Here is a 57,100-nt window from a genome sequence, read left to right on the forward strand (position 1 = left end):
CCTCGCTTCGAGCGCGGGCCAGTCCTGGGACTCAGGACCGCCTCAATGCGGCTCCACTCGGCATCGCTCAGCTCATGTCGGCGCATAGGCCTGTGCTGAGCACCCAGGGCCCCTACCAGCAACCGCGAGCGATTGGGAGTTGACCGAACTGAACGTTCGGCCAACCCCGAGTTGTTTTCCGAACGCGAGACCAGGGACAGCCCCTAGTGCTTCGCCGTGCCCAGTCGGTACACGTAGCCGGTGTGAGTGAAGAGGTAGAGCGTCTCCGTTCCGCTCGGGTCCTTCACCACGTCGATGCTGGCTCCAGTCAATCCATTCGCGGGCAGCTCCGCCGGCGCCTCCAGTGCCTTCCAGCGCAGCAGCCCCTGCTTCCCGTCCGCCCGCTTCGAGACCTCCGTCGCCGCGTAGAGCCGATGCTCCGTCAACGCCACCGGCCAGCCCGCCAGCGACGCATAGCCCACCACTCGCTCCCCCTCCTGCAACGGCTCCGTCAGGGGCAGCCCCGCGGGCAGCCGCAAGACCAACCCGTCTCGCAACCCCACTCGCCCATAGCTGGCGCCCGCTCCGTCCAGACTCCACACCGCCACCGGCTCGCCCGTCCCCAGTGGCAGCGGCGTCAAGGCCCACTTGCCGTCTGCGGCCTGCGTGAACTCGAACAGGCTGCGACCCGTGGCCAGCCACCCGCGCACTCGCGGCGACGCGCTCCCCGTGAAGCTCACCGTCCGGTCTCGCGCGAGCGAGCGCACCGGGAAGCCGGGCTCCGGCGTCAGCCGAGGCAACAACCCCGGCAACTGCTTGGGCTCGGCCCCCAACGCAGACAGGTCCTGCTCCAACACATACACCTGATCATTCGCGCTGATGATCAGCGAGGCCTTGCCGTTCTCCGACATGCCCTGCCCCAAGAAGGGCCCCGTGGCCTGCTCTCCGCTCGGCGCCAACAAGGGCGGCCCATACCCCACGCCCAACGTCCCAACCCCCGCCCCGTCCCGCTGCACGCGCACCAGGTGCCCCGAGTCCTCCACCAGCCAACCCGGTATCCCTTCAATCAACGCCCCCAACCGGCGCGGCTCCGTCGCGCCCAGGTCCGAGGGCGGCACCACCGACAAGCCCACACGCGCCGGCTCGCTCAGGTCCGGGAGATCCAATGCGAAGTAGTCCCGCGTCACCGTGAGCAAGCCGTCCGCGAACGGCGCGGCGCCCATCGGCACTCGGTCCAGATACAGCGGTCGCAACGTGGACAGCGTGTGCCCTCCCCAGAGCTGCCCGTGCGCTCCGCCCAACCACGCACCCGAGCCCGTGGTCATGTCCACCGCGCCCGGCCTCACGTCGTGGCCCGTGCTCCCGTCCAGACTCGCCACCTCGGAGAAGTCCACCGGCGCGTCCAATGACTGTCGCTTGCACGTGTCCAGCGGCGACACCACCGAGGACGCCACCACGCGGAACAAGCTCCGCGACCCCTGCGGCGACCGACACAGCACCTCCACGCTCATCGTCCCCTCCGACACCGGGGAGAACGAGATCAGCTTCCCGTCCGAGCACGGCGCGCAGTCATCCCACGCTCGCTCGAACACGGGCCCTTGCGCCGTCCGACGCAGCCCCCACGTGCTCAGCACATCGCGATTCCCCACCGGCCGCCGCACCGCCCACAGCGCGGCGCTCTCGCTGTGGCGCAGCAGCCAATCCTCGCGAGCCGGACTCTCCGGCCCACCGCTCGAAATCGGGTCCTCCGGATTCATCACGCGCCACGTGCCGGGGAGCCCCGTCGCGCTCGGCGGCGTGCGCCAGAAGAAGAACTCCGGCGTGACGACCACCGGCACCGCCACCGCGGGGTCCTCGCCTCCGTCGCGGCGCCCCGGCAGCGTCAACAGCGCCGACGATACCGGCCGCACGTCCAGGTACCGCACCAGCCCCGCCGAGCCCGGACACGGCGGCAGCGGCGTGATGCCACACAACACCGGCCCCGCGTCCGCGCTCACATCCAGACTGCCCGGATACGCCTGATACGTGCCCGAGGACAGGTCCACCTCGCCCGCCGAGAAGCCCTTGCCCAACGCCGCCATCACGTCTCGGCCGTTGGCCCCAGGCGATACACGCAGCGCGCGCAGCCCTGTCACTCGCGTGTCCTCTGGACCGAACGTGAGCTGACCCGCGCTCGCCTCCAGCGTCCCCAGTCGCACGCTGCCCTGCGCCGTGAGCAGCGCCACGCGCTCCCCCGCGAACGCAACCGTGTCCCCCAGCTCCGCGTTGGAGAGGACCGGCCGAACCACGCGGCCGTTGGTGACGAAGACACCGCCATCCGTGTAGCCCACCAACAGCTGCACACCGCGCGGGTCATACGCCACCACCCGAGCCTCGCCGTCGAGCCGCTCCGGATACCGCCGCGACACCTCGAAGCTCGGTGGCGCGCCCAGCGACACCGCTTCGGCGCCGTCCTCCTGACAGTGATTGTCGATGCCACACCGCCACGCCGCGGGGCAGGCCGTGTCCCGCGTCTCCACCGCTTGCGTGAAGTCACACGGATAGGGATTGCCCGCGTCCACCTTCAAGCCACCCGAGCACGCCAGCGCCACCGCGAGCGCCCCCGCCGCGACCCCCAGCCCCACGAAGCCACGCGCCGCGCTCATGGCAGCACCCCCGCCACACCCAGGCCATTGTGCGACGGCACCAAGGCCACGCGTGGCCCGCCCTCGGGTGGCGGCATGAAGTGCAATCCCGCGCCCGCCAGCAAGACGCCCACGGCCATCAGCCCCACCGCCAGCGTCTTGTCATTGCCCAGCTTGCGGTCCTGCTCGCGGTAGTACGACAGCGGGCGCAGGTTCTGCCCGTCACAGGCGTTGCCCTTGCCCGGGCAGAGCTCGTCGTTGAGCACCTTCTGGCGTGACAGCGTGATGAGCCCATACACGCCACCGCCGAGCAGCACCGCGCCACCGCTCGTGAGGAGCGAATAGGGCAAGAGCCGCGACGCGGGCGGCGGCAAGGGAGAGCCGCTCGCCTCCGCCACCACCCACGGCACCAATTGCCGGAGCGTCTCCGGATCCTTCGCCAACCGCGTGCTGCGTCCCACCGGCAGGCTCTTCACCGTGTCGAGCACCTGAAGCGACAGCTCGTACACCGCGCCCAATCTGGACAGCGAGCCCGTCATCACGTAGCGCGCGCCCAGCGTGCTGCCCAGGTCGGTGGCGCACGCGGAGGGGTCCTCGTCGCACGCGCCCAGGAGCTGACGCTGCCGCTCGGTGCTCAGCACCGTCTGGATGTCCTTGCGCGAGAGAACCTGGAACAAGGCCCGCGCGTTGAGCGTCTGCACCACCGCATCGGTGAGCGCCGCGGCCTGCGCGGGCTCGGTGCCCTGCGCCGCCAGGTCCGACACCACGAGCCTGGGCTTCTCGCCGTCCTTCAAGGGAAGGATGGGTGCGGCGCCGCTCCCCGCGGGCATGCACACCAGGGGGCGCGTCACCTGCGCGGGACACTGATTGTTGCCCTCGCCCGCGGCCCGCGCGCTCCCCGCCCACAACCCCACGAGAACCACCACGAACTTGCCCAAGGCCCCTCCCACTCAGGTGCTCCAGGAGCGGCCCTCTCCTGGCTTTGAATCGGCGTGACGCCGCGGCAATGTAGCGGAGGGTCCCAGACCCGCGCGAGTCACCCACCGCCCACGCAGCGCCTCAACCCGGGCGAAGGGCCGCCTGCCTCGCGGCTCGCGCGAGCGCGGGCAGGTCGTCCCCCTCGGCGGACTCGGCATCCGAGGAGACTGGCACCCGCGCGCGCTCCGGCGAGAACAAGCGCGCGGGCGTCCGCGACTGGCCTCGCAGCCGGATGAACAGGAGCAACTGCGCTCGCAAGGCATCCACCTCCGGACCGGCTTCGTCCCGCGCGCGCCGCGCCGCCGCGTCCAGCCGAGCCCACGCGGCTTCTTCGTTCCACGCGCCCACCGGCCGCGCACGAGACAGAGACGCCAGCGCCGCCGCCGCTTCGAAGAGGCCCGCCCTTCCTTCCGTGAAGTCCTCACCGGAGGGCAGACGCGCTTCGGGAGAGGACTCGCGCGCGGCCAGCCAGGACAGCAGCGCGGGCACCTCCGACTCGCGCGGCACCGCGGGCGCGAGCCATGCCTCCAACACGGCTTGCACCCGGGCGCGCGCCACATCGCTCCAGAAGGCCGCGTGCAGAAGCAGCTCCGGACCGCTGCGCGCTGCCCGCTGCGGCGCGCGCCGAGCCCGCTTCAAGAGGAAGTCCTTCACCCGGCCGCTCGCGTCGAAGCGCGCCAACCGCTCCCACAGCGCCGCCAGCGCCACGTTCGCCAAGGGTAGCGCGCGAGCCAGCTCGTCGGCCTCGGCGGAGGTGAACGGCAGCGCGCCCTCGCGCACGGGACGCTTGAAGACGTGCTCGAACACCTCGGCGGCGGCGCAGGCCGCGCGCAGCTCCGGCAGGTTGCGTGGCAACAGCTCCACCGCCCGCGCCCACTCGCGACGACCGAGGAGCGGGCCCGCGTCCAGCACCACCGTCTCCAGCCGCAGCAGCGCGCTGCCCAGCACATCCTCGGGCGCCGCGTCCGGCAGACGCTTCAGCACCGCCTTGCGCACGGCAGCGCGCAGCCGCTCCACCTCCTCCATCAACTTCACCGGCGAGGAGGCGCGCGGCCAGCCCTCGGCGGCGGCGCGGCGCCGGAGGGCCACGAGCGCGGCGTCCACCTCGGGCTGCGCCGTGGCCACCTCGCGCAACAGCTCCACGTCCGCGCGCAGCCGTTCCTTCCAGAAGAAGGCCTCCAGCAGTCCCTTCAGCGCGCGGTAGCGCAGGCGCGTGGCCTCCAGGAGGTCCGCTCGGTCCTCCAGCCGCGCCCGCAGGTCCTCGGGATGGGTGGCCACCGGCGCATCATAGAGAAGCGCGCGCGTGCTCGTCCCGAACGACGCCGGGCGCGCCCGTTGAGTGAACGGAGCGCGCCCGGAGATGAACCGCAGTGGACGGAGACCGCGGTCGGCTCACACCCGCATGGGCATGACCACCGCGGTGAAGCTCCGGTCGCCGGGGCCGTGGAGCACGCCCGGGCTGTGCTCATCGCCCAGCTCGAAGCTGACCTCGTCCGTGTCCGTGACGCCCAGCACATCCATCAGGTAGCGCGCGTTGAAGCCCACCGTGATGTCCGAGCCCCGGTACGCCAGCTCCAGCTCGTCCTTGGCCTCGCCCAGGTCCGGGTTGCTGGCGGTGATGATGAGCTTGTTCTGCGCCAGCCCGATGCGCACCGCGTTGCTCTTGTCCGCGGACAACAGCGCGATGCGCTTGAGGCTCTCCAGCAGCCGCGTCTTCGGAACGAGGACGACCTTCTCGCCCTCCTTGGGGATGACGCGCTGGTACTCGGGGAACTGGCCGTCGATGAGCCGCATCACCATCGTGAGGCCCGGCTTCTTGAACAGCGCCGAGTTCTCCGCGAAGCCCAGGTGGCACTCGGCGTCGGGCGCCTCGTCCAACAGGCGCTTGAGCTCCATCAATCCCTTGCGCGGGATGATGACGCCGCTCTTCAGCTTGAAGTCACCGGGCAGCTCGCGCTCGATGAGCGACAGGCGGTGGCCGTCCGTCGACACCATGCGGACCTTGCCGTTCGCCTGCGGCTCGAAGAAGACGCCGTTGAGGATGTAGCGCGTCTCGTCGCTGGAGATGGCGAACTGCGTCTTCTTGATCATCTCCAGGAGGATGTTCCCGGAGATCTGCACCAGCGGAGCGCTCTCCTCCTTGGGGAGCTTCGGGTACTCCTCCGCCGCCATGCCGACAATCTTGAAGTGGGCCGAGCCGGAGCTGATGTCCACGTAGTTGTTCGCCAGCTTCTTCAGCGTCACCTGCGCATCCGGCAGGTTCTGGACGATGTCGAAGACGTACTTGGCGCTCAGCGTGACGGCGCCGGGCTTGGTGACCTCGGCGGGGTGCTCGGAGACGACACCGATGTCCAGGTCGAACGCCGTGACGGTGACGCCCCCCTTGTTCGCCGTGACGAGCACGTTGGCGAGGATGGGCATCGTCGTCTTGCGCTCCACGATTCCCTGGGCGCGATAGAGGGCCTTCTTCAGCTCGTCGGCGGCGATGCGGAATTCCATCGGGGGTCCTTAACGGGTCGCGGCCCACGGGGTCGCGAGGCGACGCCGGATGTAGCCCGCACGAGGGGGGGCGTCAATCAACGGCGCATGCCCTCCGCCCCTCGTCCCACGCTCGCCACGCCCCCCTCCCCCGCGCCATCACACTGACTGGGCGTTCAGCCCACACCCCCAGGAAATCCAGGGGGTTCCAGGACGAACTGCCCCCAAGAGGCCCGCCGAGGCCTCCCCGCCCGGACATCCGGAGGCCGCCGTGGGAAGTCCCCCGTCGAACGGTGTGTCCACGCAACAGGGGACGGGGGCGCCTCGTGGTTTCCCGAAGGGGGTTCGGCCGCGCCACGGAGGACTGGCCCCCGGGGCGGGGGCAGGTGAGACTGCCGCACTCTTTCCACCGGAGTTGCCATGACCGTCCGCACGATGCTGCTCTCCGCCGTCCTCGCGCTCGGCCTCGCCGCCGGGTGCAGCAAGCCGCCCTCGCCGTCCGCCCACCCGTCGAGCGAGCCGGGCGCCGAGGCCGTCCCCACCGAGGCGAAGCAGCCCGACACGAAGCAACCCGACACCGCGCCGGCGCCCAGCGAGCCGGGCACGGCGCCCAGCGCAGGAGGTCCCGAGATGAAGAAGGGTGAGCCCGTGGTCTACATCATCAAGAACAGCGGCGTGCGGTGCATCACCACGCCGTGCCCCTACTACAACGCCTTCCGGGCGGATGATCCGAGCGCGGACCCCATCCCCGTGCACGAGCTGGACCTCACCGCGGTGACGGGTGGACAGCAGGAGCGCCAGGACTCGCTCGTGAACCAGACGACCGCGAAGGACGGCCTGCGCGTGGAGGCCACGCTGGACAAGCGCGAGCACGCGGGCCCCGCCGGCACCGCGACCGTGCTGCGCGCCAGCAAGCTCGTCGGCGGCTGAGTCAGCCGCGCGTGAAAGCGCGCGGCCAGGACGTGGGAGCGCAGCACCGCTCCCGCGTCCGGCTCACAGCCGCAGGCCCACCTGGAACCCAGGCCAGTTCTGCAGCCGGGTGCTCAGGTCCCGCTTCGTGTGCACCCGCAGGGTGGTGATGGATTGGAAGTCCGGCGTTTCGCCCCAGGTGGCGAACACGTTGTAGGTCGGCCCCGCGAACACGGCGAGCCGCGGCAGCACCTGGAAGCCCACCATCGCCCGGAGCTGGCCCAACAGGGGAATGGTGTCCTCGAAGGGCTTGCGCATGAGCGTGACCGCGTGGGCCGCCACGTCCACGTCCACCCAGAAGCGCTCGCTCACGGGGATGTGGCCGCCCAACCCGATGCCCAGGCTGAAGCGGTCGAGTCGATCATCCGGCCCCATGCCCGCGATGAGCGTCGTGTAGAGGTAGCGCCCGCCGAACTTCAGCCCCAGGTTGGTGAGCTGGATGTCGCTGGACCACACCTCCAGGTGGAACTGGCCCTCGCGCTCGATGCTCAGCAATCCGAGCGGCACGCCCGTCATCCGGTCGGAGAGGTTGAGGAGGCCCACCTGCGTACCCGTCACGTGCGCGGCCACGTTGAGCAACCCGAGCTGAATGCCCGTCACCTCGTTCGCCACGTTGAGCAGCGCGACCTGCCCGCCCGTGACTCGCTCCGCGCGGTTCAGCCCCATCGCGGCCTGCACGCCCGTCAGGTCGGACTTCGTCGAGTTGATGCCGAGGGCCCCTTGGAAGCCCTGCATCGAACCCTTCACCTGGTTGAAGCCCAAGGCGGCCTGGAAGCCCCTCGCGTCCCCGCCCACGTAGTTGAGGACCGTGGCACCCTGGAAGCCCACGAAGTCCCGGCGCGCCACGTTGACGCCACCCGCGAGCTGCCCCACGACGTGGACGTCATCGCCCGCGTAGTTCACGCCGAACGTGCCCTGGAAGCCCCGCATCTGGCCGCCAGCCACGTTGGTGAACAGGGACAGCTGCGCGCCGGTCATCTCGCCGCGCGCCACGTTGACGGCCCCGGCCAGCATCACGCCCTGGGCCTCCGCGTCGTACCAGTTGCTCACCAGCCCGAGCGCCAGCCCGCCCCCGAGCGACTCGCCGCCGTTCACCACGCCCAGCGCCAGCCGGTTCTCCACCGGGGCAGAGCCCACGGCCATCGTGTTGGTGCTCAGCGCGGGCACGAGGCTCAGGTTGATGGGCAGGCGCACCCGCCCACCCGCGCTCGCCAGCGCTCCCGCGGGGGCGGGTCCACCGCGCAGCGCGGTCAGCTCGCCCTGCACGGCCACGAAGTCCGCGGGCGCCAACGGCGTGCGCTCGTTGTCTCGCAGCACGAAGGCCGCCTCGGCCACCGTGCCGGACAGCTCCCGCCGCGCCGTGTAGCGACCGGGCGCGAGCCCCAGCTCGGTGAGGCGGCCGGGGGACTTCTGCACCTCGACCACCAGCGTGCCCGCCGCGTCGCGCACGTACAGCCGGCCCTCCAGCGGCTCGGTGAGCACCAGCCCCGCGGACGTGGCCCGCAGGTCCGTCATCACCAGGTCGCCCGTGCCCGCCAGCTCGATGTCATACGCCGGATGCTGCGCGCCGCCCTGCGTGCGCTCGGTGCGCGCGAGCGTCTCGTGGAAGGCGAACTGGTACGCCTCCGTCAGCGTCACGCGGCCATCGTGCGTGGCGTCCGCCGCGCCACGCAGGCCGGACACCAGGTTGTGCGTGAAGTACGAGCCGCCCAGGCGATCCGACTCCTGCGACGCCTCGCTCTCGCTGGAGGACGTGAGGATGGCGTGGCCCTTCACCTGGTTGCCCACATCCACCAGGAACGCCGGCCGCGCCACGCCGCCCTTGCGCCGCGCGAACGCGCCTGACGCGCACGAGTCCAGCACGGCGATGCGCACGTCCGCCGGCAACGCGTCCAGCGCGCGGCGCAGCTCGCCATAGTCCACGCGCTGGCCCTGGAGCAGCAGGCCCTCTTCGTCCGAGTGGCCCGAGTAGTACAGCAACACCTCCACCCGCAGCGCCCCGGAGTCCCGCGCGCCCTCGGCCAGCCGCCGCACGCGGTCGAAGCCCGCCAGCAGCCCCTGGCGATCCACATCCAGGAGCAGCACCCGGTCCGAGGCCGCCACACCGCCCAGCTCGCCCAACACCTGCGCGAAGGCGCGCGCGTCCGTGGCCGCGTACTGCAGCCGCGTGCGGCCCGGCCCTCCGTCGTTCACCCCGACCAACAGCGCGAGCCGGCGCACCGGCTCCGCCTCAGCGGCCGCCGTTGCCGACCACAACGCCACCAGCAGGGCGAGTCCCCTCATTGCGCGGGCTTCTCCAAGAGGAACGAAGTCTGCTCCAGCCCCTCGGGCAGCGCGAGCGCCCCCGTCCTCGCTTCCGGAGACGCGACCAGCGCGCGTGCCGCGGCCAACACCGGCTCCAGCTCGAACGGCTCCGCGGAGGTGATGAGGAAGAAGCGCTCGAAGCCCGGCGCGTCATCCAGCTCATAGGCACCCGACAGCGAGTGGCGCGCGGAGGGCTCCAGCACCGCGGACGCCGCGCCGCTCTCGGGCAGGTGCCGGGTGACGGCGCCGCGCCCATCCACCGACAGGATGAGCCCATGTCCGCGGCCCGCCGCCACATAGGCGAGCTGCACCACGTCACCGGCGACGGCGTGGGCCCCGGTATCCAGGCGCTCGGGGGCGCCGGCGCCCTGCCGGTGGACGACGAGTTGGGGCGTCAGGCCCTTGATGCGGGTGACCTCGGGCACATCCCCCGACACGCCTCCCCCCGCCCCGGCGCCGCCCCGCAGGGCCTCGGGCCTCACGAGGACGAAGAGGGCCATGGCGGCCAGCACGGGCACCAGCCCGAGGACCGGACCGAAGCGGAACAAAGGGCGGGAGGTGTCCCGTCGCGCGGCCTCCACCCGAGCGGAGCGCTCGGCACGGGCCTTCACCTCGCGAGCCACGGCCTCGGGGGGCAGCTTCTCCAGGGTGACGCGGTTGTCGGCCTCCAGGGCCGCCAATCGCGCGGCGCCATCCGGCTCACGGGCCAGGCGGTCCTTCGCGGCGGCCAGCTCGGCGGGGGGCAGGTCGCCCAGCGCGATTCGCTCCAGCAGCCAATCCGGGGTGCGTTGGGGGGACGTCATGCAGCCTCCAGCTCCAGCTCCTGCAACACGGCGGACAGCGCCCGCAGCCGCTTGCGCACGCCCGAGACGGACAAGCCCACCTCGCGCGCCGTTTCCTCCAACGTCATGCCATCCACCAGATGGAGCACGGCGATGTCCCGACTGGACGCGGGCACCCGACCAAAGAGCCGGTCGAGCAGGCCCTTCGCGGCGGTCCGGGCCTCGGTGTCCTCGGCCGAGGCGATCCTCAGCACCAGCTCATCCTCGCGGTCCTCGGGCCTGCGCTTGGCGCCGCGCAGGCGGTTGAGGCACACCCGGGTGGCAATCTGGTGCAGCAGGCTCGACGGCGCGGTGTCCTTCAGCGCCGACTGGTACCGCAAGAGCTGCACGAAGACGTCGTGCATCGCATCCACGGCCTTCTCCTCGTCCCGCAGGAGGAAACGGCAGCGCCGGAGCACCTGGGGGCCGTAGCGGCGGTAGTAGGCCTCCACATCGAGTGACACCGGGCACGCCTCCTGTTCGGCGAGGGAAACACCGGTGCCCAGGAAAACTGTCACCCGCCCTCGAACGAGGCCGCGTGCCTACCCGTTTTTCGGGCGCCGGACCATTGCAACCCCGCACCCGACCGCCCGCTCCCCCGGCTTCTGGGTCATCCCACCGGAGACCCGGGTGAGGCGCCATCGTCCCCCGGGAGGGGCGGGCCCCTCGGGAGGCGCACACGGCAGGGGACCCGGGTCAGGGCCCTCCCACCGGTGCTCAGCGCCGCATCAGCGCGTTGGCCACCAGGCCCAGCAACTTCACCTGCGCCGGATCCAACTGACGCACCCCGCGCAGCAGTCGGCGCACCTCCGGCCGCTCCTGGGCATGCGGGGGCGGCTCGCTCGAACGGGAGAGGGCGCTGGCGCCATGGGACACCAGCCCCAGCAGCTCGTCCGCGGAGACTTGCAGCTCATGACACAGCTTCAGCAGCGTCTGCACGCTCGGCAGCATGCCGCCGCGCTCCAGCCGACCGTAGACTTCGGTCGCGACGTCGATGCGCTCGGCCACGTCGGCCTGCGTGAGCTCCAGGCGGGCCCGGGCGACGCGCGCTGCCGCTCCGATGGTGGTTGCGAGTTTCTTGTCCATGCCTTGCTTGCCGACCCGAAACGTTTGGCCGACGGCATAGGACGTATGGAGGCAGACAGACAGAACTTGCCGGGTTAGCCTCCAGTTATCCACCCATGGGGTTGCCGTTCCCGAGGGAGACTTTCGGAGTCTGGGCGGGCCCGACACCGCCCCTGTTCCGAGACGAGACTCCCTCGAAGACAGCGCCATCACGGGCTCGCGAAAACACGAGGTCGCCGCGGAACCGTGGCGACCTCATACGTTGGACCCCGCATTTCCTACGGTGCCGAGGAGTCCTGCCGTCACTGCCTCCCCTCAGGGTTGGCTCGACTTGGCGGCGTGGACGCCATGCATTGCGCGCAACGCCAGCCACCGTGAAGCCGTCTCGGCTACCGCGCGGCCACCGCCGTCTTGAGCGCCTCCGAGCCCAGCGCGCGAGCCAGCGTGGCGCGCGACGTGGCGAGGTCGTAGTTGGCCTGGACATGCTGAGCCGCGGCGTTGGTGTAGGCCACCTGCGCATCGCTCAGCTCGATGATGTTGCCCACCCCGGCCTGATAGCGGCCTTCGGCCAATCGCAGCCGCTCGCGTGCGTTCACCTGCGCCTCCTCCGCGGCGGAGAGCGCCTCGCGCGAGGCCACCACGGCGAGCCGCGCCTGCTCCACCTGGAGCCGCACCTGCTGCCGCAAGAGGTCGCGCTGCGCCTGGAGGTCCCGCAGCGTGGCGCGCTGCTCGCTCACCTGCGCGCGCGTGAGCCCGCCCTGGAACAACGGCCAGCTCAGCGACAAGCCACCGGTCGCGTTGAGGCGGTTGTCCACCACGGGGTCCTCGCCCGTGTCCGCCACGTTGGCGGTGGCGTTCAGGCTGGGCCAGTACCCGCCCCCCGTCGCGCGCACGGTGAGTTCCTGCGCTTGGATCTGCCGGTCCCTCGCGGCCACGTCCGAGCGGGCCGCCAGCGCGCGCGTCACCAGCGGATCCAACGGCTGGTCCTCGCCCTCCAAGGGCACCACGGACACATCCTGCACGGAGTAGTCCGTGGGGGTCTCCACGCCCATGGCCTGGTTGAGCTGGGCCTTGGCGGTGGCGTAGGCGTTCTGCGCGCGGATGTTCGCCACCTGCGCGTTGGCGCGCGCGGTGCGCTGCTGGAGCAGGTCAATCTCCGGCCGGCTGCCCACCTGCACCGCGGCCGTCACCTGCCGCAGCCGCGCCTCCTCGCTCTGGAGCGTCTCGCGCGCCACGTCCAGCAGCGCCTTCTGCGTGAGCACGTTGAAGTACGCCGAGCGCACGTCGAGCAGCACGTCCTGGAGCACCTGCTCCTGGTTCTGCGTCTGGGCTTCCGCGCTCTGCTTGGAGGCGTTGTAGCGGCCGGTGGTACGGCCAAAGTCATACAGGAGCTGGGTGGCGGTCACGCCCGCGCTGAACCGCCGCGACGTCCCGGTCACCGTGGGGTTGGAGCCCGTGCCCGGCGCGGTCTGCACCACGTTGCGGTTGTTCGTCCCCACCTCGTAGCTGGCGTTGGCGTTCACCTGGGGCAGCAGGCCGGAGCGCGACTGGTCCACCCGCGCCCGCGCCGCGTCGGTGCCCGCCTGGGCCGAGCGGAGCTGGGGCTGGTGCTCGCGCGCGGAGGACTCCGCGTCCTCGAGCGACAGGATCCGGCTCTCCGGAGCCTGGGCGCCGGCGGGAAGGGCCAGCAGCAGCATCAACGGAAGCGCGCGCATCACTCGTACCTCAAGGCATCGATGGGGTCCAGGAGGCTGGCCTTGCGCGCGGGATAGAGCCCGAAGACCACGCCCACCAACCCACTGAACGCGATGGCCGCCAGCGCCACGTCAGGGCGCACCAGCATGGGCCAACCGAACTGCGCCGCCAGGAGCTTGGCCACACCCAGGCCCACGGCCGCGCCAATCACTCCGCCCAGCACCGCGAGCGTCAGCGCCTCGATGAGGAACTGCGCCAGGATGTCTCGCGGCCGAGCGCCCACCGCCACGCGCACGCCAATCTCACGCGTCCGCTCGGTGACGCTCACCAGCATGATGTTCATGATGCCGATGCCGCCCACCACCAGGGACACCGCCGCGATGGCCGCGAGCAAGAGGCTCATGGTCTGCGTGCTCTCCTGCTGACCGCTGGCGATCTCCGCGAGGTTGCGCACATCGAAGTCGTTGGCGGCCTCGTCACCCAAGCGGTGCCGCTCGCGCAAGAGCTGCGTGATGTCCTGCTGCGCGCGCGCTGTCTGGTCCGCGGAAATGGCCTGCACATAGATGATGCCGGTGATGAACGAGCCCAGGCTCTGCGCCTGCACCTGCCGCCGGTACGTGCTGGCGGGCACGAAGATGGTGTTGTCGAAGTCCTGCCCCACGGGCGACTGCCCCTTCGCGCCAGCCACCGCCACCACGAGGAAGGGCGTCTTCTTGATGCGCAGCGTCTGGCCCACGGGGTTCGCGCCCTTGCCGTAGAGCTTCTCCACCACCGTCTGCCCCAGGATGGCCACCTTCGAGCCCGCGTCCTGGTCCGACTGGCTGAAGCGCGCCCCCATCGCCATGGGCCAGTTGCGCACGTCGAAGAAGTCCGGCGTGGTGCCCACCACGCTCGTGGTCCAGTTCTGGTCCTCGGAGAAGACCTGGACGTTGGAGCGCAGCTCCGGCGCGGCGCCGCGCACGGAAGGCAACTGCGTGCGGATGGCCTCCAGGTCGTCCCAGGTGAGCGTGGGTTGGCTGCCAAAGCCGCCGCGCGCGCCGCCCGACATGGAGGAGCCCGGCATGACGATGAGCATGTTGGTGCCCATCGAGTCGAACACCTTCTGAACGCTCGCGCGCGCGCCGTCGCCAATGGCCACCATGGCGATGACCGCGCCCACGCCAATGATGATGCCCAACGCGGTGAGCACCGAGCGCGTCTTCGCGCGCAAGAGCGCCCGCAGCGCCAGGTGCAGCGTCTCCAGGAGGTTCATGGCCCCACCCCCTCTTCCGCTGTTTCAACGGGGACGACGGCGGGGCTCGGCGCCTGGTGCTTGTCGGACACGATGCGGCCGTCCTTCACCACCACCACCCGCTGGGTGAACGAGGCCACGTCCGGCTCGTGCGTCACCAGGACGAGCGTGAGCCCCTCCTTCTGGAGCTGTTGGAACAGCGCCATCACCTCGATGCTGGTGCGCGAGTCCAGGTTGCCCGTGGGCTCGTCCGCCAGGATGACGCGAGGACGCCCCACCAACGCGCGCGCGATCGCCACGCGCTGCTGCTGACCGCCGGAGAGCTGGCGCGGGTGATGATCCAACCGCGCGCCCAGCCCCACGCGCTCCAGCGCCTCCTTCGCCCGCGCGCGGCGCTCCTTGCCCGGGACGCCCGCGTAGAGCATGGGCAGCTCCACGTTCTCCAGCGCGGTGGTGCGCGCCAGCAGGTTGAAGCTCTGGAACACGAAGCCCAGCGTGCGGTTGCGCACGCGCGCCAGGCCATCCCGGTCCAGCCGCGCCACGTCCCGCCCTTCCAACAGGTACTCGCCCTGGGTGGGCCGATCCAAGCAGCCCAGGATGTTCATCAGCGTGGACTTGCCCGAACCGCTGGAGCCCATGATGGCGACGAACTCGCCCGGCTCCACCGTGAAGTCCACCCCACGCAGCGCTCGCACCTCGACATCGCCCGTGCGGTACACCTTGCTCACGCCCCGCAACTGCACGACGGGGGGCGGCCGTCCCTTGCCCGCGTCCATCCGGCTCTCCTTCCCCTCGCCTAGAACGGTCCGCGACGCATGCCCGGCGGTCGTCCGCCACCGAGTCCACCGGGAGGCGCTCCCGGGGCGGGCGGAGTCGTAGCGCCAGGGGTCGTGGAGCTCGTGATGATGGCGTCGCCCGCCTTCAGCTCTCCCTCGACAATCTCCGTGTACGTGCCGTCCGTCATGCCGGTGCGCACGCGCACGGGCTCGGGGTGGGCCTGCTCGCCCTCGCCGCGCAGCACATACAGCGCCCGCGTGCCGTCCGGCGCACGGTCCGGCGCCATGGGCGCGGCCGGCGTCTGACCCGGCGCGCCCGTCGTGGGCACCACGGGCCGGAAGCGCAGCGCCGCGTTGGGCACGGACAGCGCATCATGCTTCTCGCCGGTGATGATGGTGGCGTTGGCCGTCATGCCCGGCTTGAGCTTGAGGTCCGGGTTGCTCACGTCGATGACGGCGTCGTACGTGACGACGTTCTGCACCGTCTGCGCCGCGTTGCGAATCTGCCGGATGACGCCGGTGAAGCGCTCGCCGGGATAGGCATCCACCGTGAAGCTGGCCTTCATGCCCGGCTCCAGCCGGCCCACGTCGGACTCGGCCACGCTGGTGTCCACCTGCATCTTGCGCAGGTCCTCCGCGATGGTGAACAGCGTGGGCGCCTGGAGCGAGGCGGCCACCGTCTGCCCCACGTCCACGCTGCGCGAAATCACGATGCCGTCGGTGGGCGAGACGATGGTCGTGTACTTCTCGTTGACCTCGGCCTCGTTGAGCGCGGCCTGCGCCTGCGCGAGCGAGCCCTCGGAGGCCATCACCTCGGCCGCCGCGCCCGCGGCGCTGGACTCGGCCGTGTCCAACTCCGACTGCGAGATGAACTGCTGGGCCCGGAGCGCGCGCGAGCGGTCCGCCTGCTTGCGCGCCACGTCCGCCATCACCTTCGCCTTCTGGAGATTGGCGCGCGCCGCGGTCATGTTCGCCTTCGCCCGCGCCAGCGCCGCCTGCACCAGCTGCGGGTCGATGCGGGCGATGATCTGCCCCTTCTTCACCGGCGAGTTGTAGTCGACGTTGATCTCCTGGATGCGGCCGGAGACCTGGCTGCCGACCTGCACCGTCACCAGGGCGGACAAGGTGCCGGTGGCCGTGACCTTTGACACCAGCCGCCGCGGCTCCACCTTCGCCGTCTCGTAGGTCGGGAGCGCCGCCTTCGCGGACGCCTGCACGCGCCACCAGCCCAGCGCGCCCAACCCCACCACGCCCACCGCCACCCAGACCCAACGGGGGATCCGCCGCGCGCGGCCCTCCTCCTCGAAGGAGGCCGGCACCGGCTGCGCCACTTCTCTTGGCATCTCGTTCACGACCTTCATGCTACTGGTGTAGGTGCTGGGGCATTACGGTGAATCTCGCCCGTATTACGAAAGATGACGGGCGTCGGGGCTGGCTGCCTGCCCGGCATCCTGCGGGACCCCGGGGAGCGTGACGCGCGCGAGCGTCCCCTGCCCTGGCCGACTCTCCAGCGTGAGCGTGCCCCCGTGGGCATCCACGATGCGCCTCACCAACGTGAGCCCCATCCCCACGCCGCCCGTGGTGCGCGCGCGGCTGCGGTCGGTCCGGAAGAACGGCGTGCCAATGCGAGGCAGGTCCCCCGAGTCGATGCCGATGCCTTCATCAGACACCTCCACGCGCAAGCCCTCGCCCTCGGGCTTCGCCGTGAGGCGCACCTGCGTGCCCGGCTCGGAGTACTTGCCCGCGTTGTCGAGCAGATTGTCGAGCACCCGGCGCAACAGCACGGGGTCCGCCACCAGCGACGGCAGCGGCTCCTCCACGCGCACGTCCAGGTGATGACGGCTCCATGAGCTGCGGAAGCGCTGCGCGGCCTTGTCCACCAGCACCCGAGGGTCCACCCGCTGCACGCGCAGGGGCGGCGTCGCGCCCATGGAGCCTTCGGCGCCCAGCTCCAACCGCGACGTGGTCAGCACGTCATCCACCAATCGCTCCAGCTCGGACAAGTCCTCCGCGATGTCCGCGAGCGATTCGCGCGCCAGGGTCGCGTCGCCCTCGGAGGCCAGGTCCAACGCCACGTGGATGCGAGACAGCGGCGTGCGCAGCTCGTGCGACACGTTGGCGAGCAGCTCCTTCTGCGAGCGCAGCAACAAGGTGATGCGCCCGGCCATCTCGTCGAAGGCCTCGGACACCTCGCCCAGCTCGTCCTGGCGTCGCAGGCCCGTGCGCACATCCAAGCGTCCCGCGCCGAACGCGCGCGCCGCGGCCGCCAGCTTCAACAGCGGCACCGCCAACGTGCGCGCGAAGAGCACGGAGGTGATGGCCGTGCACACCAACACCAGCCCCACGAAGAAGGGCATGTGGCCATCCGGCGGCGGAGGCGGCGGCCACGACACGCTCGTGTACACCTGCATGGAGCCCGGCCAGGGCCCCAACGCGGTGAACGGCCCCGGTGGGCCAGAGACCCTCCCGGGCCGGCCCGCCACGACCTCCAGCTCGGACCTCGGCAAGGGCGGCGCGGGAATGGGCTGCGTGTTGGCGAGCAGTTGGCCATCCACCCGGCGCACCGTCACCTGCACGCCCATGCGCGAGCGAGCCCGCTCCAGCGAGGCCTGGAGTGCGGCGGGGTCCTCCGCCTGCCGAGCCCACTCATCGCTGAGATAGGAGACCTCCTCGATGAAGCGCGTCTTCCACGGCTGGTCGCGCAGGAAGTCACGCGCCACCGCGAGCGTGACGGCGACGAGCACGAGCTGCGCCACGCCCACCAGGTAGATGCGCGGCAGCAAGCCCGTGGGGAGACGAAGCCAACGACGGAGGTTCACGACTCATCCCCTGTCGCGAGCATGTAGCCCGCGCCCCGCACCGTCTTCAGCAGGCGCGGATTGCGCGGATCCTCCTCCAGCTTCTGGCGCAGCCGGAAGATGTGCACGTCCACCGAGCGGTCGAACACCTCCTCCGCGCTGCCCTTCACCAAATCCAGGAGCTGCTCGCGGCTGAGCACCCGGCCGGCGCGCTCGGCGAGCACGCGCAGCAGGCTGAACTCATACGTGGTCAGCGCGAGCGCCTTTCCATCCAGCGTGGCGCGGAGGCTGCGGGGGTCCAATACCAGACGCCCCGCCTGCACGGGCTGACTGGAGGGCCCCACCTTGCCGCGCGCGCGCCGCACCTGCGCGCGGATGCGGGCCAGCAGCTCGCGCGACGAGTAGGGCTTGGGCAGGTAGTCATCCGCGCCGGACTCCAGCCCGAGCACGCGGTCCGCCTCCTCGCCTCGGGCGGTGAGCATGATGATGGGCACGTCCGTGCGCGTGCGCAGCTCGCGGCAGACCTCCAGGCCGTCGCGGCCCGGCAACATCAGGTCCAGGAGGATGACGTCGAACGCGTGGCGCGTGGCCTCGAAGAGGGCGTCCGCGCCGTTGTGCGCCACGGTGATGACCAGGCCATGCTCTTGGAGGTAGCGCGAGGTGAGCCGGGCGAGTCGCTCGTCATCCTCCACGAGCAGCACCTGGACAGTGCCCTCGTCGGAAGGGGTGGGGCGTGTCGTCGTCTCCATGGACCATCTCTCCCGCGTGTGCTGGCCGTCCTCCGCAAGTTAGCCGCGCTGAAGGCAAGTTGCGGCCCGGAGACGTCGAGGGGGTCCGATCTCCTCTCCGAAGACCAGCACTGGCATGTCCGCCTCCGAGCCGCGCCATTCAACGTCGCACCGGCATGTGTCCGGGAAGCTACCGCCGCATGACGAAATATTACGGCCAGCCAACCCGACATCCACCGTAACGCGCCGTTCATGGCGAGGACATGACAGGTCGCCAGCGTGCCCGGATGCCATCCCTGGAAGGCCTCGTCAGACTGGGAATGGCTCGCGTCACGAGGAACCGCATGTCTCGCCCGCTGCTGCCTCCCTGGCTCTTGCTGTCCCTTCCCCTGCTCGCTTGTTCCCACTCGCCCCCCGCGCAGCCCGCGCCCGAGGCCGAGCGCTGGAGCAGCCCCGCCTTCCGCTCATCCCTCGCGCTGTTGTTGGACCACCGCGCCGAGCTTCAACTGAGCGACGAACAGGTCCCTCGCCTGCAGGACCTGGAGCGAGCGCTTCAGGACAAGAACGGCCCCTTGCGCGACAAGCTCCGCGACCTGCGCCCGAAGCGCGCGGACAGCGAGGGCCGACACGGCGGCGGTGGCTTTGGCCCACCGGGCGGAGGTCGCATGGGAGGAGGCATGGGCGGCGGAATGGGCGGTGGCCACGTCGGCGGCAGTCACGTGGGCGGCATGGGCGGAGGTCGCGGCATGGGCGGCCCGCGCGGTGGCTCCGACGACGGAGACCGTCAGTCGCGCATGAAGGAGGCCGAGGCCCTCTGGCAGCAGATGGAGGACAACGACACGCAGGCCTATCTGGAGGCGGAGAAGGTGCTGAGCGAGCAGCAGCAACCCCGCGCCCGCGAGCTGGTGTCCCAGCAGCGCGAGGCCCTGCTCCAGCTGCGCGAGCGGATGCGGGAGAATCGCTGATGCTCTGGGCCTGCTTCTGGCTCCTGCCGCCAGAGTCGCCGCCTGCGCCACGGCCGCGCCCGCGCAAGAAGCCCGCGCCACGGCCGCGCAAGAAACAGCTCAAGCCTCGCCGTGTGCCGCGCTGAGCGCACGGCGATCCACCTTGCCCGCGGACGTGCGCGGCAGCGCCTCCAGGAAGCGCACCGAGCGCGGCGTCTTGTAGCGAGCCAGCCGCCCGCCGCAGAACGCCAGCAGCGCCTCCGCGGACAGCGAGGCGCCCGCGCGCGGCACGACCAGCGCGCGCGGCGTCTCCCCCCAGCGCGCATCGGGCACGCCAATCACCGCCACCTCGGAGACATCCGGATGGCCAGCGAGCACGCTCTCCACCTCGGCGGGATAGATGTTCTCACCGCCGGAGATGATGAGGTCCTTGCTCCGTCCGACGATGCGAAACGCGCCGTCCTCATCACGCGTGGCCAGGTCTCCCGTGCGCAGCCAGCCCTCCACGAACGTGCGCGCGGTCTCCTCGGGACGGCGCCAGTACCCCGCGCACAGGTGCGGCCCGCGCAACAGCAGCTCCCCCACGTCACCAGGGCGAAGCGCGCCATCCAGCCTCGCCTCGACGTGGAAGAGCGGCACGCCCACCGCGCCCGGCTTGCGGCGCGCGTCCTCTGGCGGCAACCAGAAGTTGTTGGGCCCGGCCTCCGTGAGCCCATAGCCCGTCTTGAACGCCACCCCGCGGGCGAAGAAGCGCTCGAACACGGGCGCGGGGCACGGCGCGCCGCCGCTGATCAACAGCTTCACCCGCGAGAAATCCACCGCATCGAAGCGCGCGTGGCGCTGCATCTCGATGAACATGGTGGGCACGCCGAAGACGAGGTTGACCTCCCCCCCATGGATGGCCTCGAGCACCTGCGCCACATCGAAGCCTCGGCACACGCGTGACGCGCCGCCCGCGTACACCAACGGCGTGGTGAAGACATTCAACCCGCCGGTGTGGAACAGCGGCGCGTTGAGCAATGCCACGTCATCGGGCGTGAGGCCCCAGCTCACCACGGTGTTCGCCGCATTGGCGGTGATGGCGCCATGCGTGAGGATGGCGGCCTTGGGCAACCCCGTGCTGCCCCCCGTGTAGCAGAGCACCCACGGCGCATCCGCCTCCAGCGACAGCTCCGGCAACAAACCCTGCGGTACCCCGTCCCGACTGGAGAACGGAAGCTCTCCCGTGCCCGGCTCACCCAAGGACACCCAGTGCCGCACGCTGGGCGCCTCGGGCCGCACGGCCTCCACCTGCGCGCGGAACTCCGGTCCAAACACAAGCACCCACGGCTCCGCGTCCGCCAGCAACGCCCGCAGCTCCACGGCGCTCAAGCGCCAGTTGAGCGGCTGGAGGATGGCCCCCAGCTTCGCGCAGGCGAAGAGCAGGTCCAGGAACTCCACGCAGTTGTGCGCCAGCACCGCCACGCGCGAGCCGCGCTCCACGCCCAGCTGCCGCAGCAGGAGCGCGGTGCGATGCGCGGTGGCATCCCACGCGCGCCAGGAGATGCGACGTCCCCCGTGAATCGCGTCGATGAGCGCGGTGCGCTCCGGCGCGAGCTGTGCTCGGCGGGCCAACCAGTCATGGACGATGGGCATGCGCCCGAGGCTAGAGCGAACCGAGCCGGCGTGACATTGCCTTTTCACGACGGCCCGCGTCGCGTGGCCTCACGGTATCAACACCAGCTTGCCCACCGTGGTGCCGGACTCCAACGCGCGGTGCGCATCCGCCACCTGGTCGAGCGGGAACGTCGTCACCCGAGGCGCCACCAGCCGCCCCGCCTCCACCCACCCGAGCAAGCGCGTCATCGCCTCCTGCAAGACGCCGCGCGACTCGAACAGGTACGACAGGTTGAAGGCGAGCACGCTCGTGTTGTCATTCGTCAGCGCGAGCGGATTGAACCGCGGCGTGCGCAGCCAATCCCAGGCGAGCCTGGCGAAGTTCGGCCGCCCGCCCTGACGCGGCAACATCGAGTGGAAGCCGTAGATGATCAACTTCCCCGGGGACGCGAGGTGCCGGTAGCTCTCGCGCAGCGTGGAGGGACCGTTCGCATCCAACACCACGTCATATCCACGCGGCGCGGCGTGCTGCGCCACCACCCACAAATCCTCGCGGCTCTTGTCGATGACGACCTCCGCGCCCAGCTCGCGCGCGACCGCCACCTTGTGCGGCCCGCCCACCACGCCCACCATCCGGCACCCAGCGATGCGCCCAATCTGGAGCAGCGCGCCGCCCACCCCGCCCGCCGCCGAGTGCACCAGCACATTCGCGCCCGGCTTCGGATGCGCCAGCTCCCACAGCGCGTAGTACGCCGTGAGGAACACCGCCGGGAATCCCGCCGCCTGCGCCATCGTCCAACCCGCAGGCAGGGCGAACACCTGATGTCTGGGGATGCGCACATGCGTGGCATAGCCATCGAAGCGCGTCACCCCGAACACACGCATGCCGGGTGACACATCCGTTACATCCCGGCCCACCGCCGCCACGGTCCCGGCGACCTCGAAGCCCGGGGTGATGGGCCATCCCACGTATTCCCTGGCGGAGGCATACAAACCCATGCGGACGACACAGTCCGCGTAGTTCACGCCCACTGCCTCGGTCGCGATGACCACCTCGCCCGCGCCGGGTTCCGGCACGGACATGGGTTCAATCAACAGCCGCTCATGACCGCCTGCTTTGTGAATGACGACCTTTCGCGCGCGCATAGGCTCGCTCTACACTACGCAACGCGCTCGATGAACACTCCAAAGGGTTCCGCGCGCGATCCCCCCCACCACATCAAGGAGCAACACCATGCGATTGCGACACTCGCTCCCCCTCGCTGGCGCCCTGCTGCTCGGCCCTCTGACGGGCTGCGGCACGGAGACGGACGCCCCTCTCACCCCTCAAGAGACAGGTGATGTGCGCGCGACCCAGGCGGCGCTCACCGCCACCACCGGCTTCACCTCGCACTTCCGCCAGTGGTTGTCAGACAATGGCTACGAGCCCACCTACAACCTCATCCGAGACGACCTCTCGGGCGGCAGCTATGGCGGCAAGTCCAGCGCCAGCGATACCGTGGTGAATCAGCCGGTGATTTTCATTCACGGCAACTCGGACAAGGCGGTGGGCACCGGCACGGCGGGACAGACGGGCTGGAATGCCTCGCTCGATTACTTCCTGGCCAATGGCTACAAGACGAGCGAGCTGTATGCGACGACCTGGGGCCCGGCCAACGCCGCCATGTCCGCATACCAATACCATTCCAAGACGAATGTGATGAAGGTCCGCAAGTTCATCGAGGCGGTGAAGGCATACACCGGCGCCACCAAGGTGGACATCGTCACGCACTCCATGGGCGTGACGCTGGCCCGCAAGGCCATCCTCGGCGGCTGGGCGCGCGACGCGGCGGACGGCGGCGACTACTACGTGGGCGCACCGCTCACGTCGTCGGTGGATACCTTCGTCGGTATCGCGGGTGCGAACCTCGGGCTCACCTCCTGCTACCAGACGGGCCCCAGCACCCCGACGTGCGGCTCCACCAATGGCTTGTACCCGGGCTACCTCTACTTCGGCTTCGTGACCGGGCGCTCCGAGTACCTCAATGACTTGCTCGCCACGTCCGGCTACGAGGGGGCGTACCGCTACAGCATCTACTCCACCGCGGACGAGGTCATCGGCTACGGCGGCATCGTCTACGGCGGCTACACCTCACGCCTCCCCGGGCAGACCGGTGAGAAGGTCTATTCCGCGTATCCGTATGGCCACTTCAACAGCAAGGACCTCACCGGGAGCGTCCAGTTGAGCATGGTCAAGAACCACACCATCCCGTAGTCGCAACGAGCCTGGGTGCATCCCGAAGCCGCGGCCTCGGGATGCATCGCTCACCCTACTCCTGCTTCTCGGCGGGGACCGCCTGAAGGAACGACGTCAGCGCGGCGTTGAAGGGGCCAGGGCAGTCGAGTTGGAGGATGTGTCCGCACCCCGGGAAGCCCACCAGCTTCGAGCCGGCGATGTGCGCGTGCCCATACTCGAAGATGTCTCGTGAGAAGCCGCCGTGCATGAACGGGTTGGGAATCAACCGGTCGTTCTCGCCGAAGAGGATGAGCGTGGGCGCGGTGATGTGCTGGAGGTTGTCGCGCACGAAGTCATCATGGGCGAGCCCCGACACCGAGCGGACGTTCGCATAGGCATACGCGTCGAACTCGGGCGCCTTGGAGAGGCGCACGCGCTCCTCGATGAGCCACTCCAGCTCCGGCCGCCACTGCTGGAAGTTGGCCTGTCGCACGCTGCCCCAGATGGCGTACTCCGGCGCGGTCTTGATGAACTCCGTGCTCATGACGCGCGCGAACCACGCCTTCTCCTTCGGCGTGAACTTCTCGAAGCCTGCGGGCGACACCAGCACCACTGCCGCCGGCTCGCTCGGGTAGCGAATGGCATACGACAGCACCGTCTGCCCGCCCATGGAGTGCCCCACCAGGATGGGGTGCTCGATGCCCAGCCCCTGGGTCAGCTCGCGCACCGCGTCCGCCATCGCCTCCATGGTGTACGGGAAGGTGCCGGGCTTGTCTGACTTGCCGAAGCCCGGCAGGTCCACCGCGATGACGCGGTAGCCCGCCTGGCTGAGCACATCCAGCTGCGCCTGCCAGAACTTCAGGTAGCTGCCCAAGCCATGGACGAGCACCACGGTGCGCGCGCCGGGCGCGGCGGGCATGTCCACGTAGGCCATCTCGGGCACGCGGGACAGGCCATAGGTGGCCGCCGTCTTCGGCAGGGCCACGCGGTTCAGGGGCCAGGGCTTCTTCGTCTCCGCGGACGAGTAGTCCAGGTCCTGGAACGACAGGGCTGGGGCGCTCGCATAGGAGCGGACGCAGCCGGATGCAGAGGCGAGCCCCGCCGCGAGCAGCAGGGCCTTGAGGGCGCGGGAGGTGCTCATGGTCAGAACGCGTACCAGGTGAAGGTGGTGAAGGCGGCGAAGGGGTTCGTCTTCACCGTGGTGGAGCCGTCATAGAAGCTGCCGCGGAACAGGTAGCCCGCGTGCAGGCCCACCGTCATGAGATAGCGAATCGTGTAGCGGAGCTCCGCGTTCACCTCGGCGCCAATGAAGCGCCCGCGCCGCACCCCCGGGTCCCAGCGCGGCGGCGTGGCGCCCGAGTTGGCCAGGCCCGTGGCCAGCTTGAGGTTGAGCTTGTTGGGAACCACGTCCCACGCGGCGCTCGCGATGCCGGTGCGCAGGCCGTAGCCCTGGTTGGAGATGTCCGTCACCGCGCCCGTGTAGTTGTTCACGGTGCTGGTGAAGGGGAACAGCAGGAGCATCTTGTGGTCGAACCACACCGAGCCCGGCAGACCGTACTGGTTCAGCGTGAAGGCGCCGGTGTAGCGGTCGTCATCCAGGTTGCTGTCGCCGGTGGTGAACATGCCCTCCAGCGTCACCACGTCCGAAGGGCCACGGCCCCACTGGTAGAGCAACTCCAAGTTGGCCGACAGGCCGGAGATATCCACCTTCTTGTTGAAGGTCGTGTCCTCGCGGGCGCTCTTGTAGCTGCCCGCGTTGTACATGACGAAGCCCGAGGCTCCGAAGCGGCCGGTGCGGAAGTCGATGTTGTGGTGGAAGTTCGCGCCCAACCAGAAGACGCTGCCGGTGGGCCGCTCGATGTTGAAGCGCGGCGTGCCCACGAACCCGCCCAGGCCCGTGGACGAGGGACCGCTCTTGACGATTCCTTCATAGGCATACGCGTCGCCCTTGGTGTCATCGCGCATGAACCAGAAGGACAGGCCCACGTTCGTCCCGGGCTGCACCGGGTACGCGTAGTCCGCGGTGAGCAGGTAGATGAACTTGAGGCGAGGGTCGTCCTTGGCCGCCTTGTCCGACTGCGCGCTGCCCAGCGGCAGCAGGCTCAGCTTCGACAGGCCCTTGTAGTTGCTGAACAGCGTCAGGCCCGTGGCGTCGCTGCCCAGGAAGGCCAGCTTGTAACCCGTACGGATGATGTCGTTGAGGGGCGTGCGCGTCGGGTCGAAGATGGAGTCATAGACGGGCTGCGTGCCGATGAGCAGCGTCAGCCGCGCCGGGTTGCGCGTGGGGTACAGCGCGACGTTGACGTTCTTCGTCTGGATGTTGACCTGGTCGGCGTTGAAGCCGCCGCCCTCGTTCTGCTGCGAGGCATTGGCCGCGCGGCCCCAGAGGTAGTCCACCTCGAACTGCGCGCGGAAGGACGCCAGCCCATCCACGAAGGACGGGCTGTACTCGAGGACCGGGATCCAACGCTGCTCGACGTAATACGCCGAGCGCCCCGGCTCCACGCGCACCGCGCTGCCGGCCAATGAGCCGATGGGCCCCAGCGACACGCCCTTGAGGCCCGAGGGGTCACCGATGCTGTTCGTCACCGACAGCCGGGTGAAGAAGTAGTTGATGAGGACGAACTCGCGAGGCTTCGCGTCCTCCTCGCGGTCCTTCGCATCCAACCAGTCGCCGTAATACAACCCCGGCACCGTGGAGGTCTGCGCCACGGCGGGCCATGACAGCCCCGCCAGTCCGAGCGCCACCCAGGCCGCGCTCCGGCGCAATCCCTTGCGTGCTGCGCCCAACCACCCTCCCGACATACGCACCTCGACCCCGCGCGCGGGGCGCTCCTGGCCCCTCACGCCGGGCCGCTCTCACTGGCTTCGAGAAGGGACCGGGGACACCCGCCCCGGTCCCGTGTCTGCTCGCGACTAGTTGATGACGTAGACCTGCACGGCGTTGCCGCTGAAGGCCACGCCCGCCGTCTTCACGCTCTGCGCGCCCACCGCGCCGTCCGCGCAGTGCCAACCCGTGGCCTTGGTCTCGAAGTACAGCTCCATGGAGAGCTTCTTCGCGTCCTCGGAGAAGCGGACCCGGCCCTCCTGCTTGAAGCTGCCGTAGTCCACCAGGACCTCGAAACAGCTCCCGTCCGCGGCGATGTTGCTGATCGTGACCGCCTTGGAGTCGAACGTCAGCGCGTTCTGCGGCGCGTCGTGGTCACAGGTGCTGCCCGGCTTGCCCACGCCCGTGGAGTTGCGAATGGTGCCCGGCGTGCTCGTCACGTGGAAGTTGCCACCGCCCACGCCGATGGAGACCTTCTGGAAACACTGGGTCGCCGAGCCCCAGTCGATGTCCTCGTCAATCGACAAGGGATGGCTGGGGATGTTGGCGCCCTCCATCACGAGCGTCTTGCCCTCCAGGAACGCCAGGATGTTGGCCTGGGTGTCCAGCTTGGGCTTGGTGTCCACCGGCGTCTCGGTCTTGTCATCCCCACAGCCGGCGAGCCCCAGCGTGCACACCATCATCGCGGACCAGAACGTCTTCTTCATGTGAGTGCTCCTCGTAGCTTCCGGCGACAGCGCCGGGGGGTGACAACACAGACGCAAAACTCAGTGCATGGCCGGCGCGGGGCTCGACTCCACCGCGCTTCCGGTCGCGTCCTTCGGGCGCAGCAGGTACACGCCGAGCATCAACACGCCGCCGCCCGCCGCCGTGATGGCGATGACCTCCGACAGCGACAGGTTCGCCTTCTCGTGGAGCGCGGCCATCGCGGTGGGTACGCCCGCCGCGAGGAAGGCCCCCACGTGGTAGACCAGCCCCACGCAGCGCCCCCGCACGTGGGCCGGGAAGATGGACGTGAGCAGCATGGGCGTCACCCCCGTGATGCCCGCGCCCAGCACGCCTCCCGCCAGCGCGCCCAGCCACAGCGCGGACGGCACCAGGCCGACATACAGCGGGATGAAGGGCAGCGACCCCAGCACGGGGATCGCCAGCGCCAGCCCCGGGCCCCGCCGCGCCGCCAGGCTGCCGCAGAAGATGGCGCCCACCAACATCCCGATGTTGAACAGATACAAGAGCGGCGCGAGCTCTTGCTGCGTCATCCCCAACTGCTTCTGGAGCAGCGTGGGATAGAGGCTGGTGTAGCCGTAGTACGAGACGAAGCCGAAGCCGAGCAGCACCGAGGCCCAGACCAACCGGACGCCCAGGCCCTGGCGCACCAGCGACATCAACGAAGGCTCCGGCTGCTTCGACTCGGCCGCCTTCTTCCAGTCCGGGCTCTCCGGCACCCAGAAGCGGATGGGCAGCACCATCAGCGCGGGCGCTGCGGCGAGCAGGAAGAGCGCGCGCCAGCCCCACAGGGGCACCACCACCGCGGCCACCGCCGTGGCGAGCAGGTAACCCACCGCCCAGCTTCCCTGGAGGATGCCGGACGCGATGCCTCGGCTGCGCTCCGGCCAGTTCTCCATCGCGAGCGTGGCGCCGCTCGTCCACTCCGCGCCCATGCCAAAGCCAAACAGCGTGCGCAGCACCAACACCATGGTGAACGAGTGCGAGAACGCCACCGCGCCGTCACACGCGGCGAACCACACCACGGAGATCATCAACGGCAGCTTGCGGCCCCACCGGTCCGACGCCCACCCCGCCACCACGCCGCCCACCAATCGCAACAGCAGCGTGAGGGTGATGGAGAGCGACGTCGCCGTCATCGTCGCGCCGAACTCCTTGGCGATGGCCGGCATGACGAGCAGGAAGATGGTGAAGTCGAACGCGTCGAGAATCCAGCCAATCCACGCCGCCAGGAAGGACATCCACTGGCCCTTCGTGGGCTCCTTCCACCAGGGCATCTGCGCCGGGCTCTGCGTCGTCATGGGGACTCCTGCTTCGCGCGGGTTGCCGCGGCGATGGCCGCCTCGCGCAGCTCGCGCTTGAGAATCTTTCCGGCCGGGGACACCGGCAGGCGCTCGACCAGCTCCACCTGCTTGGGCACCTTGAAGCGGGCCACGCGTCCCCGCACGTGCTCCAGCAGCGCCTCGGGCGAGGCGGCCTGCCCGGGCTTGAGCACCACGAAGGCGCGCCCCACCTCACCCCACTTCGCGTCGGGCACGCCGACGACCGCGCACTGCTGCACGGCGGAGTGCGCGTAGAGCGCGGACTCCAGCTCCAGCGGGTACACGTTCTCTCCACCGGAGATGAACATGTCCTTCTTGCGACCCGCGATGGTGAAGAACCCATCCGCGTCCTGGCTCGCCAGGTCTCCGGTGCGCAGCCACCCATCCGCGCCAATGGCCTCGCGCGTGGCCGCCTCGTCCTCGAAGTAGCCCGAGCACATCGAGGGCCCCTTCAGCCACAGCTCGCCCACCGCGCCCACGGGCACCGTCGAGCCGTGGTCGTCCACCAGCTTCGCGTCGACGAAGTAGTTGGGCCGGCCAATCGAGCCCGCCTTCGACACCGCGAACTCAGGCCCCATGCTGAAGATGCCGGGCCCGAACTCGGTCATCCCAAAGCCTTGCTTGAAGGGCACCGCGTGCACGGCCTGCCACGCCTGGAGCAGCGGAACGGGCAGCGGCGCGCCTCCGCTGGTCATGAAGCGCACGGAGGAGAAATCCGTGCTCCGCCAGCGCGGAGAGTCCAGCAGCTGCTGATACTGCGTGGGCACCGCGAAGAAGAACGTCACCTTCTCGCGGGCGATGAGCGCGAGCAGCTCCTCCGGCTCCCAGCGCCGCATGATGACCACCGTGCCGCCCACGGTGAGCAGCGGCACCGAGTACACGAGCAGCCCCCCCGTGTGGAACATGGGCGTGTGCGTGAGGGTGACGTCGCCCGGACGCAGCTCATGCACCAGCGTGTTGAGCGTGTTCCACGCCACCATGCGGTAGGACACCTGCGCGCCCTTGGAGCGCCCCGTGGTGCCGCCCGTGAACAGCAGACAGACGATGTCCTCCGCGTCCACGGAGGGATTGGACACGGGCGTCGCCGAGGTGTGCGCCAGCACCGCCGCGTAGGCATCCGCGCCCGGCAGGCCCACGGACTCCAGCGCCACCAGCCGCGGCCCGCCGACGACGTGCTCGCGCACGTGCGCCACCGCGTCTCGGAAGTCGTCGCCGAAGAGCAGCACGCTCGGGCGGACGGAGCGCACCAGGTCCGCGAGCTCGGCCGCGTGCAGGCGCCAGTTGTACGGCACGAAGATGGCGCCCAGCTTCCCGCAGGCGAAGAAGGCGTCCAGGTACTCCACGCCGTTGTGCGCCACCAGGCCCACGCGGTCGCCGCGCTTCACGCCGGCCACGTCGCGCAGCCATGCGGCCAGGGCCTCACAGCGCGCGTTCAGGGCGCGGTAGGTGAAGCGGCCCGCGTCGCCTCGGGCCACATCCACCACGGCGAGCTGCTCCGGCCAGTAGAGCGCGCCCCGTCCCATCCAGTCTCCGATGAACATGCGCGTCCGCTCCTTCCGGGTGGGGGTGCTCGAAGGCTCAGGCCGTCCAGCGGTACAGCGCGGAGGCCATGGCGAGTCCGCCGCCGCTGGCACAGAAGGCCACCAGGTCGCCGCGCCGGACCTTGCCCTGGAGGACCGCGTCATCGAGCGTCATGGGGATGCAGGCCGAGCCCGTGTAGCCCCACTTGTCCATCGTGTAGTGGGCCTTGGCCATGGGCTGCTGCATCGCCTTCATGGTGGCCTCGATGGTGCGCAGGTTGAGCTGCGTGAAGACGAACAGCTTCACGTCATCCAGCGACTGGTCCGCGCGCTTGAGGAGTTGGTCCAACAGCATGGGCCAGCGCTCGGTATTGAAGGTCGCGGGGAACTTGCGGACGAACTGCACCGCGGGCTTGCCGCCGGTGAGCGCCAGCGACTCGGCGGTGGCCGGGCGGTGCGTGCCGCCCGTGTAGATGCCGAGCGCGTCGTGGTACTCGCCGTTGGCCAACAGCCTGGCGCCCAGGAAGCCGGGCGTGGTGCCCGCGCCCAGCACCACCGCGCCCGCGCCATCCGCGAACAGGGTGCAGGTCTTCTTGTCCTTCCAGTTGATGTAGCGGCTCATCCCGTAGGCGCCCACCACGAGGATGCGGCGGTAGCTGTCGTCCGCGGCGATCGTCTTGGAGCCCACGTCGAGCGCCGTCACCCAGCCGGCGCACGCCGCGTTGATGTCATACGTGCCCGCGTTGGCCGCGCCCAGCTTCGCCTGCACCACGGACGCGGTGCCGGGGCTCAGATAGTCCGGCGTGTCCGTGGAGACGATGATGAGGTCCAGGTCGCTCGCGGTGACACCGGCGCGCTCCATGGCCTGGCGCGCGGCGGCCACGCACAGGTCGCTGGTCGCCTGGTCGTCCGCCATGTGGCGGCGCTCCTTGATGCCCACGTTCTGCTGGAGCCACTCGTCCACCGGCTCGCCGAGAATCTTCTCGACGTCCGCGTTGGTGATGAGCTTCTCGGGGACGTAGCGACCAGTGGAGAGGATCTGCGCGTATCGCATGAGAGGGTTCAGCTCCGGGCGCCGCGCGCGGGTCGGCGGGCGGCGGGACGCAAGGTGTTCTTCAACGTCTGCTTCTTCTTCGGCGGAGACTTCTCGACGCGAGCCTGGAGGCCGTGGCGGATGAGGGTCATGGCCGTGTCGAGCACGCGCTCCAGGCCCGGGTCCTCCTCCCACATCACCCACCGCATCCCCAGGAAGTCGCCAATGCCCATCAGGCAGTACGCCAGGGCCTCGGCGTCCATCTGCCTCACCTCGCCGTCCTCCATGGCGCGCGTGAGGCCGCGCACGTAGCCCTTGGCGAAGCGGTCGTAGTAGCGGCGGTAGCAGGCCTCATCCACGAACTCCGCCTGGCGCACCACGCGGTAGAGGTTCGGGTGCTGGCGCGCGAACTGGAAGAACGCGCGCAGGCCCTCGCGCTCGGTGTCCATCCGATTGTCGCAGGCCACGGTGGACTCCGCGATGAGCCGCCGCAGCCGCGCGCCCAGCTCGTCCACCACCTCGACGAAGATGGACTGCTTGTCCGGGAAGTACACGTAGAACGTCCCGAGCGCGACTCCACCCTTGCGCGTGATGTCCGCGATGGACGCACGCTCGTAGCCCTTCTCACCAAAGACCGACTCGGCGGCCTTGAGCAGCTTCTGCCGCGTCCGCTGACCTCGCGGCGTGACGGGAACCCGCTCCTGGGAAGTTGAAGGCCGATTCATGTTTCACCTACCGGTAGCATTCGTTTGACAGCCTTGTCAAAAGACAGACGATGACCTTCCGCGTCAAGGATTCACACCAACGCGGGGCGTCAGCGACTCACGGTGAGTCGCGTGCAAGCGTGGCCGCGACGTCACGACCCGATGCTCCGCGGCGTGGGGCTCCTCGCGCATCCGTGCGCGTCACTCGACGCCTCGGGGCGCTCGGTGGTTCGATGCGCGCCTCGTCCCTGGGAGTCCCGTCACGATGAAGCGTCCGTTTCCCCTGAAGCTCCTGCTGCTCTCCGTGCTGCTCGGCGTGGGCTGCGCCACCGCGCCTCGCGCCGTGCCGGACTCCGCGCCCGAACCCAAGCAGCGGGCCATGCTGTGGGAGGTGAGAGGCCCCAGCGGCGCCACCGCCTACGTGGTCGGCTCCGTCCACGTCGCCAAGGACGGACAGCTCGAGCTGCCTGGCTCCATGGAGAGCGCCTTCTCACGCGCGGACACGCTCGTGGTGGAGTTGGACAGCACCGCGATCGACAAGACCGAGATGCAGCAGCTCGTTCAGCGCCACGGCATGCTGCCGCGCGGCCAGCGCTTGTCCGAGCACATCGAGCCCGAGACGAACGCGCTGCTCGTCCCCGCGCTCTTGCGCGTGGGCATCCCTCGCTCGACCCTGGAGCCCATGCGGCCGTGGCTCGTGTCCCTCACGCTCACCATGGTGGGGCTGATGCGCGCGGGCTATGACGGGAACAAGGGCGTGGACCAGACCTTCTTGAAGCGGGCGCACGCCGCGTCGGACTCGGGGCTGCGCGGCAAGGACATCATCCCGCTGGAGACCGCCGAGCAGCAGCTCATGCTCCTCGCCGGAGTGCCCGAGCCGCTACAGGACCTGATGCTGCGCGAGCAGTTGCAGAACGACGAGGAGCAGACCACCGCGTACTTCGAGAAGATGATGGGCCTGTGGAACGAAGGCGACGCGGCGGGGCTGGCCGCGATGATCTTCCCCTCGTCCGCGGATCCGAAGTACCAGCCCGTCTACGAAGAGGTGTACTTCAAGCGCAACGAGCGCATGGCGCACCGCCTGGATGGACTGCTGCGCGAGCAGCCGCGCACGCACTTCGTCGTGGTGGGCGCGGGCCACGTGGTGGGGCCGCGAGGCATCCCCGCCCTGCTCAAGGCGCAAGGCTACGAGGTGCGCCAGCTCGGGCGCGACTGACGAGCTGCCGCGAGGGCGGTGGGCGCGCTATGAAGGCTCCTTCGCGACCTCCCAGGAGCCTTCAGCGTGACGAGCCTCAAAGGAAAGACCCTCTTCATCACCGGCGCCAGCCGGGGCATCGGCAAGGCCATCGCGCTGCGCGCGGCACGTGACGGCGCCAACATCGCCATCATCGCCAAGACGACCGAGCCGCACCCGAAGCTGCCCGGCACCATCTACACGGCGGCCGAGGAGATCGAGCAGGCGGGAGGCAAGGCCCTGCCCTGCGCCGTGGACATCCGTGACGAGCAGGCCGTGGCCGCCGCCGTGGCCAGGACGGTGGAGACGTTCGGCGGCATCGACATCCTCGTGAACAACGCGAGCGCCATCAGCCTCACGGGCACGCTGGAGACGCCCATGAAGCGCTATGACCTCATGCACGGCATCAACACGCGCGGCACGTTCGTCTGCTCGCAGGCGTGCATCCCGCACCTCAAGCGCTCCAGCAATCCGCACATCCTCAACAACTCGCCGCCGCTCAACATGGAGCCCCGCTGGTTCGGGCCTCACGTCGCGTACACCATGGCCAAGTTCGGCATGAGCATGTGCGTGCTCGGCATGGCGGATGAGCTCAAGTCCGACGGCATCGCGGTCAACGCCATCTGGCCGCGCACCGTCATCGCGACCGCCGCCGTGCAGAACCTGCTCGGCGGCGACGAGACCCTCCGCGGCTGCCGCAGCCCGGAGATCATGGCGGACGCCGCCTACGCCATCCTCACCAAGCCCAGCCGCGAGTTCACCGGCAACTTCTGCATCGACGAGGACGTCCTGCGCGGCGTGGGCGTCACCCAGTTCGACAAGTACCAGATGGTCCCCGGCGCCGAGCTGCTCCCCGACTACTTCATCTGAGCCGCCAGCGCTGAACCGCCGCGCGCGAGGCCCCTCCCGGAAGCGACTGCTGGGCGGGCCTCGTGAGCGCGCACTCGCCGCACCGCCGTCCCCGAGCGAGGAGCCGCAGGCCCTCCCCCACCGCGCCAGCCTCCCCATCAGGTCGCTGACGCGCCGTCAGGCCGCAGGCCCCACGTCGTCCGCCCCCGCCGCCCTTCCACTGCCTGAGACATTTCACCCGGATTTTATTGCCCGGGGGATTTTATCCGGGTAAATACTGCGAGCCGGACGAACATGAGGCACCCCACCCACATGGACGCACCTCCCTTCCCTGATTGCACGGCCTTCGCCGGGCCTCGCCGCATCGCCTCGGGCGACCTGCTGCGCGTGGCGCTGAGGACGAAAGAGGTCCTCGACCAGGGGGAGCAGGCCCCGGTCCTCATCTTCGACGAGACGACCGGCGAGGCCATCGACGTGGACTTCCGCGGCGAGGCCGACGAGGTGGCCAGGCGCCTGACCGAGCGGTTCGGCGCGCGGCCCGCCCCGGAACCCCGGCCGGAGACGCCCCGGGGCCCCGGCCGCCCGAAGCTGGGCGTGGTGGCCCGTGAGGTCACCCTGCTCCCCCGCCACTGGGAATGGCTGAGCAGCCAGCCCGGCGGCGCCTCCGTCACCCTCCGCAAGCTGGTGGAGGAGGCCCGGCGCACCCACGCGGGCAAGGATCGGATCCGCCAGGCGCAGGAGGCCACCTACCGCTTCATGCAGGCCCTGGCCGGCAACCTCGTGGGCTTCGAGGAGGCCACCCGAGCCCTCTTCGCCAGCAACCCTCAGCGCTTCGACTCCCTCATCCACACCTGGCCCGAAGACATCCAGGTGCACGCCCGCAAGCTCGCGGCCCCTGCCTTCCAGACCACCGCGCCCTCGGAGACCCCAACGTGACGCCCTCGTCGCCCCCCACGTGGAAGACGTTCCTCGCCTTCCTCGGCCCCTTGATGTTGAGCAACGTCCTGCAGTCCCTCTCGGGAACCCTGAACAACGTCTATCTGGGCCAGATGCTCGGGGTGCAGGCGCTCGCCGCGGTGACGGCGTTCTTCCCGGTCCTGTTCTTCTTCATCTCGTTCATCATCGGGCTGGGCGCGGGCGCCTCGGTGCTCATCGGCCAGGCCTACGGCGCGCGCAACCCCGAGCGGGTCAAGGCCATCGCGGGCACGGCGCTGTCCGTCACCTTGATGGCGGGCTTCGTGGTGGCGCTCTTCGGCGGCACGTTCACGCAAGTGCTGCTGACGTCGCTGGGCACGCCCGCCAACATCCTCCCTGACGCCACGGCCTACGCGCGGGTGATGTTGCTGTCCATGCCCGCCATGTTCACGTTCCTGCTCCTCACCGCGATGATGCGCGGCGTGGGGGACACCGTGACGCCCCTGCTCGCGCTCATCCTGGCGACGGTGATTGGCCTGCTCGTGACGCCGGCGCTCATCCGCGGCTGGGCCGGACTGCCCATGCTGGGCGTCCGCGCGGGCGCGTATGCCTCCATCATCAGCGCGTTCGTGACGGTGGTCTGGCTCGCGTTCTACATGCGCCGGCGCAAGCACCCGCTGGCGCCGGACGCCACCCTCGCGCGCCACATGTGGATCGACTGGAACATCCTCAAGACGGTGCTGCGCATCGGCGTGCCCAGCGGCGTGCAGATGATCGTGCTCTCGCTGTCGGAGCTGGCCGTGCTGTCGCTGGTCAACCGCTTCGGCTCGGACGCCACGGCGGCCTACGGCGCGGTCACCCAGGTGCTGAGCTACGTGCAGTTCCCGGCCATCTCCATCACCATCACCGTCTCCGTGTTCGGCGCCCAGGCCATTGGCGGCGGCCACGTGGACCGGCTGGGGGGCATCACCCGCACGGGCGTCCTGCTCAACCTGGTCATCACCGGTGGACTCGTGGCGCTGACCTCGCTCGGCGCGCGCACCCTCGTCGGGTTCTTCATCACCAACCCGGAGGTGGTCGAGATGGCGGTGGGCCTGCTGCACATCGTCCTGTGGAGCTCCGTCGTCTTCGGACTGGCCGGCGTGTTCTCCGGCATGATGCGCGCCAGCGGCACGGTGCTGGCCCCGACCGCCATCTCCATCTTCGCCATCCTCGCCGTCGAGATCCCCGTCGCCTACGTGCTCAGCGGGCGCATGGGCCTCAACGGCATCTGGATGGCGTATCCGGTGGCCTTCGCCACCATGCTCATCCTGCAGGCCACGTACTACCGGATGGTGTGGAGCCGGCGCGCCATCCAGCGGCTCGTCTGAGCGACGCGGTCAGCCGAGCAGCGCGGCGATGATGGCGATGGCGGGAGGCCCCGCCTGCATCATCGCCGCGCGCAGGAACCGGCGGTCGCTGCTCAACAGCACGGCCCCCGCGCCCACCATGACGGCCATGGAGAAGAGCACCAGCGTGCGCCCCTGAACCACCGCCCCCGCGAGCACCGCGCCCACGCCCACCAGCGCGCCCACCGCGAGGAAGAGGTTGTAGAAGCCCTGGTTGTAGGCCATGCGGCTCAGCGTGTCGGCATCCGCCTGAGAGGCGATGCCAAAGCGCTTCCACGTCGCGGGCTTCCGCCACAGCACGCTCTCGAACACGAAGAACAGGATGTGAAGCAGGGCGGCAAGCCCCGTCGCGACCAGGGACACGGCGAGAAGGACGGACACGGCGGAATCTCCAGGGTGGCGAAAGTGTATGTGTACCGGTCGATACAGTTTACCGGGACCATGGAGCATCCGGTACGGTCCCGTCAACAGGAGCGGGCAAGGAGCGAGCATGGCGCGCACGCGCACCTTCAATACGGATGAGGCCGTTCGCGCGGCGCGGGACCTCTTCTGGGAGCGCGGCTACGAGGCGACGTCGCTGGCGGACCTGGAGGAGGCCACGGGGCTGGGGCGCTCCAGCCTCTATCAAGCGTTCGGCAGCAAGCGCGGCCTCTATGATGCCGCCGTCGAGCACTACCTGCGGCACGTCATCGCGCCGCTCATCACGCCGCTCGAGGCGCCGGGCGCCACGCACCAGGACGTCGTGGGCTACTTCCGGACCCTCGCCGGACTGCTGTCGCGCCAGCTCAACCTGGGCGTCGGGCGCGGCTGCCTCATCCTGCAGACGACCAGCGAGCTGGCGGTGCGGGACGCCGCGGCCCGTGAGGTCGGGCGCACGTACCGAGCGCGCCTGCTGGCGGCGTTCCTCCATGCCCTCACCCCGCCGCGCGGCGCGGGGACGGACGCGGCCCGAGCCACGCGGGAGCGCCGCGGCCAGCTCCTGGTTGGCGCCGTCACGGCCATCCTGGTCACCACGCGCATCGACCTGAAAGCGGCGCTCGCGCTGTGCCAGGCCACACTCGCGGAGGTCGACGCCTGGGCCTGACCGGCCGCCGCCCGGACGGGTGAACGGGAGAGCCAGACCTTGCGGCCCTCGCCCGCCGAGCCGACCTCAAGGGGAGAACTCCTGCTTCTCCCACGACGAGGGACCGCCATGGCCACCATCGACAACGCCGCCATCCTCCGAGACATCTACCAGGCCTTCAACGAGAAGGACGTGAAGCGCGTGGGCGCGCGGGCCTCCCCTGACGCGCGCATCGTCCGCGTGCCCTCGGGCGAATCGCTGGGCGTCATCGAGGACTTCCAGGGCTGGGCCACCGCCTTCCCGGACGGTCAGGTCGAGGTCACCCAGATGGTGGCCCAGGGCGACTGCGTGGTGGCGGAGATCATCGGGCGGGGCACGCACCAGGGGCCGCTCAGCAGCCCCCAGGGCCCCATCGCCCCCACGCAGCGCCGCGTGGAGATGCGGCTGGTGGACGTCTACTTCTTCCGAGACGGCAAGGTCACCGGCGGGCGCACATACTTCGACGCGATGAGCCTCATGCGGCAGCTCGGCCTGCTGCGCGCGCCCGAGGCCCCCGCGCCCACGGCCTCCGAGCCACGCCCCGAGGCCCGACACTGAGCCGCGCCGCGCGAGGGCGTCTCGGCTAGAAACGGATCCATGACCTCCCCTGCCGTTCGCCCGACTCCGTACCAGCTCCGCACCCCTCGCCTGCTCCTGCGCTGCGTGTCTCCCTCGGACGCGGAGGCGCGCAAGGAGGCCTTCGACTCCAGCGGCACCCACCTGGACCACCTGTTCCCCCCGCCCCCCGAGGGACGCCTGACGCTGGACGCGCACGCCGCCATCCTGCGTCGGTACCGAGGGAGCTTCGACCTGGACCAGGACCGCTTCTACGGCGCCTTCGACCCGACCACGGGCAAGCTCCTGGGCGAGACGGGCGTGCTGCGCCGCGCCGGCATCCGCGCGCTGGAGCTGTCGTACTGGCTGCGACGCGACGCGGTGGGACAGGGCTACGCCGTGGAGATGGCGCGGGCGATGATGAAGGTCGCCTTCGTGTTCGACCAGGCGACCCGCATGGACCTCACCTGCGATGTGGCCAACACGCAGAGCGCCGGGGTGGCCCACCGCCTGGGCTTCACCCTGGAGGGACGCCTGCGCGACCGTCAGCTCGCGCCCCACCACAAGCGCGGCGACATCCTGTGCTTCACGCTGCTCGACACCGAGTACGCGAAGGAGCCCGCGCACCATCTGCCCATCGAGGCCTTCGACCTGCTGGGCCGTCGCATCGACTGAGTCAGGTCGCGGCCACCCGCCAACGCCAGCCGTTCACATCCTCCAGCCGCGGCACGGAGAGCTGGAGGGTGAGCAGGTCGCCGGCCCGCACCGTCTGAGGCTCCACGCGCAGCAGCATCATCCCCCAGTGCGTGCGCGGCGAGCCCGGTCCGGTGTCGAACGCGTTGTGCTCATCGAACGCGGCGCGGAAGTACACGACGAACCCGTCCAGCATCCCGCCCAGCCGGACCTCGCGGCGGTAGGAGAGCGAGGTCGGAAGCTGCTCGGCGTCCAAGGTGTCCAGGTCCACCGACAGCACGGGGGCAGGCTTGCAGAGGAGCGCCTCCACCTCGTTCTGCCGGATGAGCTTGCGGAAGTACGAGGGCGGCAGCGACGTGTACCGCGAGCGCAGGCTGGAGAAGTCCACCGGCCCCACCTTCTGCGTCCAGAGGAAGGGCGTGCGGAACTCGGGCCGCAGGCAGACGGGCTCGACGAAGAGCTGGAAGCGCGCGGGCAGGATGCGCCCCTTCGGCTTGAGCAGCCGCGCCCGCGCGTCCATCAGGTTCTCCACCAGCCGCTCGTTGAAGAGCGCGTCCCCCAACTGCTCGTGGATGATGACGTCCACCTTCTGGGGCAGCACCAACCGCTGGCTGTGCATGCGGTGGAAGTGGATGCGCCGGGCCAGTCCGTTCGCCTCCGCCACCGACTGCGCCGCGGCGATGATGGGCGAGTGGTCCACCGCGTGGACCTCGGCGCCTTGGGCGGCGCACAACAGGGCGAGCACTCCGTTGCCCGTCCCCAGGTCCAGCACCGTCTGCCCCGGCATGACGTGCTCGGTGATGGCCCTCTGGTAGGCCGTCATCCGCACCCGGTCCGCCAGCATCCGGTCGTGCTCGTAATAGTCGGCGAACTCGCGGGCATTGAGCGCCTTGTCATAGGCGTTGCGAAGCCCGGGCATCCGCACGAGGCGATCCTTGAGCTCCACCAACACCTTCATCGGGACATCCACCAGGTCGAACATGGCCGCGACACGTAGGGCCGACGACTGCCTGGCGGAAGGGCTCGCGAGGGTGGCTGCCCATCCGTGAACAGGCCATGTGTCGCCTGACCGCCGCGGCGCCGTGCGCACGCCCTCGCCCAAATCCCTGGAGCGCCCCGTCCGCATCTGTGGCACTATTCGTTTGAATGCAAACGGGCTTGCCTTCCAGGCAAGGGGCATATAAATTCACTGTCCATCGAGAGAAGCGCCTATAAAAATAAGGTTCATCTCATGGACGAACTCGACTATCGCATCGTGGACCAACTCCAGCGTGACGGCCGCGCCACGCAGCTGGAGCTGTCTCGCAGCGTCGGGTTGTCGCAGCCAGCGGTGGCGGAGCGGATCCGCAAGCTGGAGGAGCGCGGGGTCATCACCGGCTACACGGCGCGCGTGGACGCGACGAAGCTGGGCAAGGACATCACCGCGTTCATCGGGGTGAGCATCGAGCACCCGAAGCACTTCGAGGGCTTCGCGAAGAAGGTGCTCGCGCTGCCCGACGTGCTCGAGGCGCATCGGGTGGCGGGGCAGGACTCGTACATCCTCAAGGTGAAGACGGCGAACACGCGGACGCTGGACACGCTCCTCGTGGAGACCCTTCGCACCATCCCCGGCGTCACCCGGACAAACACCACCATCGTCTTGTCGACCCTCAAAGAGGACACGCATGTGCGCGTCCTTCCCGAGCAGCTGAAAGGAGCCTGAACCATGAGTGCGGACGGTATGAGCGCATCCCTCCCCCCTGTGCCGGGCATCCGGCTGGCCCAGCGCATGTCGCGGATGAAGACCTCCGCGGTGCGCGAGATCCTCAAGGTCGCCGAGCGCCCGGACATCCTCTCCTTCGCGGGCGGCCTGCCCGCCCCCGAGCTCTTCCCGCTGGAGGCCATTGCCCAGGCGCACGCGGAGACGTTCGCCACCGAGGGCCGCGCGGCGCTCCAGTACAGCACCACCGAGGGCTTCGCGCCCCTGCGCGAGTGGATCGCCGCCGACCTCGGCCGGCGCGGTCGCGCGCCGCATCCGGACCAGGTGCTGATGACGAGCGGCTCGCAGCAGGGCATCGACCTGGTCGCCAAGGTCCTGTTGGATCCCGGCGACGTGGTGATGGTGGAGAACCCCAGCTACCTGGCCGCGCTCCAGACGTTCGGCGGCTACGAGGTGGAGTTCGCCACCGTGAACAGCGATGAGCACGGCATGCGCACGGACGACCTGGAGCGCATGGTGCGCGAGCGGCGCCCGAAGCTCGTCTACCTCATCCCCAACTTCCAGAACCCCTCCGGCACCACGCTGTCGCTGGAGCGCCGCAAGGCGCTGGTGCGGCTGGCGCAGGAGCACCGCTTCACCATCCTCGAGGACGACCCGTACGGCGAGCTGCGCTTCCGCGGCGAGCACCTCCCGTCGCTCTTCTCGTTGGATGACCAGGGCGTGGTCGTCTCGCTGGGCACCTTCTCCAAGACGCTGGCCCCGGGCCTGCGGCTGGGCTGGGTGACGGGCCCGCGCGACATCCTCAAGGGGCTCACCATCGCCAAGCAGGCCACGGACCTGCACACGGCCACGCTCGCGCAGCGCGCCACCGCGCGGCTGCTCACGCGCTTTGACTACGCCGGGCACCTGAGCGCCCTACGCCCCGTCTACGGCGAGCGCGCCACCGCGATGATGACCGCGCTGGAGCACCACATGCCCGCGGGCACGCGCTGGACGCGCCCCGAGGGCGGCATGTTCCTGTGGGTGGAGCTGCCGCGCGGGCTGGACGCCGCCGCGCTGCTGCCCAAGGCCCTGGAGCAGAAGGTCGCCTTCGTCCCCGGCGCGCCCTTCTTCGCCGCGGAGCCGCGCACGGAGTTCATGCGCCTCAACTACTCCAACCGCTCGCCCGAGTTCATCGCCGAGGGCATGCGCCGCCTGGGCGCCGTCATCGCCGAGGCCCGCTAGGCCCCTGGGGTTTCCCTCCGGCCCCACAACGCGCCGCGTTGTCATGCGCGGCGCGCGGGTGGGGCCGGGGAAGTTGAAGCTTGATTCAGGTTTCAGGTGTCTCCGCGCTGGCCACGGCGCCGGGGGTTGCGTAGCCTGCGCGCAACTTTTCCGGCGGCGGGCGGGCGCAATGCCTCCGCGTGTCGCCCCACTCGTGGAGAGGCAGATGCAGCTGAAGGACCTGAAGATCATCGTGACCGGCGGCGCGCAGGGCATGGGCGCGCACTTCGCGACGCGCATCGCGGAGGCGGGTGGCCAGGTGGCCGTGGGTGACGTGAACGAGGAGCGCCTCGCCGCGCTGCCCGCGGGCATCCACCGCCGCAAGCTGGACGTGTCCAGCGAGGAGGACGTCACGGCCTTCGTGCAGTGGGCGCACGGCGCCATGGGCGGCCTCAACGGCCTCATCAACAACGCGGGCATCCTGCGCGACGCGCTGCTCGTGAAGAAGGACCGGACCACCGGCCAGGTGAAGAAGCTGTCCACCGCGGACTGGAACGCCGTCATCGGCGTCAACCTCACCGGCGCCACGTTGATGGTGCGCGAGGTGGTGGCGAAGATGGCCGAGACGGACCAGGGCCCCGGCGTCATCGTCAACATGTCCTCCATCGCGCGGCACGGCAACCGCGGCCAGTCCAACTATGTGTCCGCCAAGGCCGCGCTCGCCGCCAACACCGTCACCTGGTCGCGCGAGTTCGCCCCGTTCCGCATCCGCGTGGGCGCCGTGGCCCCAGGCATGATTGAGACGCCCATGACGCAGGGCATGAACCAGAAGGCCCGCGACGCGCTGGTGGCCAGCATCCCCGTGGGCCGCATCGGCGTGCCCGAGGACATCTGGGTCGCCGTGAAGTTCATCATCGAGTGCGACTACTTCAACGGCCGCACCATCGACGTGGACGGCGGCCTCAACTTCTAGCCACGCGCCCCACGGGCTGTCGGCCACGAAACACAGTCGTGCGACCGACGGCCCAATGGCCGGATGGCGAAGCAATCCCGAACTTCTAGGTTAATCGGGAAGAAGCAGCCCTTCCGTCTGTTCCAAACTGGCGAGAACGACGGGCACGGCCACTTCCCATCAGGGCGGCCACGACACCGCCCACGCGGGTGGTGCGAAGAGACCACCTGGGGTCGCCTTCCGTGTCACGGGAAGCGGGGCCCAGACGAGGGGCGCGCGGCGAGGGGCGCCCGACTAGGAGTTGCGGTCGAGCGGCATCATCGTGCCTGCTTCGAACTCCGGCGTCCGGCGAAGTTGGTCCAACACGCGCGGAGAACAGCGAAGGTGGAGCATGGGCAAGGAACCGCCCGGCTCGCTGACAGCGCGAACCGCGCCAATGAGCTGATGCGCTTCCAGCCAGCGCATGAAGCTCTCGCGGAAGCGCGCGTGCTCGGCGAGGCCGGATTGATAGACCTCCGCCCTGGAGCGCGCGGGCGCGGGTGAGGGCACACGTCCGCGCGGAGCCGGATGCTCCCGGGGCATGACGGTGACGTCAATCCAGTCGGCGGAGACCTCCATGCCCGACGAGCCGGGCAACGGGCGCACTCCTCCCGACATCCCTCCCGGCAAAGGACGGACCGTCGAGGTCGTCCGGGGCGGCATCTCACCAGGCTCGCCCGGCACGCCAGCTTTCCTGCTCATGGCCACATCCTTCCCAGGTCCGGTGCTCCACACGGCACCGGCCCCGGCAGCTACCGCCGTCACCTGAACACAGCCAGGCCCCTCCCCGTCCGGTGGTTCCCCGAGCGAGGGAGCTTGAGCGCATTGGCCAAGATCAAATCCCGCACCTCGAGCGCCGTCAAGTCAGGAGCACGGCACCGGTACAGTGCTGCAATACCGGCTACATAAGGCGCCGCCATGCTCGTGCCACTCATTCGCTCGTAGAACGCCTGGTTGTTGCAGCGGCGCTCGGTGCTGGAATACACGTTCACTCCGTAACCCATGACGTCGGGCACACTTCGCCTACCCACGACGCCGCTGGCCGAGAAAGTGGCCACGTTGCGCTCGAAGTCGACTGCACCGATGGCCAGTGCCTCGGGAAAGGCCGCTGGGTAACCAACCGTGTCGGGTCCACTGTTGCCCGCCGCGACAACGGCCAGGACGTTGCTGTCCTGCAGGCGACGAATCATGGTCTGGAGCGCGCGCAGGTTGAGCTGGTAGTCCGCGTCGCTGATGCCGGGCGGCGGCTGGAGCGGGAAGCCGAGCGACAGGTTCACGACAGCCGGACGCGTGGCGTTCTCCGGGCGGCTGAACTGATGCAGCAGCCACTCCATGCCGGCGGCCACGCGGCCGAGGCTGGTGCGGATGGTCTCCGACTCGATGACCGACGCGACGTAGAGGTCCACCTCCGGCGCGACGCCGTGGTGAACCCCCGCCGCGATGCCGCACACGTGGGTGCCGTGGCCATCCGGGTCGAAGCCGCGCACGTCCCGCGCGGGGTTGTGAGGTGAGTTGGGGAACAGCGACACGTAGCGGAACTGGATGACCTTGCTGGCGTGCTCGGGGTGGTCCGCGTCCACGCCGGTGTCGAGGATGCCGAGCATCACGCCGGCGCCCCGGATGCCCTGGGCATGAGCCAGGGGCACGCCGCACTCCTCGGGCCACTCGCGCTCGGCCAGCGAGCTCATGCCGCGGTTGCGCGGCCCCGTCTGTCCCGCGGACACCGGTCCGGGGAACGACAGGGGGACCACGTCCGGGATGAACTCGAAGTCCTGCGCCAGCTCCCCGCGCGCGGCCTCCTCGGCCTTGGGCGAGTAGAAGTGCGCCATGGTGGCGCCGATGAGCGGCATGTAGCGGAAGCTGCCCTCCTCCGCCCCCGTCTGCTCCGTGACGGGCGAGCCGGGCAGCGGCACGGTGGTGGCGTCCGCGCCTCGGGTGAGGCGTTTGGACGCCCCGGCCTTCTTCGACAGCTTGCGCCCGCTCACCTGGGGCCGAGGCCCCGGCAACGTGGCCGAGCGCAGGCCGAGACTCGCCAGCGCATCCGGCGCCTTCTGTGACACCGAGAAGCGCAACGCCGTGTTGCGCAGGAGCACCCGCTCGCCCTGCTCCGTGCCGCGTACGCCGGGCCGGGCCTGCGATTCGATGGACTCCTTCGGAACCAAGAGAAACGACTTCATGGGTTGTCTGCTCCTTGGACTACCAATCCACGTCGGGAGCGTGGTGTTGAGGGCTCCCGAATGACGACCGCGTCCGCCGGGCATCCGGAGCCTCTCGGCCCCAGCGGTGATGTCGCGGTGGGCAGGCGCACCGCCCTCGCCTCCGCGACCTGGGGCCTCGCGGCGACTGTCTTCGCGCCGCGCGCCCTCGTGACCGAGGCCCGGGGACTTCCCGCCCGGCGCCTCACCTGCGCATCCGGCCCTCCTTCCCGCATGGCGCGGGCACGACACGTGTTGCCATGCGGGGTCTCCCCGCGTGGGGTGTCCGGCCTGGGGCTCGTGCGATGGGCCAGAGGCGGCGGCAGGGCCTCCGTCGCGGGTTGCGTCCCGCCGCGCGCGCAGGGGCAGTCCCGCATCGGCCGGGACCCACCGGGCCGAGCTCCCCTCACGCTGTCTCCCGCGCCGTGCGCGCCGGGAGGTGTCTGCTTGCCCATCAGGTCTTCCCCGTCCCGAGCGAGGCCTCCCTCGCATGGTGCGATTGGAACGCAGCCCCCTGACAAAAACTCACGGAATTCCAGCAGTAGACGCCCCTGACCGGGGGTAACGGTCCTATCAGACCTTGCCAGAACGTCCGGAAGTATGAGCGATTCTCCGGGGGAAGGAGCAAAGTGCCGGCATCCGCACAGGGGCGGTGTCCTCCAGCGGACCTGGAGGGGCGGGTGAGAAGCGGGCGAATGGGTGCGCCGGAGCCCGAGGAACCGGCCTGCGGACCGAGCTCAAGAAAGAAATGGGGGAAGGGCGAGCCCCGCCAATTGTTCCCCTAGACCCCAAGGCGGACTAAGGGAGAGGCCTCCGCCTCATTGGAGCACCGACTTGATTCCTTACTGGCATGCCCCGTCGCTCAAGCTGGGGCCCCTCGAGCTGAACCCGTTCAACATCCTCGTGGCCGCGGGCATCCTGCTGGCGGCCCGGCTGCTCGGCAAACAAGCGGAGCGGGAGGGGTTGGACCCGGACCCGCTGGCCGACTTCGCCATGTGGGGCGTGGCGGCGGGCATGCTCTTCGGGCACTGGGTGCACCTGTTCTTCTACCACCCGGAGGAGCTGGCCAAGAGCCCGTTCCAAATCCTGAAGTTCTGGGATGGGTTGTCCTCGTTCGGCGGTCTGCTGGGCGGCATCCTGGCGGCGGTGGTGTTCTTCCGGATCCGCAAGCTGCGCTTCTCGGACTACGCGGACTCGTTCGCGCTCGGCGTGGCGCCGGGGTGGGCCGTGGCCCGCCTGGGATGCTTCGCGGTGCATGACCACCCCGGCGTGCTCACGGACTTCTTCCTCGCGGTGCAGTTCCCCTCGGGCAACCGGCACGACCTGGGCCTGTACGACGCCATCGTGCTCTTCTCCATCACCGGCGTGCTCTATGCGCTGCGCAACGCGGGGAAGCTCAAGGGGCGCCTGTTGCCACTGCTCGCGCTGATGTACGCGGTGTGCCGCTTCGGCTTGGACTTCCTGCGCGCGAGCGACCTGTCGTACGTGGACGGGCGCTACTTCGGGCTGACGCCCGCGCAGTACGGCTCCATCCTGCTGGTCCTCTACGGAGTCTGGGGCCTCGTGCGCAAGCTCGCCCCCAGGGCCGCGCCCACCGCGCCGCCGTCGTCGCCTCGGTCCGTGCAGGCCGCGCGCTGACGTTCGTTCCTCCCCGCCGCGAGCCCTGAGCCCGCGGCGGGGGCCTCGCGCTTCGTGCCGCGCGGATCCGCGCGGCGCGCCTCGCCTGATGGACCGGTCTGGCAACGACTGGGGTCCCGCGCGGCGCTCCCTGACACCCGCGCGCGCGACGCAACCGAGGGCCCCACGGCCCTGGCTGACGCCTCCGCGCGCGGCGCTTCGTCGCGCTCCGTGGCGTCGTCTCCCGAGCACCAGACAAAGGGTCCACGGCGCCCCATGTGCCGAGTGACGCCTCACCCACCGCGTCATGCGCCCCCAGGCAATGTCAGAGGTAGTCGTAAGATTGCCGTTGTGCCACGGCGGACTTTCCCGCCCCCACGCACGAGGCAATGCACGAATGACCCGACTGCTCACCGCCCTCCTCACCGTCTCGATGCTCGTTGCATGCGGCCCTGGCTCGGAGGCGCAGGCTCCCGCGACCGCCGAGGCAGCCCGCGCCACGAACGCGGAGGGCCTCGCGCGCCAGGCCGAGGGGTTCGCCGTCGACGCGGCGGAGGACGACGCGGAGGCCACCGCGCAGGCTCGCGGGAGCGACGACGCGCGACGCGAGGGCTCGGTCCGCCTGAGCACCGGCGTGACGCTGCGCTACGTGGAGCAGGGCGACCGCCACGGGCCCGTCGTCGTGTTCCTCCACGGCTACACGGACTCGCATCACACGTGGGACCTGGACCTGCCCCGCTTCCCCCGCGACTTCCACGTCTACGCGCTGGACCAGCGCGGCCACGGCGACTCCGAGCGCCCCTCCTGCTGCTATGCCCAGCATGACTTCGCCGCGGACGCGGCGGCGTTCCTCGACGCGATGGGCGTGCGGCGCGCGGTGTTCGTGGGCCACTCGATGGGCAGCTTCATCGCGCAGCAGGTCGCGCTGGACTTCCCCTCGCGCGTGAAGGCCCTGGTATTGGTGGGCTCCGCGCCCACGGTGGCGGGCAACGAGGTGGCGCTGGGGTTGGAGTCCGTCGTGGACACGCAGACGGACCCGGTGGATCCGCAGTTCATCCACGACTTCCAGGCCAGCACCTTCTACCAGCCCGTGCCCGCGGCCTACCTCGCCACGCTCGTGGCCGAGAGCTCCAAGCTGCCCGCGCGCGTGTGGCAGGCGACGCTGGACGGGCTGCTCGCCGAGGACCACACCGCGCGGCTGGGGACGATTCGCGTGCCCACGCTCATCATCGGGGGAGACCAGGACGGCTTCTTCGCGGTCACCCAGCAGCAAGCGCTCGCGCACGCGCTCCCGAACGCCACCGCCCTGCTCTACCGCGACACCGGCCACGCGCCCCACGCCGAGCGCCCGCGCCAGTTCGTCCACGACGTGCGGCACTTCCTCCAGCGCGTGCGGTAGTTCGCGCTCACGCGGCGCCGTCACCCGGGGCGGGGGGCTCCGGGCGGCGGCCCCCTTCCGAGCGCGCCAGCAGCACCACGGCGGTCAGGATGAGCACGCCGCCCAGGCCCTGCCGGATGTCCAGCCGCTCCCCGAGGAACAGCGCGCCCAGCAGCACCGCCATCACGGGCTCGAGCGTGGACAAGAGCGAGGTGGGCACGGGCCCGATGCGCTCCAATCCCGCGAAGAACGTGAGCACCGCCACCACCGTGGACAGCAGGGAGAGGCCCGCCACCGCCAGCCACCCGCGGAGCGTGCCGGGGGGGACGGCTCCGTGCACCAGCACCCAGATTCCGAAGGCGACTCCCGCCGAGAGCAGCACCACGGTGCTCGCCGCCAGCGGCCCCGCCGGGCCCACCACGCGCGAACTGGTGATGATGTACGCGGTGTAGATGAACGCGGACAGCACGCCCAGGGCGATGCCGAGCGGGCGCGCGTCCGTGCCGGGATTCACGGTCAGCGCCGTGCCGCCGAGCGCGAGCCCCACGGCGATCCACTTCACGCGACTCAGGTGCTCACGCCCGAGCGCCACTTGCGTGAGCGCGACCAGCGCGGGGAAGAGGTACAGGAGCAGCGCCACCAAGCCGGCGGAGGCGTATTGCAGGGCGGTGAAGTACACGGCCGCCTCGCTCCCATAGCCCACGGCGCCCAGCAGCATGAGCCCGACGAGCACTCGGCCGCGAGGCCAGGTGCCCCGTCGCGCGAGCATCACCGCGCCCAGCAGGAGGCCCGCGGAGGTGAAGCGGAGGAACAACAGCGTGGGCATGTCCGCGCCCGCCGCGTAGGCGAGCCGGCCAAAGAGGCCAATCGCGCCAAAGCAGGCCCCGGAGAGGGCCACCAGGAGATAACCAACGGTGCGTTTCATGGAAGCGCGCGCACGCTGCTCCATGCGCGCGCGCGTGTCACGCGGTCCGCTGTGCGGGGACTACCAGTTGCGCACGGACTGGAGGTCGAACACGTCCGGATAACCGGTGCGGCGAAGCAGGTCCGCGGCGACCGCGCTGCGTCCACCGGCGGCGCAGTACACCACCACGCGCGTGCCGGGCGGGCCCACCTCGGAGAGTCGCCGCGCCAGCTCCTGCACGGGGATGTTCCGCGCGGGCTCGGGGTGCCCCTGGCGGAATTCGTCGGGAGTGCGCACATCCAGCAGCACCGCGCCTTCGGCGACGAGCTGCCGGGCCTTCTGAGAAAGCTCCTGGGGCGTCATGTCATCCATCGTACCCCGGCCGGGTCCGGGCGGAGGGAGGCCGTGCGGAAAACTGGAGCTGTCGAACACGGGCGCTACAGTTCTGTATCCCTCATGAAACTCGACAAGCACACCCTGCTCGCACAGCTGGCCGAGCGGCTCCAGCAGAGCGACCGGCTCGCCCACCGCGCGGAGGCGGACGCGCGTGAGGCGGCGCGCAGCCTGGCCACCGAATCCGAGAAGAAGGAGGACGGTCGCGCGGCCATCGAGTACGGCAGCCTCGCCAGCGGACAGGCGGCCCGGGCGCGGCGGCTCCAGGAGGAACTGCAGGCGCTGACGGCGTTCGGCGAGGGCTCGATTCCGCGCTTCACGCGCCAGGCGCCGGTGGCGCTGGGCGCCATCGTGGACGTGAGCACCGAGGACGATGACGGCTTCGCGGAGCGCACCTTCTTCGTGCTCCCCGCGGGGGCGGGCACGGAGCTGACGGGCCCGGGCGGCGACGGCTTCCTGTCCGTCATCACGCCCGCGTCCCCCGTGGGACGCGCGCTCATGGGACGGCGCGCGGGGGACACCGTGGAAGTGACCCTGGCGGGCGAAGTGCGTGAATGGACGGTGCTCGAGGTGGCCTGATGTGGAGATGACCTCGCAGAGCGCGCGGCGTGTCGGGAGCCCGACGGATGGCGCGGGGGCAGTGGAACCCCCGAGAGCCGTGGGGCGTGATGCGTCGTGGATGTCTCCCGCCTCCCTGCCGAGGTCACCCGAGTCACACACGCCGCACCGCCCCCTTCCGCTCACCTGGGCGGTGGCCGGCATCGGGCTCCTGTTCGGCGTGCTGATGACGTACGTGCCCTACGAGTTCCGCATCGTCTCGTTCCGGCCGCTGTACCCGTACGTGCGCGTGCTCGGGCTCGTCTACCTCACGGGCAGCATCGCGCTCCTGGGCGTCCTCTTCTATCCGCGGGCCCCGCGCTGGTTGGACTGGGGCTCGCGCGCCGCGTTGGGCGCGGCCATGTCGCTGTACTGGTGGGTCCTCAACGTCCGGACCCACACCTTCACCGGCATCATCCTGTACCCGCTCGCGGTGGTGGGCCTGGGGCTGGAGGCCTTCCCCGCCTTCCAACGGCGCCCGGTGTTCCGAGGCTTCGCGGCCCTCACCGGCGCGGGCTTCGGCGTGGCCATGCTCGCCGCGCCGGAGCACTTCCCGCTCACCGTGTACGCGCACCTCGCGCCGGTGATGCCGCTGGCGGGCGCGCTGTTCGCGCTCGCGGGCACGGGACTCCTCCTGCCCTCGGGGCACGTGCACCCGCGGCTGCCTCGCGTGCTCCTCGCCGTGCTGGCGGTGCCCTTCTGCCTCCTGGCGTACACGCTGGGCCGAGGCGAGTCGTGGCTGGGGACGGGCGTGTACACGGTGCTGATGCTGGCGTGCGTGGCGGAGGCGTTCGAGTGGCGGCCGCGCGCGCCGCGCACGGTGGGGTGGAAGCTGCTGCGCGGGCTGGCCTTCGCGGGGCTGGTGCCGCTGCTGGCGCTGGGTGGACTCGCGGCCTATCTCGCCCAGCGCGCCATCGAGCAACAGGTGCGCGACGACACGCAGCACGCCGCCGCGGGCGAGGCGGACTTCCTCAAGCGCTACCTGGACGATGCGCGAGAGTCGCTCCTCCTCCTGCTCGAATCTCCGGGCTTCCGCGCCGCGTTCGTCACGCATGAGCGCGCGCGGCTGGAGCCCTACCTGCGCAACCTCCCCGAGCAAGCGCGCGCCTTCGACGCGGCGCTCGCGGTGGCCGCGGATGGGCGCGTGCTGGCGGCGTCCGGGACGGGCGCGCCGGACAGCACCCCGCCGTCGCTCTTTCCCCAACTGCCCACGCGCGGGCACCTGCTGTCCTCGCCCTTCTTCGGGCGCGGGGGCAAGCCGCTGGTGGCGGTGGCGCTGCCGTTCCAGGAAGGAGACCAGGTGCGGGGCCTGCTCGTGGGCCTGCTGTCCCTGGAGCGACTGAGCGAGGCCACCACGCCCGCCTCGCGGCGCTTCCGCGTGCAGGTGCTGGACCGGCGCGGCTTCAAGGTGCTGCGAGACACGGCACCCGGCGCGGCGCTGCTCGGCGAGGCCCACCTGCCGGACGCGCTGCGCGGCGAGCTGACGCTGAACGGCGGCGGCGTGCTGGAGGCGTTCGACGCGAGCGACCGGCGCATCCTCACCGCCGAGGCCCCCGTGGAGGGCTCCGACTGGAACGTGGTGGTGACGCAGGAGCTGGGCGTGGCCTACGGCGCCGTCACGCACATGAGCGCGGCGGTGGTGGGGCTGGTGCTGCTGGGAGTGCTGCTGACGCTGCTGCTGTCGCAGGTCGTCGCGCGCGACGTCATCCGACGACTGTCCTCATTGCGCGAGGCCACCTCCGCGCTGGCCGCGGGCGACCTGCAGCGGCGCGTGGAGGTGGGCGAGGACGACGAGTTGGGCGAGCTGGCGCGCAGCTTCAACGAGATGGCGGCCCGGACCGGCGCGGCGCAGGAGGACCTGAAGGCGGCGGTGCGCGCGCGAGAGGAGTTCCTCAGCGTGGCCAGCCACGAGCTGCGCACGCCCCTCACCCCGCTCAAGGGCTTCGCGGCGCTCACGCTCCAGCGGCTGGAGAAGTCCGGCGAGTTCCCCGAGCGCGAGCGGCTGCTCAAGGCCCTGCGCTCCATGGCGCGGCAGACGGAGCGACTGGCGCGGCTGGTGGATGACCTGCTCGACACGGCGCGCATCCAGGGCGGGCGCTTCGATTTGGAGCGCCAGCCCATGGACCTGGTGCCGCTGGTGCGCGAGGTGCTGGAGCGCTTCGAGCTGCGCGCCGAGAACCCCCTCGCCTTCGCCCTGACACTCCCCTCCGAGGCCCTGGAGGGGGAGTGGGACGCGCCTCGCCTGGACCAGGTGCTCACCAACCTGCTCAGCAACGCCGTGCGCTACTCGCCGCAAGGCGGCACCGTGCGCGTGTCGCTCGAAGCGGACGCCACGCACGTGGTGATGTGCGTGGAGGACCAGGGCATCGGCATTCCACCCGAGAGTCTGGCCGGCCTCTTCCGCCCATTCGCGCGCGCGTCCAACGCCACCGCGCGCCACTACGGCGGCCTGGGGCTGGGCCTGTTCATCTGCCACGAAATCGTGGAGCGCCACGGCGGCACCATCTGGGCCGAGAGCCCGGGGCCGCAGCAGGGCAGCAGCTTCCGCGTGAGGTTGCCGCGAAGGCCACCGCCGTCGTCCGCGAAGGCCGCCTGAGTCACTCGCCCTGGGTGGGCCCGGGTGCGGCGTGCGCGGTCAGCCACTCGTCGGGGATGTCCTCGCCGCGCGGCAGCTCCAGGATGAACGTGGAGCCCTCGCCCAGCACGCTGGTGGCGCGCACGTTCCCGCCGAAGGCCTCGACAATCTGCCGGGTGATGTAGAGCCCCAGGCCCAGGCCGCCGTAGTGGCGATCCGACACGGCGCGCTCGAAGCGCTCGAAGATGCGCGCCAGGTCCTCGCGCGAGATGCCGATGCCACCGTCGCGCACCGTGAGGCGCGCGAGGCGCCCCTCGGACTCCACGCTCAGGCTGATGGGATTGCCCGCGCCATACTTCAGCGCGTTGGACAGCAGGTTCGTCACCACCTGCTCCAGCCGCAGTCGGTCCCACCGGCCCACCACCGGCACCGGCGCGTGCAGCTCGAGCGTCGTCTCGTGCTGCGCGGCGGAGGGCGCGAAGCGGTAGAGAATCTCGGCGGCCACGCTGGCCAGGTCCATCTCCTCCAACTCCAGCCGCAGCCGGCCCGCGGTGATGCGCGACACGTCGAGCAGGTTGTCCACCAGGCTCGTGAGCCGGCGCACCTGACGCTGCACGACCTCCAGGGTCTCCGCGACGCGCTCGACGGGCAGCGTCTTGCCCTGCGTCGTCAGCACCTCGAGCTGCTTCTGCAGCATCTGGACCTTGAGGCTCAGCGGCGTCAGCGGCGTCTTCAGCTCGTGGCTGGCGATGCCCAGGAACTCGTCGCGCAGGCGCACGGCCTCGCGGGACTCGCGCAGCAGCCGCGCGTTGTCCACGCAGAGGGCCGTGCGGTCCGCCAGCTCCTCGGTGAGCTGCTCCTCCTCGGCGCTGAACGCGCGCACCACGTCCGAGCGCAACAGCGCGAGCACCCCGATGACGCGGCCACGCGCCACCAGCGGCACGGCCAGAAGACAGTGGGGCCGCAGCCCTTGGAGCATCCGCGCGTGCTCGGCGTCCCGAGCGCCCAGCGCCAGCGCCTCGTCCGACGCGAGCACCGTGCGCTCCGTCACGTTCGCGGTCAGCGCGCCCGGCAGGCCGCGCCCGGATGGCGAAGGCTCGGGAGGGTAGCGTCGGAGAAGCTCGGTCAGCAGGACCTGCTTCGTGGGGTCCACGTGCACCGCCGCCGCGACCCGCGCGGTCTCCCCCGGCAGGCCCAGGCACAGCACCGCGGCCTCCGCGAGCGCGGGCACCAGGAGCCGCAGCAAGGGCTCCAATCGCTCGTCGGTCTCCAGCGTGGCGCCCAGCAGCGCGCCGGCCTCCGCCAACAGGCGCGAGGTCTCCAGCGGCAGCGGGGACTCCTCATGCGTGCGCAGCAGCACCGCCGCGGCGCGCCCACGCTCGCCCATCACCGGCAGCGCCGAGCCGCGCAGCACCACCCGCCGCCCGTCCGGACGGCGCAGCTCCCAGCGGCCCTCGGAGACGCGCTCCCCGCGGAGCGCTCGCGCCAGCGGCGAGGACTCCTCGGACAGCGGGCCTCCATCCGCGCGCACCCACTCACAACCCGGGAGCTGGCCGCGCTCCAGGAAGGCGGGCGGAGAGATGCCGAAGTGCCGCGAGGCCACCGGGTTGAAGGCCAGCACGCGCCCCGACACCTGGACGAGCACCACGCCCTCCGAGGCCCCCTCCACCAGCAGGTGGAGCAGCTCGCCTCGCAGCAAGTCCTCCGCCCCATCGCTCAAGGGGTCGGCGCTCGGCCGGTGTTGGGCTGCGACGGAAGACATGAAGGGTTTCCCGCGTGCATCATGGTGGCATCCCCGCCTTGGCGGAAGGAAGACGGCCACCCCGCGGTCCCGCATGCGGGGCGAAGACTTCCTCTGCTCGCCCGTTGGGGTGTCAGGCGAGCCCCCTTGCCTGCATGGCAGGGATACAGAATTGTTGTCTGAGCGAAAAACCACATCGGACGCCCCGGTGTCCGGACGGCCCGGCCCCTTCTTCGAGCCACTTCATGCAGACGCCGCCCGACAGGCCCGACTGGGCCGCCAGCAAGCGCCGCTATCGACTCGTCATCGACAACCTGCGCGAAGTCGTCTTCCAAACAGATGCGCGGGGGGCGTGGGACTTCCTCAACCCCGCCTGGACGGAGATGACGGGCTTCACCCTGGAGGAGAGCCTGGGTCGCGGCGTGCTCGACTTCGTCCACCCCGAGGATCGCGAATGCACGCTGGAGTTGTTCCAGCGGCTGATGGAGCGCCAGCGCGAGCCGAGCCACCACGAGGCGCGCTACCTGACCCGTGAGGGCGGCTTCCGGTGGGTGGAGGCCTTCGCGCGGCCCGCGCTGGGTGAGGACGGAACCGTGTTGGGGCTGGTGGGGACGCTCAACGACATCACCGAGCGCAAGCGGGCAGCGGACGCCTTGGCGCGGCGCGAGCGCTACCTGACCGCGCTGGTGGAGATTCAGCAGCGGCTCCTGGCGGCGGAGCCGGGCGCGGACCTGTACGCGCCGGTGTTGCCCGCGCTGGGACAAGCCTCGGGGGCCAGCCGCGTCTACGTGTTCGAGACGCACCGCGACGACGCGGGCACGCAGCTCTGCAGCCAGCGCGCCGAGTGGTGCCTGCCCGGCGTGAAGCCTGAAATCGACAACCCCATGCTCCAGAACCTGCCGCTGCTGCCGGACCTGGAGCGGTGGATGGGCCTGCTGGAGCGCGGCGAGGTCGTCTCGGGGTTGGTGTCGGGCTTCCCCGAGGTGGAGCGCGCGTACCTGGAGCCGCAGGGCATCCTGTCGCTGCTGGTGCTGCCGCTGCGCGTGCAGGGCGCGCTGGTGGGCTTCGTGGGGTTCGACAACTGCACGGAGGCGCGGCCGTGGGACCGGCTGGAGGTGGACCTGCTGTTCGCGGCCGGCGGCGCCATCTCCCTGGCGCTCGAGCGGCGCGAGTCCGAGCGCGCGCTGAGGGAGCGCGAGCGGCGCTTCCGTCAGCTGGCGGAGAACGCCTCGGACGTCTTGTACTTCTATCGGCGCGAGCCGCCGCGAGGCTTCACCTTCGTCAGCCGCGTGGCGCACGCGAAGCTGGGCCTGGAGCCCGAGGCGCACTACGCGCGGCCCGACCTGTGGCACCAGCACGCGCACCCCGAGGACCGTGAGGCGCTGGCGCGGCTGCTGGAGGTGCCCCAGGACTCGGGAGGCGCGCCCGTGGCGCTGCGCTTCATCCATCCAGACGGGCGCACGCTGTGGTTGGAGCACGTGGTCGCGCCCGTGAAGGACGCCTCGGGCCATGTCGTGGCCGTGGAGGGGCTGGCGCGCGACATCACCGAGCGGCGTCAGGCCGAAGAGGCCCTGAAGCGCTCCGAGGCGAGCTTCCGCGTGCTGCTGGAGGGCGTGCCGGACGCGGCGGCCATCGAGCGCGACGGGCGCATCGTGTACGCGAACGCGGCGCTCGTCTCCACGTTGGGCGTCGAGCGCGCGGAGCGGCTCGTGGGCCGGGCGCTGTCGGAGTTCGTGAAGGACGCGCCCGGCACGCCACCGCCGGGCGAGGTCGCGGCGCTCACCGGCGAGCGCCGGCTGGTGCGCGAGGACGGGCGCACGCGCGTGGCGGAGGTGGTGTCCCTGCCGCTGCGCTTCGATGGCCAGCCCGCGGTGGTGTCCATCGCGCGCGACGTGACGGAGCAGCGGCAGCTCCAGGCGCGGCTGACGCTGGCGGATCGGCTCGCGTCGGTGGGCACGCTGGCGGCGGGCATCGCGCATGAAATCAACAACCCGCTGGCCTTCGTGCTGTCCAACCTGGGCTTCCTGTCGGAGGAGTTCCGCCACCACCTGCCCCCGGGCGACGGGGCAACGGCGCTGCGCCAGCGCGTGCGCGGCGAGCCCGACCTGGGAGAGTGGCAGGAGGTGTTGGGCGAGGCGTGCGAGGGCGCCGAGCGCGTGCGGCAGATCGTCCGGCAGCTCAAGACGTTCTCGCGCCCCGACGAGGAGCGCATGGCGCCGGTGGACGTGCACGCGGTGCTGGACTCGGTGGCGATGATGGCGGCGAACGAGATTCGCCACCGCGCGCTCCTGCGCAAGGACTACGGCGCCATCCCTCCCGTGATGGCGGACGAGGGACGGCTGTGCCAGGTGTTCCTCAACCTGGTGGTGAACGCGGCGCAGGCCATCCCCGAGGGCATGGTCCACCGCCATGAAATCCGGCTGGTGACGCGCAGCGATTCGCAGCGCGTGGTCGTCGAAGTGCGGGACACGGGCGTGGGCATCCCGCGCGAGGTGTTGGGCCGCATCTTCGACCCGTTCTTCACCACCAAGCCGGTGGGCGTGGGCACGGGCCTGGGGTTATCCATCTGCCACGGCATCATCACGGGGCTGGGCGGCGACATCACCGTGGAGAGCGAGCTCGGACGGGGCAGCGTGTTCCGCGTCGCGATGCCCATCCCTCGGCCCGAGCGGCGCGGCGATGACCCCACGAGCGCGCCGCGCGCGGCGCCCGCGCCGCTCAAGGGCCGCGTGCTCGTGGTGGATGACGAGCCCGCCGTGGGGCGCGTGTTGCAGCGGCTGTTGCGCGAGCACCACGTGGAAATGGCCACCAGCGGTCGTCAGGCGTTGGAGCGGCTGGCGAAAGGGCCGGACTTCGACGCGGTGCTGTGCGACGTGATGATGCCGGACCTGGCGGGGCGCGATGTCTACGAGGCCGTGCGACGCGAACATCCCGGCCTGGAGCGGCGCTTCGTGTTCGTCTCGGGCGGCGCGTTCACCGCGGGCGCGCGCGAGTTCCTCGCCAGCATCCCCAACGTGCTGCTGGAGAAGCCCTTCGACGAGGCGCGCGTGCGCCGCGCCGTGGAAGAGCTCGTGCGAGACGGCGCCGCCACATCGCGCTGAAGCCCCATCCGTCATCGGGAGGACCCTCCCCCTGCTGACGGATGCGAGCGCATGCGGAAACAGGAGAGCGTCCCGGCCGAACGTTGCTTCTGCCGGGGCCCCTCATGAATCGCACGCTGCTGTTGCTGTCCGCCGCGGGACTGCTGACCATCGCCGCGCTGCTCTTGGGGCAGGGTGGACTTGCCAGCGCGCCGTCGGCGCCCTCACGGAGCATCGCCGCCGCGCCGGCCGCTGCGCTGGACACCACCCACACCGTCATCCTGCCAGGCGAGGAGCCCACGCAGCTGGTGCTGCCGGTGCTCACCGGCGAGCCCGTGGGCGGCGCGCTCACGCTGACGGGCAAGCTGTCCGGCGCCTATGTGAAGGCGGGCGACAGCGAGGCCTTCGCGTGGTTCGAGCTGAAGGCGCGCAAGCCCGAGAAGCTGAAGCGCGTGCCGGTGAACCTGGCCCTGGTGGTGGACCGCTCGGGCTCCATGGCCGGGCAGAAGCTGACGGATGCGAAGCGCGCGGCGGCGGAGCTGGTGCGGCAGCTCCACCCCGGGGACCGACTGGCCCTGGTGCACTACGGCACGGACGTGAAGGCGCTGCCCAGCGCGGTCATCTCCGAGGCGACGCGCGCGCACCTGCTCGAGGAGAT

Annotated in this window: 49 protein-coding genes (1 of these 49 cut by a window edge); 19 read left to right on the forward strand and 30 right to left on the reverse strand. The window is 70.4% G+C overall.

From position 1 onward, the window contains the following. Positions 1-203: 203 nt before the first annotated feature. From KRR26_RS30730 to dnaN, 4 genes are all read right to left on the reverse strand, one after another. Positions 204-2,624: a hypothetical protein gene (locus tag KRR26_RS30730; RefSeq protein ID WP_217081550.1), complete on the reverse strand. Its 2,421-nt coding sequence runs from the start codon at positions 2,622-2,624 to the stop codon at positions 204-206. After that, positions 2,621-3,541, reverse strand: coding sequence for a CsgG/HfaB family protein (locus tag KRR26_RS30735; protein ID WP_120207252.1), 921 nt, complete (start codon positions 3,539-3,541; stop codon positions 2,621-2,623). The genes KRR26_RS30730 and KRR26_RS30735 overlap by 4 nt, the downstream gene beginning before the upstream one ends. Before the next feature lie 121 nt (positions 3,542-3,662). Further along, on the reverse strand, positions 3,663-4,859 hold the full coding sequence (locus KRR26_RS30740) for a hypothetical protein (protein ID WP_217081551.1): 1,197 nt from the start codon (positions 4,857-4,859) through the stop codon (positions 3,663-3,665). A gap of 114 nt (positions 4,860-4,973) precedes the next feature. Beyond that, entirely contained in the window at positions 4,974-6,080 is a 1,107-nt protein-coding gene (gene dnaN, locus KRR26_RS30745) for a DNA polymerase III subunit beta (protein ID WP_120207249.1), read from the reverse strand. 399 nt (positions 6,081-6,479) lie between these two features. Between dnaN and KRR26_RS30750 the strand changes: the two genes are divergently transcribed. Beyond that, positions 6,480-6,989, forward strand: a complete 510-nt coding sequence (locus KRR26_RS30750) for a DUF6748 domain-containing protein (protein ID WP_120207248.1) — start codon at positions 6,480-6,482, stop codon at positions 6,987-6,989. Between the two features lie 63 nt (positions 6,990-7,052). On the opposite strand, the gene KRR26_RS30755 is transcribed toward KRR26_RS30750, so the two are convergent. The 10 genes from KRR26_RS30755 to KRR26_RS30800 all read right to left on the reverse strand — a co-directional run bounded on the left by KRR26_RS30755 (position 7,053) and on the right by KRR26_RS30800 (position 18,467). After that, complete coding sequence (locus KRR26_RS30755) at positions 7,053-9,311, reverse strand: caspase family protein (protein ID WP_217081552.1); 2,259 nt, start codon at positions 9,309-9,311, stop codon at positions 7,053-7,055. Then, a complete protein-coding gene (locus KRR26_RS30760; RefSeq protein WP_120207244.1) occupies positions 9,308-10,135 on the reverse strand; it encodes an ActD-like protein in 828 nt (275 codons plus the stop codon). Before KRR26_RS30760 ends, KRR26_RS30755 begins: the two co-directional genes overlap by 4 nt. After that, positions 10,132-10,617 (reverse strand): RNA polymerase sigma factor, encoded by a 486-nt coding sequence (locus KRR26_RS30765; RefSeq protein WP_120207243.1) that lies wholly within the window; start codon positions 10,615-10,617, stop codon positions 10,132-10,134. The genes KRR26_RS30760 and KRR26_RS30765 overlap by 4 nt, the downstream gene beginning before the upstream one ends. A gap of 253 nt (positions 10,618-10,870) precedes the next feature. Then, entirely contained in the window at positions 10,871-11,239 is a 369-nt protein-coding gene (locus KRR26_RS30770; protein WP_120207241.1) for a helix-turn-helix transcriptional regulator, read from the reverse strand. A 368-nt stretch (positions 11,240-11,607) separates the two neighbouring features. Further along, on the reverse strand, positions 11,608-12,933 hold the full coding sequence (locus tag KRR26_RS30775; RefSeq protein ID WP_217081553.1) for a TolC family protein: 1,326 nt from the start codon (positions 12,931-12,933) through the stop codon (positions 11,608-11,610). Continuing rightward, on the reverse strand, positions 12,933-14,165 hold the full coding sequence (locus KRR26_RS30780) for an ABC transporter permease (RefSeq protein ID WP_120207237.1): 1,233 nt from the start codon (positions 14,163-14,165) through the stop codon (positions 12,933-12,935). The genes KRR26_RS30775 and KRR26_RS30780 overlap by 1 nt, the downstream gene beginning before the upstream one ends. Continuing rightward, positions 14,162-14,920 (reverse strand): ABC transporter ATP-binding protein, encoded by a 759-nt coding sequence (locus KRR26_RS30785; protein ID WP_120207235.1) that lies wholly within the window; start codon positions 14,918-14,920, stop codon positions 14,162-14,164. Before KRR26_RS30785 ends, KRR26_RS30780 begins: the two co-directional genes overlap by 4 nt. 20 nt (positions 14,921-14,940) lie before the next feature. Beyond that, on the reverse strand, positions 14,941-16,281 hold the full coding sequence (locus KRR26_RS30790; protein WP_120207233.1) for an efflux RND transporter periplasmic adaptor subunit: 1,341 nt from the start codon (positions 16,279-16,281) through the stop codon (positions 14,941-14,943). 45 nt (positions 16,282-16,326) lie between these two features. Then, complete coding sequence (locus KRR26_RS30795; RefSeq protein ID WP_120207231.1) at positions 16,327-17,739, reverse strand: HAMP domain-containing sensor histidine kinase; 1,413 nt, start codon at positions 17,737-17,739, stop codon at positions 16,327-16,329. Continuing rightward, entirely contained in the window at positions 17,736-18,467 is a 732-nt protein-coding gene (locus KRR26_RS30800; protein ID WP_120207230.1) for a response regulator transcription factor, read from the reverse strand. Before KRR26_RS30800 ends, KRR26_RS30795 begins: the two co-directional genes overlap by 4 nt. 323 nt (positions 18,468-18,790) lie before the next feature. Between KRR26_RS30800 and KRR26_RS30805 the strand changes: the two genes are divergently transcribed. Next, positions 18,791-19,411, forward strand: coding sequence for a hypothetical protein (locus KRR26_RS30805; RefSeq protein ID WP_217081554.1), 621 nt, complete (start codon positions 18,791-18,793; stop codon positions 19,409-19,411). A 99-nt stretch (positions 19,412-19,510) separates the two neighbouring features. Here KRR26_RS30805 and KRR26_RS30810 read toward each other — a convergent pair whose 3' ends face one another. After that, on the reverse strand, positions 19,511-21,025 hold the full coding sequence (locus tag KRR26_RS30810; RefSeq protein WP_120207228.1) for an acyl-CoA synthetase: 1,515 nt from the start codon (positions 21,023-21,025) through the stop codon (positions 19,511-19,513). A gap of 69 nt (positions 21,026-21,094) precedes the next feature. Beyond that, positions 21,095-22,069: a synaptic vesicle VAT-1 family membrane protein gene (locus tag KRR26_RS30815; protein WP_321202779.1), complete on the reverse strand. Its 975-nt coding sequence runs from the start codon at positions 22,067-22,069 to the stop codon at positions 21,095-21,097. A gap of 151 nt (positions 22,070-22,220) precedes the next feature. Here KRR26_RS30815 and KRR26_RS30820 point away from each other — a divergent pair, with 151 nt between their 5' ends. After that, a complete protein-coding gene (locus KRR26_RS30820; RefSeq protein WP_217081555.1) occupies positions 22,221-23,240 on the forward strand; it encodes an alpha/beta hydrolase family protein in 1,020 nt (339 codons plus the stop codon). Positions 23,241-23,295: 55 nt separating this feature from the next. On the opposite strand, the gene KRR26_RS30825 is transcribed toward KRR26_RS30820, so the two are convergent. From KRR26_RS30825 to KRR26_RS30855, 7 genes are all read right to left on the reverse strand, one after another. Further along, positions 23,296-24,342 (reverse strand): alpha/beta fold hydrolase, encoded by a 1,047-nt coding sequence (locus KRR26_RS30825; protein ID WP_120207225.1) that lies wholly within the window; start codon positions 24,340-24,342, stop codon positions 23,296-23,298. A 2-nt stretch (positions 24,343-24,344) separates the two neighbouring features. After that, positions 24,345-25,991 (reverse strand): hypothetical protein, encoded by a 1,647-nt coding sequence (locus KRR26_RS30830; RefSeq protein ID WP_236069360.1) that lies wholly within the window; start codon positions 25,989-25,991, stop codon positions 24,345-24,347. A 126-nt stretch (positions 25,992-26,117) separates the two neighbouring features. Beyond that, positions 26,118-26,735 carry a hypothetical protein gene (locus tag KRR26_RS30835; protein ID WP_120207222.1) on the reverse strand — a complete coding sequence of 206 codons (618 nt, stop codon included), beginning with the start codon at positions 26,733-26,735 and terminating at the stop codon, positions 26,118-26,120. Positions 26,736-26,795: 60 nt separating this feature from the next. After that, on the reverse strand, positions 26,796-28,055 hold the full coding sequence (locus tag KRR26_RS30840; protein ID WP_120207220.1) for an MFS transporter: 1,260 nt from the start codon (positions 28,053-28,055) through the stop codon (positions 26,796-26,798). Further along, a complete protein-coding gene (locus tag KRR26_RS30845) occupies positions 28,052-29,617 on the reverse strand; it encodes an acyl-CoA synthetase (protein WP_217081557.1) in 1,566 nt (521 codons plus the stop codon). The genes KRR26_RS30840 and KRR26_RS30845 overlap by 4 nt, the downstream gene beginning before the upstream one ends. Positions 29,618-29,654: 37 nt before the next feature. Further along, the gene (locus KRR26_RS30850) at positions 29,655-30,650 is read right to left on the reverse strand and encodes a 3-oxoacyl-ACP synthase III family protein (protein ID WP_120207216.1); all 996 of its coding nucleotides are present in this window, start codon (positions 30,648-30,650) and stop codon (positions 29,655-29,657) included. An 8-nt stretch (positions 30,651-30,658) separates the two neighbouring features. Next, complete coding sequence (locus KRR26_RS30855; protein ID WP_120207215.1) at positions 30,659-31,354, reverse strand: TetR/AcrR family transcriptional regulator; 696 nt, start codon at positions 31,352-31,354, stop codon at positions 30,659-30,661. Positions 31,355-31,598: 244 nt separating this feature from the next. Here KRR26_RS30855 and KRR26_RS30860 point away from each other — a divergent pair, with 244 nt between their 5' ends. The 4 genes from KRR26_RS30860 to KRR26_RS30875 all read left to right on the forward strand — a co-directional run bounded on the left by KRR26_RS30860 (position 31,599) and on the right by KRR26_RS30875 (position 35,701). Further along, positions 31,599-32,549, forward strand: a complete 951-nt coding sequence (locus tag KRR26_RS30860) for a TraB/GumN family protein (protein WP_217081558.1) — start codon at positions 31,599-31,601, stop codon at positions 32,547-32,549. A gap of 66 nt (positions 32,550-32,615) precedes the next feature. Continuing rightward, positions 32,616-33,437 (forward strand): SDR family oxidoreductase, encoded by an 822-nt coding sequence (locus tag KRR26_RS30865; RefSeq protein WP_120207211.1) that lies wholly within the window; start codon positions 32,616-32,618, stop codon positions 33,435-33,437. A 291-nt stretch (positions 33,438-33,728) separates the two neighbouring features. Continuing rightward, the gene (locus KRR26_RS30870) at positions 33,729-34,352 is read left to right on the forward strand and encodes a DUF2239 family protein (RefSeq protein WP_236069361.1); all 624 of its coding nucleotides are present in this window, start codon (positions 33,729-33,731) and stop codon (positions 34,350-34,352) included. Next, positions 34,349-35,701 (forward strand): MATE family efflux transporter, encoded by a 1,353-nt coding sequence (locus KRR26_RS30875; protein ID WP_217081560.1) that lies wholly within the window; start codon positions 34,349-34,351, stop codon positions 35,699-35,701. The genes KRR26_RS30870 and KRR26_RS30875 overlap by 4 nt, the downstream gene beginning before the upstream one ends. A 9-nt stretch (positions 35,702-35,710) precedes the next feature. Here KRR26_RS30875 and KRR26_RS30880 read toward each other — a convergent pair whose 3' ends face one another. Beyond that, positions 35,711-36,100 (reverse strand): DUF1304 domain-containing protein, encoded by a 390-nt coding sequence (locus KRR26_RS30880; RefSeq protein WP_328707240.1) that lies wholly within the window; start codon positions 36,098-36,100, stop codon positions 35,711-35,713. 109 nt (positions 36,101-36,209) lie between these two features. Between KRR26_RS30880 and KRR26_RS30885 the strand changes: the two genes are divergently transcribed. From KRR26_RS30885 to KRR26_RS30895, 3 genes are all read left to right on the forward strand, one after another. Then, the gene (locus KRR26_RS30885) at positions 36,210-36,803 is read left to right on the forward strand and encodes a TetR/AcrR family transcriptional regulator (protein ID WP_120207206.1); all 594 of its coding nucleotides are present in this window, start codon (positions 36,210-36,212) and stop codon (positions 36,801-36,803) included. Positions 36,804-36,911: 108 nt separating this feature from the next. After that, entirely contained in the window at positions 36,912-37,379 is a 468-nt protein-coding gene (locus tag KRR26_RS30890) for an ester cyclase (RefSeq protein WP_120207204.1), read from the forward strand. 39 nt (positions 37,380-37,418) lie between these two features. Further along, entirely contained in the window at positions 37,419-38,051 is a 633-nt protein-coding gene (locus tag KRR26_RS30895) for a GNAT family N-acetyltransferase (protein WP_120207202.1), read from the forward strand. Position 38,052: 1 nt separating this feature from the next. Here the strand turns inward: KRR26_RS30895 and KRR26_RS30900 are convergent, their stop codons facing one another. Beyond that, the gene (locus KRR26_RS30900) at positions 38,053-39,051 is read right to left on the reverse strand and encodes a methyltransferase domain-containing protein (protein ID WP_158611508.1); all 999 of its coding nucleotides are present in this window, start codon (positions 39,049-39,051) and stop codon (positions 38,053-38,055) included. A gap of 249 nt (positions 39,052-39,300) precedes the next feature. On the opposite strand from KRR26_RS30900, the gene KRR26_RS30905 reads away from it, so the two are divergent. The 3 genes from KRR26_RS30905 (at position 39,301) to KRR26_RS30915 (ending at position 41,944) form a co-directional block, all read left to right on the forward strand. Continuing rightward, on the forward strand, positions 39,301-39,771 hold the full coding sequence (locus KRR26_RS30905) for an Lrp/AsnC family transcriptional regulator (RefSeq protein WP_120207198.1): 471 nt from the start codon (positions 39,301-39,303) through the stop codon (positions 39,769-39,771). Between the two features lie 3 nt (positions 39,772-39,774). After that, positions 39,775-40,992: an aminotransferase-like domain-containing protein gene (locus KRR26_RS30910; RefSeq protein ID WP_120207196.1), complete on the forward strand. Its 1,218-nt coding sequence runs from the start codon at positions 39,775-39,777 to the stop codon at positions 40,990-40,992. Positions 40,993-41,197: 205 nt separating this feature from the next. Then, entirely contained in the window at positions 41,198-41,944 is a 747-nt protein-coding gene (locus tag KRR26_RS30915; protein ID WP_120207194.1) for an SDR family oxidoreductase, read from the forward strand. A gap of 273 nt (positions 41,945-42,217) precedes the next feature. Here the strand turns inward: KRR26_RS30915 and popD are convergent, their stop codons facing one another. Further along, positions 42,218-42,664 carry a PopC secretion inhibitor PopD gene (gene popD, locus KRR26_RS30920; protein WP_120207192.1) on the reverse strand — a complete coding sequence of 149 codons (447 nt, stop codon included), beginning with the start codon at positions 42,662-42,664 and terminating at the stop codon, positions 42,218-42,220. A 59-nt stretch (positions 42,665-42,723) separates the two neighbouring features. Further along, positions 42,724-44,139: a subtilisin-like protease PopC gene (gene popC / locus KRR26_RS30925; RefSeq protein ID WP_120207189.1), complete on the reverse strand. Its 1,416-nt coding sequence runs from the start codon at positions 44,137-44,139 to the stop codon at positions 42,724-42,726. An 852-nt stretch (positions 44,140-44,991) separates the two neighbouring features. Between popC and KRR26_RS30930 the strand changes: the two genes are divergently transcribed. Beyond that, positions 44,992-45,795: a prolipoprotein diacylglyceryl transferase gene (locus tag KRR26_RS30930; protein ID WP_120207187.1), complete on the forward strand. Its 804-nt coding sequence runs from the start codon at positions 44,992-44,994 to the stop codon at positions 45,793-45,795. Between the two features lie 376 nt (positions 45,796-46,171). Continuing rightward, positions 46,172-47,173: an alpha/beta fold hydrolase gene (locus tag KRR26_RS30935; RefSeq protein ID WP_217081561.1), complete on the forward strand. Its 1,002-nt coding sequence runs from the start codon at positions 46,172-46,174 to the stop codon at positions 47,171-47,173. 7 nt (positions 47,174-47,180) lie between these two features. Here KRR26_RS30935 and KRR26_RS30940 read toward each other — a convergent pair whose 3' ends face one another. Both KRR26_RS30940 and KRR26_RS30945 read right to left on the reverse strand, forming a co-directional pair. After that, complete coding sequence (locus KRR26_RS30940; protein WP_217081562.1) at positions 47,181-48,077, reverse strand: DMT family transporter; 897 nt, start codon at positions 48,075-48,077, stop codon at positions 47,181-47,183. A 60-nt stretch (positions 48,078-48,137) separates the two neighbouring features. Continuing rightward, entirely contained in the window at positions 48,138-48,419 is a 282-nt protein-coding gene (locus KRR26_RS30945; protein WP_120207183.1) for a rhodanese-like domain-containing protein, read from the reverse strand. A gap of 93 nt (positions 48,420-48,512) precedes the next feature. On the opposite strand from KRR26_RS30945, the gene KRR26_RS30950 reads away from it, so the two are divergent. Then, positions 48,513-49,028 carry a GreA/GreB family elongation factor gene (locus tag KRR26_RS30950; protein ID WP_120207182.1) on the forward strand — a complete coding sequence of 172 codons (516 nt, stop codon included), beginning with the start codon at positions 48,513-48,515 and terminating at the stop codon, positions 49,026-49,028. 100 nt (positions 49,029-49,128) lie between these two features. Next, positions 49,129-51,642, forward strand: coding sequence for a sensor histidine kinase (locus KRR26_RS30955; protein WP_120207180.1), 2,514 nt, complete (start codon positions 49,129-49,131; stop codon positions 51,640-51,642). A gap of 1 nt (position 51,643) precedes the next feature. Here KRR26_RS30955 and KRR26_RS30960 read toward each other — a convergent pair whose 3' ends face one another. Further along, positions 51,644-53,383 carry a sensor histidine kinase gene (locus KRR26_RS30960; RefSeq protein WP_199723815.1) on the reverse strand — a complete coding sequence of 580 codons (1,740 nt, stop codon included), beginning with the start codon at positions 53,381-53,383 and terminating at the stop codon, positions 51,644-51,646. Positions 53,384-53,607: 224 nt separating this feature from the next. Between KRR26_RS30960 and KRR26_RS30965 the strand changes: the two genes are divergently transcribed. Continuing rightward, entirely contained in the window at positions 53,608-56,463 is a 2,856-nt protein-coding gene (locus KRR26_RS30965) for a PAS domain S-box protein (RefSeq protein ID WP_120207176.1), read from the forward strand. 104 nt (positions 56,464-56,567) lie between these two features. Further along, positions 56,568-57,100: the beginning of a vWA domain-containing protein gene (locus KRR26_RS30970; protein ID WP_217081563.1), read on the forward strand. The gene runs 937 nt beyond the window's last position; 533 of the gene's 1,470 nt are visible here — the first part of the coding sequence; the start codon lies at positions 56,568-56,570; its stop codon lies beyond the right edge, outside the window.

This window comes from Citreicoccus inhibens, from assembly GCF_019039035.1.
Taxonomy (GTDB): domain Bacteria; phylum Myxococcota; class Myxococcia; order Myxococcales; family Myxococcaceae; genus Citreicoccus; species Citreicoccus inhibens.

Bases quoted from the DNA above. Each gene is read 5' to 3' on its own strand.
- KRR26_RS30965 (WP_120207176.1), top strand. From the start codon at position 53,608: ATGCAGACGCCGCCCGACAGGCCCGACTGGGCCGCCAGCAAGCGCCGC.
- KRR26_RS30900 (WP_158611508.1), bottom strand. From the start codon at position 39,051: ATGTTCGACCTGGTGGATGTCCCGATGAAGGTGTTGGTGGAGCTCAAG.
- KRR26_RS30780 (WP_120207237.1), bottom strand. From the start codon at position 14,165: ATGAACCTCCTGGAGACGCTGCACCTGGCGCTGCGGGCGCTCTTGCGC.
- KRR26_RS30950 (WP_120207182.1), top strand. From the start codon at position 48,513: ATGAAACTCGACAAGCACACCCTGCTCGCACAGCTGGCCGAGCGGCTC.
- KRR26_RS30775 (WP_217081553.1), bottom strand. From the start codon at position 12,933: ATGCGCGCGCTTCCGTTGATGCTGCTGCTGGCCCTTCCCGCCGGCGCC.
- KRR26_RS30820 (WP_217081555.1), top strand. From the start codon at position 22,221: ATGCGATTGCGACACTCGCTCCCCCTCGCTGGCGCCCTGCTGCTCGGC.
- KRR26_RS30960 (WP_199723815.1), bottom strand. From the start codon at position 53,383: ATGTCTTCCGTCGCAGCCCAACACCGGCCGAGCGCCGACCCCTTGAGC.
- KRR26_RS30850 (WP_120207216.1), bottom strand. From the start codon at position 30,650: ATGCGATACGCGCAGATCCTCTCCACTGGTCGCTACGTCCCCGAGAAG.
- dnaN (WP_120207249.1), bottom strand. From the start codon at position 6,080: ATGGAATTCCGCATCGCCGCCGACGAGCTGAAGAAGGCCCTCTATCGC.
- popC (WP_120207189.1), bottom strand. From the start codon at position 44,139: ATGAAGTCGTTTCTCTTGGTTCCGAAGGAGTCCATCGAATCGCAGGCC.
- KRR26_RS30935 (WP_217081561.1), top strand. From the start codon at position 46,172: ATGACCCGACTGCTCACCGCCCTCCTCACCGTCTCGATGCTCGTTGCA.
- KRR26_RS30910 (WP_120207196.1), top strand. From the start codon at position 39,775: ATGAGTGCGGACGGTATGAGCGCATCCCTCCCCCCTGTGCCGGGCATC.
- KRR26_RS30750 (WP_120207248.1), top strand. From the start codon at position 6,480: ATGACCGTCCGCACGATGCTGCTCTCCGCCGTCCTCGCGCTCGGCCTC.
- KRR26_RS30945 (WP_120207183.1), bottom strand. From the start codon at position 48,419: ATGACGCCCCAGGAGCTTTCTCAGAAGGCCCGGCAGCTCGTCGCCGAA.
- KRR26_RS30800 (WP_120207230.1), bottom strand. From the start codon at position 18,467: ATGGAGACGACGACACGCCCCACCCCTTCCGACGAGGGCACTGTCCAG.
- KRR26_RS30785 (WP_120207235.1), bottom strand. From the start codon at position 14,920: ATGGACGCGGGCAAGGGACGGCCGCCCCCCGTCGTGCAGTTGCGGGGC.
- KRR26_RS30845 (WP_217081557.1), bottom strand. From the start codon at position 29,617: ATGTTCATCGGAGACTGGATGGGACGGGGCGCGCTCTACTGGCCGGAG.
- KRR26_RS30760 (WP_120207244.1), bottom strand. From the start codon at position 10,135: ATGACGTCCCCCCAACGCACCCCGGATTGGCTGCTGGAGCGAATCGCG.
- KRR26_RS30805 (WP_217081554.1), top strand. From the start codon at position 18,791: ATGTCTCGCCCGCTGCTGCCTCCCTGGCTCTTGCTGTCCCTTCCCCTG.
- KRR26_RS30840 (WP_120207220.1), bottom strand. From the start codon at position 28,055: ATGACGACGCAGAGCCCGGCGCAGATGCCCTGGTGGAAGGAGCCCACG.
- KRR26_RS30940 (WP_217081562.1), bottom strand. From the start codon at position 48,077: ATGAAACGCACCGTTGGTTATCTCCTGGTGGCCCTCTCCGGGGCCTGC.
- KRR26_RS30835 (WP_120207222.1), bottom strand. From the start codon at position 26,735: ATGAAGAAGACGTTCTGGTCCGCGATGATGGTGTGCACGCTGGGGCTC.
- popD (WP_120207192.1), bottom strand. From the start codon at position 42,664: ATGAGCAGGAAAGCTGGCGTGCCGGGCGAGCCTGGTGAGATGCCGCCC.
- KRR26_RS30755 (WP_217081552.1), bottom strand. From the start codon at position 9,311: ATGAGGGGACTCGCCCTGCTGGTGGCGTTGTGGTCGGCAACGGCGGCC.
- KRR26_RS30770 (WP_120207241.1), bottom strand. From the start codon at position 11,239: ATGGACAAGAAACTCGCAACCACCATCGGAGCGGCAGCGCGCGTCGCC.
- KRR26_RS30730 (WP_217081550.1), bottom strand. From the start codon at position 2,624: ATGAGCGCGGCGCGTGGCTTCGTGGGGCTGGGGGTCGCGGCGGGGGCG.
- KRR26_RS30895 (WP_120207202.1), top strand. From the start codon at position 37,419: ATGACCTCCCCTGCCGTTCGCCCGACTCCGTACCAGCTCCGCACCCCT.
- KRR26_RS30890 (WP_120207204.1), top strand. From the start codon at position 36,912: ATGGCCACCATCGACAACGCCGCCATCCTCCGAGACATCTACCAGGCC.
- KRR26_RS30810 (WP_120207228.1), bottom strand. From the start codon at position 21,025: ATGCCCATCGTCCATGACTGGTTGGCCCGCCGAGCACAGCTCGCGCCG.
- KRR26_RS30860 (WP_217081558.1), top strand. From the start codon at position 31,599: ATGAAGCGTCCGTTTCCCCTGAAGCTCCTGCTGCTCTCCGTGCTGCTC.
- KRR26_RS30815 (WP_321202779.1), bottom strand. From the start codon at position 22,069: ATGTCCGTGCCGGAACCCGGCGCGGGCGAGGTGGTCATCGCGACCGAG.
- KRR26_RS30790 (WP_120207233.1), bottom strand. From the start codon at position 16,281: ATGAAGGTCGTGAACGAGATGCCAAGAGAAGTGGCGCAGCCGGTGCCG.
- KRR26_RS30870 (WP_236069361.1), top strand. From the start codon at position 33,729: ATGGACGCACCTCCCTTCCCTGATTGCACGGCCTTCGCCGGGCCTCGC.
- KRR26_RS30855 (WP_120207215.1), bottom strand. From the start codon at position 31,354: ATGAATCGGCCTTCAACTTCCCAGGAGCGGGTTCCCGTCACGCCGCGA.
- KRR26_RS30915 (WP_120207194.1), top strand. From the start codon at position 41,198: ATGCAGCTGAAGGACCTGAAGATCATCGTGACCGGCGGCGCGCAGGGC.
- KRR26_RS30885 (WP_120207206.1), top strand. From the start codon at position 36,210: ATGGCGCGCACGCGCACCTTCAATACGGATGAGGCCGTTCGCGCGGCG.
- KRR26_RS30955 (WP_120207180.1), top strand. From the start codon at position 49,129: ATGTCTCCCGCCTCCCTGCCGAGGTCACCCGAGTCACACACGCCGCAC.
- KRR26_RS30905 (WP_120207198.1), top strand. From the start codon at position 39,301: ATGGACGAACTCGACTATCGCATCGTGGACCAACTCCAGCGTGACGGC.
- KRR26_RS30825 (WP_120207225.1), bottom strand. From the start codon at position 24,342: ATGAGCACCTCCCGCGCCCTCAAGGCCCTGCTGCTCGCGGCGGGGCTC.